Annotated in this window: 51 protein-coding genes, 1 tRNA gene and 1 pseudogene (1 of these 53 cut by a window edge); 17 read left to right on the top strand and 36 right to left on the bottom strand. The window is 69.7% G+C overall.

Annotated features, from left to right (window positions below):
- Window positions 1-61 precede the first annotated feature (61 nt).
- The 3 genes from AB0I28_RS17145 to AB0I28_RS17135 form a co-directional block, all read right to left on the bottom strand.
- A complete protein-coding gene (locus AB0I28_RS17145; RefSeq protein ID WP_357494206.1) occupies window positions 62-241 on the bottom strand; it encodes a hypothetical protein in 180 nt (59 codons plus the stop codon).
- 598 nt (window positions 242-839) lie between these two features.
- Window positions 840-1109 carry a hypothetical protein gene (locus AB0I28_RS17140; RefSeq protein WP_357494289.1) on the bottom strand — a complete coding sequence of 90 codons (270 nt, stop codon included), beginning with the start codon at window positions 1107-1109 and terminating at the stop codon, window positions 840-842.
- Window positions 1110-1148: 39 nt separating this feature from the next.
- Entirely contained in the window at window positions 1149-1625 is a 477-nt protein-coding gene (locus AB0I28_RS17135; RefSeq protein WP_357494204.1) for a hypothetical protein, read from the bottom strand.
- 378 nt (window positions 1626-2003) lie between these two features.
- Here AB0I28_RS17135 and glnII point away from each other — a divergent pair, with 378 nt between their 5' ends.
- On the top strand, window positions 2004-3011 hold the full coding sequence (gene glnII / locus AB0I28_RS17130) for a glutamine synthetase (protein WP_357494202.1): 1008 nt from the start codon (window positions 2004-2006) through the stop codon (window positions 3009-3011).
- A gap of 122 nt (window positions 3012-3133) precedes the next feature.
- On the opposite strand, the gene AB0I28_RS17125 is transcribed toward glnII, so the two are convergent.
- The 4 genes from AB0I28_RS17125 to AB0I28_RS17110 form a co-directional block, all read right to left on the bottom strand.
- The gene (locus tag AB0I28_RS17125) at window positions 3134-3811 is read right to left on the bottom strand and encodes a uracil-DNA glycosylase (RefSeq protein WP_357494201.1); all 678 of its coding nucleotides are present in this window, start codon (window positions 3809-3811) and stop codon (window positions 3134-3136) included.
- A 219-nt stretch (window positions 3812-4030) separates the two neighbouring features.
- Entirely contained in the window at window positions 4031-5257 is a 1227-nt protein-coding gene (ilvA, locus tag AB0I28_RS17120; RefSeq protein WP_357494199.1) for a threonine ammonia-lyase, read from the bottom strand.
- Between the two features lie 74 nt (window positions 5258-5331).
- Window positions 5332-5832, bottom strand: a complete 501-nt coding sequence (greA, locus tag AB0I28_RS17115; RefSeq protein ID WP_357494197.1) for a transcription elongation factor GreA — start codon at window positions 5830-5832, stop codon at window positions 5332-5334.
- 117 nt (window positions 5833-5949) lie between these two features.
- Window positions 5950-6378: a DUF4307 domain-containing protein gene (locus AB0I28_RS17110; RefSeq protein ID WP_357494196.1), complete on the bottom strand. Its 429-nt coding sequence runs from the start codon at window positions 6376-6378 to the stop codon at window positions 5950-5952.
- A gap of 202 nt (window positions 6379-6580) precedes the next feature.
- Between AB0I28_RS17110 and mca the strand changes: the two genes are divergently transcribed.
- Window positions 6581-7432, top strand: a complete 852-nt coding sequence (gene mca / locus AB0I28_RS17105; RefSeq protein WP_357494287.1) for a mycothiol conjugate amidase Mca — start codon at window positions 6581-6583, stop codon at window positions 7430-7432.
- An 88-nt stretch (window positions 7433-7520) separates the two neighbouring features.
- On the opposite strand, the gene AB0I28_RS17100 is transcribed toward mca, so the two are convergent.
- Complete coding sequence (locus tag AB0I28_RS17100) at window positions 7521-8135, bottom strand: DUF6461 domain-containing protein (RefSeq protein ID WP_357494194.1); 615 nt, start codon at window positions 8133-8135, stop codon at window positions 7521-7523.
- A 56-nt stretch (window positions 8136-8191) separates the two neighbouring features.
- Between AB0I28_RS17100 and AB0I28_RS17095 the strand changes: the two genes are divergently transcribed.
- Window positions 8192-8689: a DUF2269 family protein gene (locus tag AB0I28_RS17095; protein WP_357494192.1), complete on the top strand. Its 498-nt coding sequence runs from the start codon at window positions 8192-8194 to the stop codon at window positions 8687-8689.
- 137 nt (window positions 8690-8826) lie between these two features.
- Here the strand turns inward: AB0I28_RS17095 and msrA are convergent, their stop codons facing one another.
- Complete coding sequence (gene msrA / locus AB0I28_RS17090; protein WP_357494190.1) at window positions 8827-9480, bottom strand: peptide-methionine (S)-S-oxide reductase MsrA; 654 nt, start codon at window positions 9478-9480, stop codon at window positions 8827-8829.
- Window positions 9481-9592: 112 nt separating this feature from the next.
- Between msrA and AB0I28_RS17085 the strand changes: the two genes are divergently transcribed.
- From AB0I28_RS17085 to AB0I28_RS17060, 6 genes are all read left to right on the top strand, one after another.
- The gene (locus tag AB0I28_RS17085) at window positions 9593-10735 is read left to right on the top strand and encodes a cystathionine gamma-synthase (RefSeq protein WP_357494188.1); all 1143 of its coding nucleotides are present in this window, start codon (window positions 9593-9595) and stop codon (window positions 10733-10735) included.
- 11 nt (window positions 10736-10746) lie between these two features.
- Window positions 10747-12108, top strand: coding sequence for an amidase family protein (locus AB0I28_RS17080; RefSeq protein ID WP_357494186.1), 1362 nt, complete (start codon window positions 10747-10749; stop codon window positions 12106-12108).
- 127 nt (window positions 12109-12235) lie between these two features.
- Window positions 12236-13009, top strand: a complete 774-nt coding sequence (locus AB0I28_RS17075) for an NAD(P)-dependent oxidoreductase (protein ID WP_357494185.1) — start codon at window positions 12236-12238, stop codon at window positions 13007-13009.
- A gap of 150 nt (window positions 13010-13159) precedes the next feature.
- Entirely contained in the window at window positions 13160-13534 is a 375-nt protein-coding gene (locus AB0I28_RS17070; RefSeq protein WP_357494183.1) for a hypothetical protein, read from the top strand.
- Between the two features lie 11 nt (window positions 13535-13545).
- Complete coding sequence (locus AB0I28_RS17065) at window positions 13546-13944, top strand: VOC family protein (protein ID WP_357494181.1); 399 nt, start codon at window positions 13546-13548, stop codon at window positions 13942-13944.
- A 164-nt stretch (window positions 13945-14108) separates the two neighbouring features.
- Window positions 14109-14489, top strand: coding sequence for a hypothetical protein (locus AB0I28_RS17060; RefSeq protein ID WP_357494179.1), 381 nt, complete (start codon window positions 14109-14111; stop codon window positions 14487-14489).
- Window positions 14490-14563: 74 nt separating this feature from the next.
- Here AB0I28_RS17060 and AB0I28_RS17055 read toward each other — a convergent pair whose 3' ends face one another.
- Entirely contained in the window at window positions 14564-15931 is a 1368-nt protein-coding gene (locus tag AB0I28_RS17055; protein WP_357494177.1) for a cystathionine beta-synthase, read from the bottom strand.
- Between the two features lie 49 nt (window positions 15932-15980).
- Here AB0I28_RS17055 and AB0I28_RS17050 point away from each other — a divergent pair, with 49 nt between their 5' ends.
- A complete protein-coding gene (locus AB0I28_RS17050; RefSeq protein WP_357494175.1) occupies window positions 15981-16757 on the top strand; it encodes an SGNH/GDSL hydrolase family protein in 777 nt (258 codons plus the stop codon).
- Window positions 16758-16760: 3 nt separating this feature from the next.
- Here AB0I28_RS17050 and AB0I28_RS17045 read toward each other — a convergent pair whose 3' ends face one another.
- The 5 genes from AB0I28_RS17045 to AB0I28_RS17025 form a co-directional block, all read right to left on the bottom strand.
- Complete coding sequence (locus AB0I28_RS17045) at window positions 16761-18878, bottom strand: UvrD-helicase domain-containing protein (RefSeq protein WP_357494173.1); 2118 nt, start codon at window positions 18876-18878, stop codon at window positions 16761-16763.
- A 24-nt stretch (window positions 18879-18902) separates the two neighbouring features.
- Window positions 18903-20456, bottom strand: a complete 1554-nt coding sequence (locus tag AB0I28_RS17040) for a protein kinase (RefSeq protein WP_357494171.1) — start codon at window positions 20454-20456, stop codon at window positions 18903-18905.
- 103 nt (window positions 20457-20559) lie between these two features.
- Window positions 20560-23691, bottom strand: coding sequence for a type I restriction endonuclease (locus AB0I28_RS17035; protein ID WP_357494169.1), 3132 nt, complete (start codon window positions 23689-23691; stop codon window positions 20560-20562).
- A gap of 5 nt (window positions 23692-23696) precedes the next feature.
- Window positions 23697-24968 carry a restriction endonuclease subunit S gene (locus tag AB0I28_RS17030; RefSeq protein WP_357494167.1) on the bottom strand — a complete coding sequence of 424 codons (1272 nt, stop codon included), beginning with the start codon at window positions 24966-24968 and terminating at the stop codon, window positions 23697-23699.
- A complete protein-coding gene (locus AB0I28_RS17025) occupies window positions 24965-27052 on the bottom strand; it encodes a class I SAM-dependent DNA methyltransferase (protein ID WP_357494165.1) in 2088 nt (695 codons plus the stop codon). Before AB0I28_RS17025 ends, AB0I28_RS17030 begins: the two co-directional genes overlap by 4 nt.
- Between AB0I28_RS17025 and AB0I28_RS17020 the strand changes: the two genes are divergently transcribed.
- From AB0I28_RS17020 to AB0I28_RS17010, 3 genes are read left to right on the top strand one after another with little or no spacing between them, the layout of a single operon-like run.
- Window positions 27033-27422 (top strand): hypothetical protein, encoded by a 390-nt coding sequence (locus AB0I28_RS17020; protein ID WP_357494163.1) that lies wholly within the window; start codon window positions 27033-27035, stop codon window positions 27420-27422. The genes AB0I28_RS17025 and AB0I28_RS17020 overlap by 20 nt on opposite strands.
- Window positions 27423-27441: 19 nt before the next feature.
- Window positions 27442-27813: a hypothetical protein gene (locus AB0I28_RS17015; RefSeq protein ID WP_357494162.1), complete on the top strand. Its 372-nt coding sequence runs from the start codon at window positions 27442-27444 to the stop codon at window positions 27811-27813.
- Between the two features lie 10 nt (window positions 27814-27823).
- The gene (locus AB0I28_RS17010; RefSeq protein ID WP_357494160.1) at window positions 27824-29971 is read left to right on the top strand and encodes an AIPR family protein; all 2148 of its coding nucleotides are present in this window, start codon (window positions 27824-27826) and stop codon (window positions 29969-29971) included.
- A 93-nt stretch (window positions 29972-30064) separates the two neighbouring features.
- Here AB0I28_RS17010 and AB0I28_RS17005 read toward each other — a convergent pair.
- Both AB0I28_RS17005 and AB0I28_RS17000 read right to left on the bottom strand, forming a co-directional pair.
- A pseudogene (locus tag AB0I28_RS17005) lies at window positions 30065-30930 on the bottom strand (IS5 family transposase).
- Between the two features lie 89 nt (window positions 30931-31019).
- Window positions 31020-31484 (bottom strand): hypothetical protein, encoded by a 465-nt coding sequence (locus AB0I28_RS17000; protein ID WP_357494158.1) that lies wholly within the window; start codon window positions 31482-31484, stop codon window positions 31020-31022.
- Window positions 31485-31685: 201 nt separating this feature from the next.
- Between AB0I28_RS17000 and AB0I28_RS16995 the strand changes: the two genes are divergently transcribed.
- Window positions 31686-32561 carry an alpha/beta hydrolase gene (locus tag AB0I28_RS16995; protein ID WP_357494156.1) on the top strand — a complete coding sequence of 292 codons (876 nt, stop codon included), beginning with the start codon at window positions 31686-31688 and terminating at the stop codon, window positions 32559-32561.
- A 38-nt stretch (window positions 32562-32599) separates the two neighbouring features.
- Here the strand turns inward: AB0I28_RS16995 and AB0I28_RS16990 are convergent, their stop codons facing one another.
- The 4 genes from AB0I28_RS16990 to AB0I28_RS16975 all read right to left on the bottom strand — a co-directional run bounded on the left by AB0I28_RS16990 (window position 32600) and on the right by AB0I28_RS16975 (window position 35066).
- The gene (locus AB0I28_RS16990; RefSeq protein WP_357494154.1) at window positions 32600-33184 is read right to left on the bottom strand and encodes a peptidoglycan-binding domain-containing protein; all 585 of its coding nucleotides are present in this window, start codon (window positions 33182-33184) and stop codon (window positions 32600-32602) included.
- 110 nt (window positions 33185-33294) lie between these two features.
- Entirely contained in the window at window positions 33295-33621 is a 327-nt protein-coding gene (locus AB0I28_RS16985) for a hypothetical protein (protein ID WP_357494152.1), read from the bottom strand.
- 2 nt (window positions 33622-33623) lie between these two features.
- Complete coding sequence (locus tag AB0I28_RS16980; protein WP_357494151.1) at window positions 33624-34403, bottom strand: Bax inhibitor-1/YccA family protein; 780 nt, start codon at window positions 34401-34403, stop codon at window positions 33624-33626.
- A 582-nt stretch (window positions 34404-34985) separates the two neighbouring features.
- A tRNA-Leu gene (locus AB0I28_RS16975) sits at window positions 34986-35066 on the bottom strand.
- Window positions 35067-35206: 140 nt separating this feature from the next.
- Between AB0I28_RS16975 and AB0I28_RS16970 the strand changes: the two genes are divergently transcribed.
- A complete protein-coding gene (locus AB0I28_RS16970) occupies window positions 35207-36994 on the top strand; it encodes a hypothetical protein (RefSeq protein ID WP_357494149.1) in 1788 nt (595 codons plus the stop codon).
- A gap of 24 nt (window positions 36995-37018) precedes the next feature.
- On the opposite strand, the gene AB0I28_RS16965 is transcribed toward AB0I28_RS16970, so the two are convergent.
- From AB0I28_RS16965 to AB0I28_RS16920, 10 genes are all read right to left on the bottom strand, one after another.
- Window positions 37019-38347 (bottom strand): NAD(P)/FAD-dependent oxidoreductase, encoded by a 1329-nt coding sequence (locus AB0I28_RS16965; protein WP_357494147.1) that lies wholly within the window; start codon window positions 38345-38347, stop codon window positions 37019-37021.
- A 51-nt stretch (window positions 38348-38398) separates the two neighbouring features.
- On the bottom strand, window positions 38399-38953 hold the full coding sequence (locus tag AB0I28_RS16960; RefSeq protein WP_357494145.1) for a hypothetical protein: 555 nt from the start codon (window positions 38951-38953) through the stop codon (window positions 38399-38401).
- Window positions 38954-40330, bottom strand: coding sequence for a DUF58 domain-containing protein (locus AB0I28_RS16955; protein WP_357494143.1), 1377 nt, complete (start codon window positions 40328-40330; stop codon window positions 38954-38956).
- Window positions 40327-41412 (bottom strand): MoxR family ATPase, encoded by a 1086-nt coding sequence (locus tag AB0I28_RS16950; protein WP_357494141.1) that lies wholly within the window; start codon window positions 41410-41412, stop codon window positions 40327-40329. The genes AB0I28_RS16955 and AB0I28_RS16950 overlap by 4 nt, the downstream gene beginning before the upstream one ends.
- Window positions 41412-41933: a hypothetical protein gene (locus AB0I28_RS16945; RefSeq protein ID WP_357494140.1), complete on the bottom strand. Its 522-nt coding sequence runs from the start codon at window positions 41931-41933 to the stop codon at window positions 41412-41414. Before AB0I28_RS16945 ends, AB0I28_RS16950 begins: the two co-directional genes overlap by 1 nt.
- The gene (locus tag AB0I28_RS16940) at window positions 41930-42688 is read right to left on the bottom strand and encodes a DUF4129 domain-containing protein (RefSeq protein WP_357494138.1); all 759 of its coding nucleotides are present in this window, start codon (window positions 42686-42688) and stop codon (window positions 41930-41932) included. Before AB0I28_RS16940 ends, AB0I28_RS16945 begins: the two co-directional genes overlap by 4 nt.
- A gap of 297 nt (window positions 42689-42985) precedes the next feature.
- The gene (gene metG, locus AB0I28_RS16935; RefSeq protein ID WP_357494136.1) at window positions 42986-44524 is read right to left on the bottom strand and encodes a methionine--tRNA ligase; all 1539 of its coding nucleotides are present in this window, start codon (window positions 44522-44524) and stop codon (window positions 42986-42988) included.
- A gap of 276 nt (window positions 44525-44800) precedes the next feature.
- Window positions 44801-45148, bottom strand: a complete 348-nt coding sequence (locus AB0I28_RS16930; RefSeq protein WP_357494134.1) for a hypothetical protein — start codon at window positions 45146-45148, stop codon at window positions 44801-44803.
- Window positions 45149-45150: 2 nt separating this feature from the next.
- Window positions 45151-45618 (bottom strand): prevent-host-death protein, encoded by a 468-nt coding sequence (locus tag AB0I28_RS16925; RefSeq protein WP_357494132.1) that lies wholly within the window; start codon window positions 45616-45618, stop codon window positions 45151-45153.
- Window positions 45619-46172: 554 nt separating this feature from the next.
- Window positions 46173-49856 (bottom strand): S8 family serine peptidase, encoded by a 3684-nt coding sequence (locus AB0I28_RS16920; RefSeq protein WP_357494130.1) that lies wholly within the window; start codon window positions 49854-49856, stop codon window positions 46173-46175.
- 172 nt (window positions 49857-50028) lie between these two features.
- On the opposite strand from AB0I28_RS16920, the gene AB0I28_RS16915 reads away from it, so the two are divergent.
- A complete protein-coding gene (locus AB0I28_RS16915; RefSeq protein WP_357494128.1) occupies window positions 50029-53355 on the top strand; it encodes a WD40 repeat domain-containing protein in 3327 nt (1108 codons plus the stop codon).
- On the opposite strand, the gene AB0I28_RS16910 is transcribed toward AB0I28_RS16915, so the two are convergent.
- The 4 genes from AB0I28_RS16910 to eno form a co-directional block, all read right to left on the bottom strand.
- The gene (locus AB0I28_RS16910; protein ID WP_357494126.1) at window positions 53352-54275 is read right to left on the bottom strand and encodes a Ppx/GppA phosphatase family protein; all 924 of its coding nucleotides are present in this window, start codon (window positions 54273-54275) and stop codon (window positions 53352-53354) included. The two genes, AB0I28_RS16915 and AB0I28_RS16910, sit on opposite strands and share 4 nt — an antisense overlap.
- Entirely contained in the window at window positions 54272-54763 is a 492-nt protein-coding gene (locus AB0I28_RS16905; RefSeq protein WP_357494124.1) for a DUF501 domain-containing protein, read from the bottom strand. Before AB0I28_RS16905 ends, AB0I28_RS16910 begins: the two co-directional genes overlap by 4 nt.
- Window positions 54764-54789: 26 nt before the next feature.
- Entirely contained in the window at window positions 54790-55161 is a 372-nt protein-coding gene (locus AB0I28_RS16900) for a septum formation initiator family protein (protein ID WP_357494122.1), read from the bottom strand.
- 317 nt (window positions 55162-55478) lie between these two features.
- Window positions 55479-56762: a phosphopyruvate hydratase gene (gene eno, locus AB0I28_RS16895; protein ID WP_357494120.1), complete on the bottom strand. Its 1284-nt coding sequence runs from the start codon at window positions 56760-56762 to the stop codon at window positions 55479-55481.
- 168 nt (window positions 56763-56930) lie between these two features.
- Between eno and AB0I28_RS16890 the strand changes: the two genes are divergently transcribed.
- Entirely contained in the window at window positions 56931-57647 is a 717-nt protein-coding gene (locus tag AB0I28_RS16890) for a hypothetical protein (RefSeq protein ID WP_357494118.1), read from the top strand.
- Here the strand turns inward: AB0I28_RS16890 and AB0I28_RS16885 are convergent.
- Window positions 57560-57671 carry the 3' end of a hypothetical protein gene (locus AB0I28_RS16885; protein ID WP_357494116.1) on the bottom strand. Its footprint extends 947 nt past the window's final position, so only the last 112 of its 1059 coding nucleotides appear in the window; its start codon lies beyond the right edge, outside the window; it ends in the stop codon at window positions 57560-57562. The genes AB0I28_RS16890 and AB0I28_RS16885 overlap by 88 nt on opposite strands.

Genomic DNA, 57671 nt, shown 5'->3' with positions numbered 1-57671 from the left:
AAATGCGCACCGGGTGGCCTCGAACGGGTGGCCCGGTTCCTGGTCGTCGAGCGGGCACCCGTCACCCCTTCGCGGCGGCGAGGAGTGCCGTCGCGGTTTCGGGGAGGAGCTTTTCGACCTTCTCGTAACCGACGCCGTCGTTGATCGGGTAGAAGGCGACGGTGACGACGCGGTTGCCGTCGCGCACGGCGAGGATCGCGTCGGCCTTGCCCGGCCCCCAGCTGTCGTCGACACCGACCACTCCTCCCAGGCGCCCGTGACGGTCTCCTGGGTGCGGCCGACGAGGAGGCTCTCGGCGAAGTCCCAGTTGGCGGCGGTCCTGCCGGCGTCGCCGAGCATGGCGCCGACGCGCAGTTCTCCACCGCTGCCGAAGACCATGTCGCAGCCGAGGTTGGCGGTGTCGCCGTAGTCGGCGCCGCGGCCCTCGTAGCCGTCCGCGAAGGCGCCGAAGGCCTGGTAGCCGGTGACGTCGAGCTCGGCGCAGACGTCGCCGACGAAGCCGTAGGAGCCGGCGCCCTGGGGGCCGGCCTTGTCCTCGGCGGGTTCCTCCTTGGTGGGCTGCCCCGACGTGGCGGGTGCGACCTGGTCGCCGCTACCCCCGTCGTGAAGACGGAGCCGGTGGCGGCGGGGCGGCCGGTGGTGCGGGCACCGGCGGGGCGTAGGGATCGACGTTCCACGCGGCCTGGTCGTCGAGCGGGCCGGGCAGATCGCACGGGCCGGGTTGTGGTGCGTACGGGCCGGCCATGATGCCCCTGGTCTCACGTGAAGGTGGGATCACGGTGACGCTGGGGTCTTGCGGAGACCTTGCGCGGGATTCGAGCACGGCTCGACCAGCCGGGTCAGGTCTTGGCGGTGCCGTCGCCGTCGCGGGGCTCGGCCGCGTCCTTCTCCGGGGCGTCGGCCTCGGTGTGGAACTCGGCGGGCGCGGGGGCCTGCTGGTTCGAGAAGGAGTCGGGGAGGCGGCGCAGGCGCTTGTTCATGTTGCGGATGAGCAGGACCGTCGCGGCGACCATCAGCAGGATGATGACCAGGCCGGTGGGGCCGGCGAGGGCATTGGGGCGGGTGTCGCCGAAGTTGTTGTCGGCCAGTAGCTCGATCACGCCATGCACGCCATTCACGGCTCCAAGGTACGCCATGGGCCGCGGGGGTCAGGCGTCGCCGAGGGGTGGGGTGACGCCGGGCGACTGTTCGGGGGCGGGCGGGGCCGCGAAGATCATGGGCCATTCCTCTTCGTTCTGGATGGCCTCGACGACCTGTTCGTCGGTGACGCCGGCTTCGGCGCTGAACACGGCGGTACCGTCGCCGGCCTCGGCGTAGAGCTCGGGGTCGACGGTGGCGGTGACGCTGAGGACGAGGACGGCGCCGGAGTCGGCGGCGGAGCGGTGGGGGAATTCGGTGAGGTCGAGTTTGAGCTGTTTGAGGAGGGTGTCGTAGACGTAGACGGCGGCGGTGAGTCGGTTGCCGACGAGGGTTCGTTCGACCCACGCGTCGGTGCCGACGATGTAGAGGCAGCCGTCGCCTTCGTAGCCCCACGCGCCGAGCCGGGCGACGGTTTCCTGGGGGCGGTCGTGGTCGGGGTCGATGACGAGGACGACGTCGACACCGCCGGGGTCACTGGGACTCACCCCGGGCCAAACGAACAAGCGCGCCATGAACACCTCCAGGAGTCGACGTCGAGGGTACGGGATGGGAGTGACACACGCCTCCTCCACAACGCCGGGAACCCCGCCGACCACACCGGGAACCCGCCACCCCAACCCCCACAAGTCAGGCGCCACCGAACACCACCCCCCGACCCCAACCCCCACAAGTCAGGCGCCACCGAACACCGGGAACCCGGCACCGGAGGAGGTGCCGCAGCCCGATCCCATACCTGGCAGGAGGTTTCGTCAGCCTCCGACCGAGCAACCCTGTTACATGTCGTTCATAAAGGAGCAACGAGCCCGCAAAGAGCCGTTGAGAGGCTGCGTGCACAGTCCACTGCTGCGCGAGGATCGCCAATCATGAGCTACAAGGCCGAGTACATCTGGATCGACGGGACCGAGCCGACCGCGAAGCTGCGTTCGAAGACGAAGATCCTGCCCGACGGCGAGGCGCTGCCGATCTGGGGTTTCGACGGGTCGAGCACCAACCAGGCGGCCGGTTCGGCGTCGGACTGTGTGCTGAAGCCGGTGTTCAGCTGTCCGGACCCGATCCGCGGCGGTGACGACGTTCTGGTGCTGTGCGAGGTGCTGCTGACCGACATGACGCCGCACCCGTCGAACAAGCGGGCGCTGCTGACGCCGGTGGCGGAGAAGTTCGCCGACCAGGAGCCGATCTTCGGCATCGAGCAGGAGTACACGTTCTTCGCGGGCAGCCGTCCGCTGGGTTTCCCGGAGAACGGTTTCCCGGCTCCGCAGGGCGGCTACTACTGCGGTGTGGGCGCCGATGAGATCTTCGGCCGCGACATCGTCGAGAAGCACCTGGAGAACTGCTTGAAGGCCGGGCTGGGCCTGTCGGGCATCAACGCCGAGGTCATGCCGGGCCAGTGGGAGTTCCAGGTGGGCCCGCTGTCACCGCTGGAGGTCTCCGACCAGTTGTGGGTGGCGCGCTGGCTGCTGTACCGCACGGCGGAGGACTTCGGCGTGTCGGCGACTCTCGACCCGAAGCCGGTGAAGGGCGACTGGAACGGTGCGGGCGCGCACACGAACTTCTCGACGAAGGCGATGCGCGAGAGCTACGAGCCGATCATCACGGCCTGCGAGGCACTGGGCGAGAAGGTCCTGGAGCACGTGAAGAACTACGGCGCGGGCCTGGAGAGCCGTCTGACGGGTCTGCACGAGACGGCTCCGTGGGACGAGTACTCCTACGGCGTGTCGGACCGGGGCGCCTCGGTGCGCATCCCGTGGCAGGTCGAGGTCGACAAGAAGGGCTACATCGAGGACCGTCGCCCGAACGCCAACTGCGACCCGTACGTGGTGACGCGCTTGATCGTCGACACGTGCTGTGAGGCGCTGGCGAAGTCCGTCTAGAACTCGCGGCCGTCCGTCGGCTTGGGAACAGGCGGACGGCCGTGTACGGCAGGTTCTGCTCGCGTGTTCGCTCCACGCGCGCGAAAGCCCGCCCCTTCGACAGGGGCGGGCTTTTCCCACGGCTAGGGCAGTGCCCAGTTGACGGGTTCGGCGCCCTGGGCGACGAGGGCGGCGTTGGCCTTGCTGAACGGCTTCGACCCGAAGAACCCGGTGCGCGCCGACATGGGGCTGGGGTGCACCGACTCGACGCAGGGCACGCTGCCGAGGAGCGGCTTGAGGCTGCGGGCGTTGCTGCCCCACAGGATCGCCACGAGCGGTCCGCCGCGCTCGGCGAGGGCCTGGATGGCGCGCTCGGTGATCGGCTCCCAGCCCTTCCCCTTGTGCCCGTTGGGGTTGCGGGGGACGGTGGTGAGCGACCTGTTGAGCAGCAGCACGCCCTGCTCGGTCCACGGCGTGAGGTCGCCGTTGGAGGGCTTGGGGACGCCGAGGTCGTCCATCAGCTCGGTGTAGATGTTGCGCAGGCTGCCCGGGATCGGTTTGACGTCGGGCGCGACGGCGAAGCTGAGCCCGATGGCGTGCCCCGGTGTCGGGTACGGGTCCTGTCCGACGATGAGGACGCGCACGTCGTCGAAGGGCTGCTTGAACGCGCGAAGGACGTTCTCGCCGGCGGGCAGGTACTGGCGGCCGGCGGCGATCTCGGCGCGCAGGAAGTCGCCCATCGCGGCGATGTTGGGCGCGACGGGTTCGAGGGCCTTGGCCCAGCCTGTGTCCACGAGTTCCTCAAGGGGGCGTGCTGTCATCGGATTCACGACGGGCCGCGAGTTCTCGGGCACCGTCGCTTCTCTCCTTTCGCGAATTCACTGGTCGAGGCGTGAGCTGTGCGCGGTGTCATTGGTATACAACACGGCACCGACGTTTCGGCCTCGCGAGACGGCCCGCCGGTCCCCGGGGCGGCCCCGGCGGTCACCAGTGCACTTTAAGCGCTCCCTTGTGGATCATCTCGGGCGCACCGATCGCACTCATCCGTGCGGGCGAAGGAAAGTAAGGGCGTAGCCGGCCTCGTGGAGCGCGTTGACGAGGCGGGTGGAGTGCTCGTCGCCGCGGGTCTCGACGGACAGTTCGACGGCGACCTCGCCGAGGTGGAGGCGGGGGTCGTGGCGCTGGTGCATGACGTCGAGGACGTTGCCGCCGCACTGGGCGATGAGGCCGAGCATCGCGGCGAGCACTCCGGGCCGGTCACCGCAGCGGACGGTGAAGCGCAGGAAGCGTCCGGCGGCGGTGAGGCCGTGCTCGATGACGCGCATCATGAGCAGCGGGTCGATGTTTCCGCCGGAGAGGACGACGCAGACGGGTCCCTCGAAGCGTTCGGGGTCGGCGAGCAGGCTGGCCACGCCGACGGCGCCGGCGGGTTCGACGACGAGTTTGCTGCGTTCGAGGAGCATCAGCAGGGCGTGGGAGATGTCCTCGTCGGAGACGGTCATGACGTCGTCGACGAGTTCGCTGACGTGCTGGAAGGTGACCTCGCCGGGGGTGGAGACCTTGATGCCGTCGGCGATGGTGTGGATGTGCGGGAGGCGGACGAGTCGGCCGGCCTTCAGCGAAGGGGGGAAGGCGGCCGCGCCTTCGGCCTGGACGCCGATGATCTTGATGTCGGGGCGCAGGGCCTTGGCCGCGACGGCGATGCCGGAGATGAGTCCGCCGCCGCCGACTCCGGCGATGATCGTCTTGACCTCGGGGAGCTGTTCGAGGATCTCCAGCGCGACGGTGCCCTGCCCGGCGATGACGTCGCGGTGGTCGAAGGGGTGGATGAACACCGCACCGGTGGCGTCGGCGAACTCCTCGGCGGCGACGAGGGCGTCGTCGACGGTCGAGCCGACGAGTTCGACGCTCGCGCCGTAGCCCTTTGTCGCGGCGACCTTCGGGATGGGCGCGCCCGAGGGCATGAACACCGTCGACTTGGCGCCCAGCAGCCCGGCGGCCAGGGCGACGCCCTGCGCGTGGTTGCCGGCGCTGGCGGCGACGACGCCCCGCGCGCGTTCGGCGTCGGAGAGGCGTGCGATGCGCACGTATGCGCCGCGGACCTTGTAGGCGCCGGCGCGCTGCACGTTCTCGCACTTGTAGAAGATCCGCGAGCCCGGCCCGGGAGGGAAACCGCGTGAGGGTTCCATCGGGGTCGGGCGGATCACGCCGGCGAGGATCTCGCGGGCGGCGCGCACGTCAGCGAGCGTCACCAAGGGTGCTGCCATGGGAACGATCATGCCGTACGTCCGGGCAGGGGGACGGGCGCCCTGGTGGGCTCGGCCACGTCCCCCGCCTGCGGTCAGCCCTCGTACTGGGCGATCTCGACGACCGAAACCTTGATCTCAGCGCCCGAGGGTGCCTGATAGGTCACCGTCTCGCCCTTCTTGCGGCCGAGGATGGCCTTGCCCAGCGCCGACTCGGGGCTGTAGACGGTCAGGTCGGTGGTCGGCGCGATCTCGCGCGATCCGAGCAGGAAGGTCTCGGTGTCCTCGGGGTCGTCGTCGAAGGCGATGGTGACGACGTTGCCGACGCTCACCGCGTCGATCGAGGGCGGCTCGCCGACGTGCGCGGTGCGGAGGAACTCCTGGAGGTAGCGGATGCGCCCCTCCATCTTCCCCTGCTCCTCCTTGGCCGCGTGGTAGCCGCCGTTCTCCTTCAGGTCCCCTTCTTCGCGGCGGGCGTTGATCTCGGCCGCGATGACCGGACGAGCGGCGATCATCTCGTTCAGCTCGGCGGTGAGCCGATCGTGGGCTTCCTGCGACAGCCAGGTGCCGCCGGGCTCATTGCTGTGGACGGACACGACCTTTTCCTCCGGGAATGGGTTTTGGGTAAATGAACAAGTTACCAGCGTGAGACCTTTCCGGCCGACCTTGAAACGGCCCGGTCTCCGCCGGTCGGCCCCTGCTCGCCGTACGCGTTAACGCTGTACGGGGTAGCAGCGCTGCACTTCGACGACGACCGCTCGTGCTCCGCTGGTCGGCAGCGTGTACGTCAAGGTGACGCTGTCGCCGCCCGGCTCGCCCGGTGGAACCTCCACCTCGGCGCGGCCGACCTCTGCTCCGTCGCGGGCCCTCGCCCGGACCTGGCACAGCGCCGGCTCGCCGCCGGGCTTGACGACCTGGAAGGTGATCGCGGCCGAGGTGTCCTGAATGTCGTAGGTGACGGTGCTGGCCGTGTACGCCGGGTCGCCGTACTGCTGGTACAGCTTCACCGTGACGGCTAGCCCGCCGGCCACCACGAGGGCCGCGGCGGCCGCGACGAGGGGCCGCGACATCGTGCGCCCGTTACGGCGGCGGCCGTAGCGCCCAGGCGGGAAACGCACCGGTGTGGTGCGGGTCTCGCTCATGGTCGCTCCTCGGGCTGGGTGGTGTCGTACGCGTCGGGAAGAATCGATTATGCCTGCCGCCGGAGGCTCGGGCCCACTCCGGTCGCGCCGGGGGCGCCCGCCCGGGGCATAAGACCGCCGGAGGAGCCGTTGGGACTCATCGGTGAACATCCGCGAAATAAGGAGACATGTGGTGTCTGACGCACCCGAACAGTTGCGCCTGATGGCCGTGCACGCTCACCCCGACGACGAGTCGAGCAAGGGCGCGGCGAGCATGGCCAGGTACGTCAAGGAGGGCGTCGACGTCCTGGTCGTCACCTGCACCGGTGGTGAGCGGGGCAGCGTGCTCAACGCGAAGATGGACCGCCCGGAGGTGTGGAAGAACATCACCGAGATCCGGGCCAAGGAGATGGAGACCGCGCGGGAGATCCTCGGGATCCGCCAGCAGTGGCTGGGCTTCGTCGACTCCGGCCTGCCGGAGGGCTGGCTGCCCGACTCCGACATCGAGCTGCCGGAGGACTGCTTCTACCTTAAGCCCATCGAGGTCGCCGCCGCTCCGCTGGTGAAGTTCATCCGCGAGTTCAAGCCGCACGTCATCACCACCTATGACGAGGACGGCGGCTACCCCCACCCCGACCACATCAAGACCCACGAGGTCACGATGGAGGCGTGGAAGGCGGCCGGTGACGGGAACCGCTACCAGGAGTTCGGTGAGCCCTGGCAGCCGCTGAAGCTGTACTACCACATGAGTTTCGGCCGCCAGCGCGTCACGGCGCTGCACGAGGCCATGGTCGCCGCCGGTCTGGACTCGCCGTACGCGGAGTGGCTGACCGAGCGCGACTGGACCCGCGACAAGGGCCCGCGCATCACGACGCGCGTCGAGTGCGCCGAGTACTTCCCGCTGCGCGACGACGCGCTGCGGGCGCACGCCACGCAGGTCGATCCCGACGGGTTCTGGTTCTCGGTGCCGATGGACGTCCAGCAGAAGGCGTGGCCGACGGAGGACTTCGAGCTCGTCGAGTCGCGCGTGGAGACGGTCAAGCCCGAGGACGACCTGTTCGCCGGGCTGCGCTGACGTAAGTGATGTGAGGGTCGCGCCGGGGAAGGAGACAGCCCCGCGCGACTCGGAGGTGGAGCGGGGCCTTTCGGGGCCCCGTTCTCGTTCACCTGCCCGGGACCGGCGCCAGGCCGCACACGAAGGTCGTGTCCGCCAGCGTCCGGGCGGTGACGCGCACGCCGGTCAGGCGCTCCCCCAGTGCCCACGCGGCCTCGGTGTGCCGGTCGTAGCCGGCGTCCTCGCTCAGGTCGAAGCCGGCGGCTTCGAGTTCCCCGGCGAGCGCGTCGGCGTCGGGGCCGTCGCGGTGGAAGGGGAACAGGGGCTCGAAGTGCAGCCGCAGCTCACCGTCGTCCCACAGGTGGAAGTGGTCGGCGGCGTTGACGTTGCGAAAGTGCGACACGACCCGGCCGCCTGCGGCCGACAGGGGCCGCATCACCTCATCGAAGGTGCCCAGATAGCCGTTGGGCTCGATCATCAGAGTCCAGCCGTCCAGCTCGGCGACCGCGACGAGCAGGCGGTCGCCGTCGTGGATCTCGTAGGCCTCGGAGACCGCGTCGTGCAGCGACTCGGCGCCGGTGAGGGTCTCGACGGGCTCGGTTTCGAGGGCCGTGAGCACCTGGCGCGGAGCAAGGCCGCGCAGGAAGGTCATGCAGTAGGCCTCGACGAGACCGGCGTCCCCTTCGTCGAGCCAGCGATAGTCGGCGGCGGTCGCGTCGCTCATGTGCCGCATGCTCCCAGACGCCCCCGACAAGGCCCGTTCGGCAATAGCATCACCGTATGTACCGCTTCGTGGTCACCATGCATGTTCTGGCGGCCGTACTGCTCACCGGTCCGGCCGCCGTCATCCCCTTCCTCGCCGTGCGAGGGCTCGCCCAGCGCGACGCCGAGCAGATCCGCCGGGTCGCCAAGCGCACCCTGCAACTGGGCGCGGTCACCCTCGTCATCGCCGCGTTCGGCGTGCTCGCGCTGAACTCCTCGGACACCTATCGCTTCGGTACCCCCTGGGTGACGATCTCCATCACCGTCTACGTGATCGCGCTGCTCATCGACGTCGCCGCGCTGCCGGCGATCATGTCGCGCGCCGCCCGGCACGTCGAGGAGGCCCACACGGCCTCGCCCGAAGTCGCCGACACGCCCGACGACCCCGCCGCCGCGGCCCTCGCCGGAGCCCGCGTCGACCAGCACCGCGGCCGGCTGCTGGCGCTGGGCGGACTGGCACTGGTGCTGTACGCGCTGGTGGCGGTGCTGATGGCGGCGAAGCCTTTCGGGGAGTAGGGGAGGGCGGCGCCGCGCTCACCTGCGACCTGTCCCCGCCGAGATCCCCGACGTCACCCCGGCGGGCCTGCGACCTCAAAGACGGGAAGTCGTGGCTCTCGGCCGGCCCGGGGGCGGTGCGGCTGGAGGAACAGGGCCTACTCGACCTTTCCGACACCCACCGGGCAGCTCATGCCGTTCGGGCCGATGTTGCAGTACCCGCCGGGGTTCTTGTCGAGGTACTGCTGGTGGTAGGTCTCGGCGTAGTAGTACTCACCGCGCAGCGGCGTCACCTCGGTGGTGATCTCGCCGAACCCGGCCTTCGACACCACCGGCCCGAACGCCTCCCGTGAGGCCAGCGCGGCCTCCAGCTGCGCGTCGGTCGTCGTGTAGATCGCCGAGCGGTACTGCGTCCCGATGTCGTTGCCCTGCCGCATTCCCTGCGTCGGGTCGTGGTTCTCCCAGAACACCTTCAGCAGCGACTCGTACGAGATCACCGACGGCCGGTACACGACCTGCACGACCTCGTTCTGTCCGGTGAACCCGCTGCACACCTCTTCGTAGCTCGGGTTCGGCGTATAGCCCCCGGCGTAGCCGACGGAGGTGCTGTACACCCCGTCGAGCTGCCAGAAGATCCGCTCGGCGCCCCAGAAGCAGCCCATCCCGAAGATCGCGATCTCGGTGTCCTGCGGCCACGGCCCGGTCATGGGCGTGCCGAGGACGGTGTGCTTCGACGGGACCGGCATCGCCTCGGCCCGGCCGGGCAGGGCGCGCGAAGGGTCGGGCATCTCCGGAACACGGCGTAGGAACATGCCTCCATTCTCGCTCGCGCGAGCGCGCGCGGCACGTGATGTCAGCGACTCGCGGGCGCGAAACGGCCGGGACGATGCACGTCGATCTCTCTCGTAGGCGACACTCACGGGTATGACCGAAGGCTTCTCCACCCGAGCGATTCACGCCGGGCAACCGGCCGACCCCGTCACTGGCGCGGTCGTCACGCCCATCTACGCCACGTCCACATATCTCCAGGACTCCGTCGGCGAGATGCGCAACGGCTATGAGTACAGCCGCACCAAGAACCCCACGCGCCTCGCGCTGGAAGAGTGCCTGGCCGCCCTCGAACAGGGCACCCACGGGTTCGCGTTCGCCTCCGGGCTCGCCGCCGAGGACACTCTCCTGCGCGCGGTCTGCTCCCCCGGCGACCACGTGGTCATCCCCGACGACGCCTACGGCGGCACCTACCGGCTCTTCGCCAAGGTCGCCTCCCGCTGGGGCCTGGACTACACGCCCGCCGCGGTGTCCGACCTCGACGCCGTGCGCGCCGCCATCACCAGCGACACCAAGGTCATCTGGATCGAGACGCCGACCAACCCGCTGCTCGGCATCGCCGACATCGAGGCCCTCGCCGTCATCGCCCACGAGGCCGGCGCGCTCCTGGTCGTCGACAACACCTTCGCCTCGCCCTACCTGCAGCAGCCGCTGAACCTGGGCGCCGACGTCGTCGTGCACTCGACCACCAAGTACGTCGGCGGGCACTCCGACGTCGTCGGCGGCGCGCTCGTCGTCCGCGATCCCGCCCTGGCCGAGAACCTCGCCTTCCACCAGAACTCGATGGGCGCCGTCTCCGGCCCCTTCGACGCGTGGCTGACCCTGCGCGGCATCAAGACCCTCGCGGTGCGCATGGAGCGCCACTGCGACAACGCCGAGCGGATCGTCGACTGGCTCTCCGGCCGCGCCGACATCACCCACGTCCTCTACCCCGGCCTCACCGAGCACCCCGGCCACAAGATCGCGGCCGCGCAGATGCGCCGCTTCGGCGGGATGGTCTCGGTCCGGCTGCGCGGCGGCGAGCAGGCCGCCCTGGACCTGTGCAACCGCACTAAACTGTTCACGCTCGGCGAGTCGCTCGGCGGCGTGGAATCGCTGATCGAGCACCCGGGCCGGATGACGCACGCGTCGGCCGTGGGAACCCCGCTCGAAGTGCCCGGCGACCTGGTCCGCCTGTCGGTGGGCATCGAGGACGCCGAGGACCTGCTCGCGGACCTTTCCCAGGCCTTCGGGGACTAGAGAGGGAACTGGTGAGCTGGGCAGCGACCACCGCGCGGCAGATCGCGCGCGCGGTACGGCGCGGGGACGCCACGGCGGGTGCGGTCGTCGACCAGCACATGCGCCGTGCCGCGACCGTCGTGAGTGGACGGTACGGCGACCCCTACGGCACCCTCCGCTCGGTCGACGCCCTCGCCGAAGCGGCCACAGTGGACGATCTACCGGACCTCGGCAGCCTCGCGCTCGCCGGGGTCCCGGTGGCCGTCTCGGAGCAGTTCCAGGTCGCCGGGATGTCCACGAGGCACGGCAGCGCGGCGGCGGGGACCACCATCGCCGACGCCGACCACGAGGCCGTGCGCCGCCTTCGCGGCGCGGGCGCCGTGATCGCGGGTACCACCAAGGTCACCGAGCTGGGTCTTTGGTCCACTTCGGACGGCCTGCGCAATCCGTGGCGGGACGACCGCGGGATCGGCGGCGCCGAGGCCGGTGCCGTCGCCGCGGTGGCCTACGGGACCGTTCCCGTCGCCGTCGGCGTCGACGCCCTCGGCGGGATCCGCGTGCCCGCCGCCGCGGCGGGCGTGGTCGGGTTCAAGCCCGGTCGCGGTGTCCTGCCGGCGCTTCCCGGTGCCGGCGACTGGTTCGGGCTGGCCACGCCGGCGATCGCGGGGACCACCGTCGGCGACGTCGCCGCGACCTTCGGCGTGCTGGCCGGGCAGAGCGTCAAGCCCGGCGGGGACGTCTACGAGCCGGGGACGCCCGAGAGGCTGCGCATCGCCGTCACCGCGTCGCCGCCGCTGGCCGGGAAGCACACCGACCGCGCCGAGTGGGAGTCGCTGCGGCAGATCATCCGGCTGCTCACCAACGCCGGGCACGACGCCCACCGGGCCGCCTTCACGCTGCCGCCGACGGCCTACGGCGCCATTTTCTCGTCGTGGACCGCCACGGCCTACCTGTCGTCGCTGCGGCTGGACAAAGGACGCCTGGAGCGACGGACCCGCCGCCACGCCTCGATCGGGCAGCGCGTGTACCTCAACGGCCTCATGTCGGCCGCCGACGGCTGGCGCAGGCGCGCCGCCGAGTGGTTCGGGCAGGAGTCCTTCAACGTGCTCATCACACCGGCGCTGCCGGGGCCGGCGCCCGTCGCCGAGCAGTGGTCGACGAGGAGCTGGCGCAGCAACCTGGCGGCCTCGACGCGGCTGAACACGTTCACGTCGGCGTGGAACCTGACGGGGCTGCCCGCGCTGGTGCTGCCGAGCGGCGCGCGGGGAGACGGGCTGCCGGCGGCGGTGCAGCTGATCGGGCCGCCGGGGTCGGAGGACACGCTGCTGGACCTCGGGAACCAGCTCGCGACGGCGCAGGGGTTGCGGCGGTACGCGGGGTGGGTGGTGGAGTGAGCGGAGTGCTCTTCGCCGGCAGTGTCCTGGAAGAGAACATAGAGGCGTTACTCGAAGAGAGCCCACGCCCAACCCCCAACCCGCGCTTCTGCCCCCCGGCTCCTGAACCCTCGACTACCCTCCCCCCATGCCCTCCCTCGCCATCACCGGCGCCGCAGGCGCCATCGGCTCGCTCCTCCGCACACGCCTGCGCGAGGACCCCGGCACCGACCTCGTCCTCCTCGACCGCGTTCCGCTGACGCCCGAAGCGGCCAACGAGACCGTCCACACCGTCGACCTCACCGACGGCCCGGGAGTCGCCGCCGCGCTCAAGAACGTCGACGCGGTGGTGCACATGGGCGGGATCGCCGACGAGGCACCGCTGGCGGACCTGCTGGCGGCGAACGTGCTCGGCACGCACAACGTGCTGGAGGCCGCCCGCCTGCACGGGATCCGGCGGGTCGTCCTGGCCAGCAGCAACCGGGTGGGCGGCTTCCACCCGAACTCCCACGTCACCACCCCGGAGGAACCACCGCGTCCCGACGGCCTCTACGGCGTCAGCAAGGTGGCGGCGGAAGCCTTGGGGCGCATGTACTCCGACAAGTTCGGCGTCTCGGTGGTGTGCCTGCGCATCGGGAGCTTCGAGGAGCGTCCGTCCACCGTGCGCGAACTGTCGACCTGGCTCAGCCCCGACGACTGCGTGGGCTTCGTGCGAGCCGCCGTGGCCGCCGACACGCACTTCTCGACGGTCTACGCCGTCTCGGGCAACAAGCGCCGGTTCTGGGCGCTGCCACCGGCGGCGTTCTACTCCCCTTCCGACGACGCGGAGTCGCTGGGCGACGGCATCGACGGCGAGCTCGAACCGCTGGCTCCGCAGGCCGGGCACTTCGCGTCGGCGGAGTACACCGAGCGACACCTGTAACTTGACATCACTTTCCCTTATCGCCCAAGGGTTTCCGCCGGCGACCTCACGCAGTGAGTCCACAAAGGACGATTGACCAGCGGTGACGGTCTCCGGCCGGGGCGTCACCGCGCTTGCCGGGCGAGCATTGTTACGGCAGAGTAACTTCGCATGGAACTGCTGTGCGCCATGTATCCCGTCGAGGACCTGGAGGCCGTCGCCGAGCTCTATCGGGGGCTGGGCTTCAAGGACGTCGCCCGGCCCGACGAGGACACCCTCCTTCTGTCGGCCGGCGAGTCCGGACCGGTCGAGATCATGCTCGAACGCCATCCGCTGGAGATGAAGGCCGGCCCGGGCCCGGTGTTCCGGGTCGACGACGTCACCGCCTTCCACGCCGACAAGACCGAACTCACCTGGCTGCTGCCCCCGACCGAGATCGCCACCGGCCACTACGCCGTGTTCGCCGACCCGGCCCGCAATCCCGTCCGGATCATCGACTTCACACGAGACAGCGGCCGCTACGCCCGCCTGTTCCGCAGGTCGTAGGCTCTCCGACCATGATCGAGGCGAACACCCACGTACGCATCGCCCGGCCCTCGCGTGATCTCGCGGCGGCCGAGCGCTTCTATGTCGACGGCCTGGGCCTCACGGTGCTCTACAAGGAGACCGACCCGGCCGAAGGCGAACATGAGCTGCTCATGGCCGGCCTGCCCGGCGCGGGCTGGCACTTCGAGCTGACGCGCGGTCCGTCGGGCACGGTGGTCCCGTCACCCACCGCGGACGACCTGTTCGTGCTCTATCTCGGGCGGCCGGTCGAGGACGCGCTCATCGACCGGCTCACCGAGCACGGCGGCGAGCGCGTCGCGGCCCACAATCCCTATTGGGACCAGTGGGGCGTGACCGTGCGTGACCCCGACGGTTACCTGCTCGTGCTGTCCTCGCGAAGCTGGGGATAGAACGCGCAGGTCATCGCGTCGCGTGAACACGAAACCACCCTGTGTCGACGACTACGCGCTGGCACGAATCCGCGATTTACGCCCCCTGTCCGGCCTCGTAGAGTCGGTCAGGTCAAGGCGACAGACTGAGGCACGCAGAACCGCTTTTCTGAGGGGACAGAACAATGACCGACGAATACACCGCGGACATCGACGGCGACGGCACCGAGGACTCGATCACCGCTTACGACGACGGCCAGGGCGGCGTCGAGTACGAGGTGGACCTGGGCAATGACGGCACTGCCGACGCCTACCTCCACGACGAGGGCAACGACGGCACGATCGAGGAAGCCCTCATCGACACCAACGGTGACGGCAGCCTGGACACCTTCGTCGAGGACAGCAACAACGACGGCACCTTCGACTACGCCGAGTCGGACGTGAACGAGGACGGCCTCATCTCCGACGGAGAGGTCTACGGGACCGACGCCGACGGCACCTCGGGCGACTACTACCAGCCCGCCGACGAGACGCTGAACCCGACCGACCCGAACGCCTCCGTCTAAGGAGCGTCGCAAGATCAATCCCCGGTCTCCTTGCCCACCAAGGGGACCGGGGATTAATCGTGTCCGCGGACCGGTCAGCCGGTCTGGACGTAGGCGAGCAGGTCCTGCCGGGTGATGACGCCCCGGGGCTTGCCGTCGATGAGGACGAGGGCCGCGTCGTGCTTCTCCAGCAGCGCCACGGCGTGGCCGACGGGTTCGCCGCCGCCGATCATCGGCAGGGGATCGCTGACGTGCTTCTCGACGGGGTCGGCCAGTTGCGCCCGGCCGGAGAACACGGCCTCCAGGAGGTCGCGCTCGGCGACCGACCCGGCGACCTCGCCGGTGACGACGGGCGGTTCGGCCTTGAGGACGGGCATCTGGGAGACGCCGTACTCGCGGAGGATGTCGATGGCGTCGCGGACCGGGTCGTTGGGGTGCACGTGGACCAGGTCGGGGATGTCGCCGCTCTTGCCGGCGAGCACGTCGGCGACGGTGGTCTGGCCGTCGGCGGTCAGGAAGCCGTAGCGGGCGAGCCACTCGTCGTTGAAGATCTTCGACAGGTAGCCGCGGCCGCCGTCGGGGAGCAGGACGACGACGACGGCGTCGGGGCCGGCCTCGCGGGCGACGCGCAGTGCCGCCTCGGCCGCCATGCCGCAGGATCCGCCGACCAGGAGCCCTTCCTCGCGCGCGAGGCGGCGGGTCATGGCGAAGGACTCCTTGTCGGAGACCTCGATGATCTGGTCGGTGACCTCGGTGTCGTAGGCGGAGGGCCAGAAGTCCTCGCCGACGCCTTCGACCAGGTAGGGGCGGCCGGTCCCGCCGGAGTAGACCGAGCCCTCGGGGTCGGCGCCGATGACCTTCACGCGCCCGCCGGACTGCTCCTTGAGGTAGCGCCCGACGCCGGAGATGGTGCCGCCGGTGCCGACGCCGGCGATGAAGTGCGTGATCCTGCCCTCGGTCTGTTCCCACAGCTCGGGGCCGGTGGTCTCGTAGTGGGAGCGGGGGTTGGCCGGGTTGCTGTACTGGTCGGGCTTCCAGGCGCCGTCGATCTCGCGGACGAGCCGGTCGGAGACCTCGTAGTAGGAGCGGGGGTCGGCCGGGTCGACGGCGGTGGGGCAGACGACGACCTCGGCACCGTAGGCGCGAAGGACGTTGCGCTTGTCCTCGCTGACCTTGTCGGGGCAGACGAAGACGCACTTGTACCCGCGCTGTTGCGCGACGATGGCCAGGCCCACGCCGGTGTTGCCCGAGGTCGGCTCGACGATCGTCCCGCCCGGCTTGAGCAGGCCGGCCGCCTCGGCGTCGTCGATCATGCGGACCGCGATGCGGTCCTTGACGCTCCCGCCGGGGTTGACGTACTCGACCTTGGCCAGGACCAGGCCTTCGACGCCCTCGGTCACCTTGTTGAGCCGGACCAGCGGGGTTCCCCCGATCAGGTCGACCACTGATTCGTAGTACTTCACGCGGGTAGCCTATGGCACAAGCCACCCATCGAACGGGAAGGAGCCGGGCATGAGGCTGTCCACTCTGCTGCGCCGGGCCGGATATTCGGCGGCGATCGGAGCGAGTGTGGCGGTCGTGACCGGCGCCGCCGTGATGGCCGTCGAGCTGCTCGCCGCCAGACGGGCGCGCCAGGAGCACTCCGCGCACGGCCCCCACATGCGCATGTGGCTCGGCGACTCCGACGCGACGCCGCTCAAACTCGTCATGTTCGGCGACAGCCTCGCCGCCGGTGTGGGCGTGGAGGACGCCTCCGACTCGGTCGGCGGGGTCCTCGCCGAACTCCTGGCGGGCGTGCGGCACCGTGTGGCGCTGTCGAGCGTCGCCGTCCCCGGCGCCGACACCGGTGACCTGCACACACAGGTCGCCCGCTCGCTGCTCTCGGAGCCGCCCGACGTGGCGGTGATCCTCCTCAACGGCCTCACCGAGACGATGCACCCCTCGGAGTCGGTGGCGCAGCTGGCCGGGGCGGTGCGCAAGCTGAGCCACGCCGGCACCTCGGTCGTGGTCGGCACCTGCCCGGACCTGTCGAGCCTGCGGGCGCTGGCGCAGCCGTTGCGGGCCATCGCAGGGTGGCGCGGGTCGCGGCTGGCGCGGGCGCAGGCTCCTGCCGTTCGGCTGGCGGGCGGCGTGCCGGTGGACCTGGCCGCGCGCTGCGGTGTGGTGTTCCGCACTGATCGGGGCATGCTGTGCCCCGACGGGCTGCACCCGTCGGCGGAGGGCTACCGGACGCTGGCGCACGCGCTGTACCCGGCGGTCTACGACGCGGCATCGCGGGCGCGGACCTAGGCGTCAGGCAACGCCGGCCTCAACGAGGAACGGACTCGCGTCACCGGTCCAGGAGACGTGGAGCTGATCGCGGGCGCGGGTACATGCCACGAACAGCAGGTTCCGCTCTGCCGCAAGGTCGATCTCGTGCTGGACTCGGTCGATGTCGGCATCGGTCATGGCCTTGGGGAAAGGCAGGGCCTCCCGGCTGGCGCCGAACACGGCGACAGAGCGGAATTCGAGGCCTTTGAACGCGTGCATCGTGCCGACGCGCACGGCGTTCGCCGTCGACGTGCGCAGGTCGGTCGCCGGGATACCGGCCTTCTTCAGGCGGTCGATGAGCTTGTCGGCGGTCCGGTTGAAGCGGACCGCCACTCCGATCGACTCACGAGACGCGTCCTGGGTAATCCAGACGCGCACAACCTCGACGAGCCGGTCTTCCTCCTCCTTGACCGAGGCGGCCGCGAACACGACAGGCTCGGGGCCTTCCAGCACTGAGCGGTACCCGGCGAGCGAGTCGTCCGCGCCGTCGGCAAGCGCGGCGACGGCTCCGGGTACGAGCGCGGCGGCCCAGCCGAGGATCTGGCGGGTGCTGCGGTAGTTGCGGCGCATCTTCGTGCTGCGGCCGACGACGTTGATGCCGAGGGACTTCAGCGAGACCCGCGAGTCGTAGATGCGCTGGTGCGGGTCGGCGGCGATGAACAGGTCGTCGTACTTGGCGGGCGCGGCGGCGCGCAGCAGCCGCCATTGGGCGGGGTGAAGGTCCTGGGCCTCGTCGACGACGATGTGCCGGTAGCGGGGTCCGTTTTCGGCGAGGAGGTCGGCGGCGTCGCGGCACCAACCGAGGTAGGTGCCCTCGCCTTTGGCGGCGAGCTTCTTCTCGAAGTCGTTCATGGCAGCCCACATGAGGGGGCGCATGCTCGGCGCCAGGCGCGAGCCTCGACCGGCGCGGTCGGCGGCGAGGTAGCCGTCCTCGTCGCGGACGTCGCGGGCGAGGACGACGTGCCGGTACTCCTGTGCGAGCTGCGGCGCTGTCCAGGGCAGGAAGCGTGCGTCGATGATCTCTTCCCAGTACCCCGGTTCGCGGTCGCCACGTAGTGGCCGTGGAACCGTGCCATGCTCGGCGAGCACCTTCCGGGCGAAAGAGTCGACGGTCATGATGTCGACCCGTTCGCGAAGAGCCGGGTCCTCGACGAGCAGTGCCAGGGACATGGTCAAGGAGTCGACGAGCGCGTTGGTGTAGCTGGTCAGCAGGATCCGCTCGCCGGGGCGCAGGTGCCCGAGGAGGAAGGCGACCCGGTGCAGGGCGACGACGGTCTTGCCGGTGCCAGGGCCGCCGGCGACCTGCGCGGGGCCGGGGTAGCTGGGCCGGTAGGCGACCTTCCGCTGTGCGGGGTGCAGGAACACGCGCCAGGCCTCGAACGGCTTGTCGAGGGCCTCGGCGAGGTCGCCGGAGCCCTCCACGAGAACGATCCGGTTCGGTGTGGACCGCACGGCGGCTTCGAGTTCGGACGCCGCGGCCTGGGGCTGTGCGCGGTGGGCAACGATATCGCGCCACACCTCCTCGACGCTGAAGCCCTCGGCGAGAAACATCAGCACCTCGTGCTGGTCTTCGGGGAGGAACTCGGCGGCGGTCTCGACCTGGTTCTTTCGGGTGAGGGTGCGTGCGAAGGCGAGGGTCAGCGGATCGATGCCGAGGGTCCCGAGCTCCCCGTCGGACAACGCCGCGAAGAGTTTCGGAACGGTGTGCGGGGTGGCGGCGGCATTGGCGGAGGTGTGCTCCTCGATCGCCTCGACGTCGCGGACCTCCATGCGCCTGGTGGCGCTGTTGACGCCGAAGGCGTGCTTTTTGGCCCACTCGATCGCATCGTCATGGGGCAGGACCTTGTGCAGGACATAGGTCTGGCCGCCGTCGTCGGGGGCCATGACGATGCCACGCCAGAACCCGTCGATGCGGATCGTGCGGGTGCGCGGGTCGCGCTGGCCGTTGATCTTCTCGAGGTGGGTGCCGTTCCTCTTGCGCAGGTCGACGGCGGGGATCTTCTCGAAGCGCAGGATCACGTCGACGACGTCGCGGCGGACGCGCTTTTGGAGCATGCCGAAGTCGAGGAGGAAGGAGTGGGCCAGGGCGAGGGACGGCATGGCGGCGGCTTTCGTTCGCTGCGGTCAGGACGGGTCGTTGTCGTCGAGGCGGGAGATGAGGTCGGCGACTTCGGCGGCGCGGGGGTCGTCGGGACCGTGGGCGGCGACGAGGTCGGCGTGGAGGGAGCGGGCCTCCGCGGAGGCGGTGGGGTCGCCGGAGGAGGCGAGGATGACGCCGAGGTGCCGTCGTGCTTCGAGGGCTAGTGGCGCACGGTGGTCGGGCAAGTCCCGCAGGACTTCGCGATAGGCGGCGACGGCTTCGGGCACATCTCCGAGGCGCACGTGGCACTGTGCGGCGCTCAGCCGCATGACGTAAACGGCTTCGTCGTCGGGTCCATACGCTTCGGCGAGGTCTGCGGCAAGCATGGTGAACTTCGGGAGAGCTCCTCGGGCGTCCCCGCCGAACAGCATCGTGACCGCGTACATGCGGCGGGCGTCGAGAAGCTCCGGCTCGTCGTGGGACATGACCTGCTCGGCGGGTTCGAGTGCTTCGGCGAGGACCCCGAGGGCCTGCGAGAAGCGTTCGTCCTCGACAAGCTGCCAGGCGTGTTCCTGGGCCTGCGCCAGGTCAGCGACGAAGCCCTCGAAGGCGACGGGACGCTTCGCTGGTGGCAGCGCGGGCAACGCGCCCTCCGGCGGCAGCGGCGTCTTGCGCAGTGCGAACGGGTGCCGAAACGGGCTGGTCGGGTCGCCGTCGCCAGTCGGACCGGGTCTGGAGTCGCTCGCCCGTGGCAGGAACGGCGTGAGCCGTTCGTGTACTTCGCGGGCACTTTCCGGCCGGTCCTGCGGGCTCTTAGCGAGCAACCGTGCCACGAGCGCGCCGAGTCCTTCGGGCACAGCGGGCGCCAAGTCGCCGACAGGGATCGGCGGCTCGTCGCTGTGCTGCCTCATGAGCACGAACTGATTGGTGCCGTCGAATACTTTGTCGCCGGTGAGCAGCTCGTGCATGACGCACCCGAGGGAGTAAAGGTCGCTGCGCGGGCTCACACCGGAGGCGAGGAACTGTTCCGGCGACATGTAGTTGTATGTACCCGGTGCCTGGTCGGCGGTCACGCGAGTGGCGTCGGTGAGCAGGATCGCGGCTATTCCGAAGTCGCAGACCTTCACCGTCCCGTCCTCGGCGATCATGATGTTGCCGGGCTTGAGGTCGCGGTGCACGACCGGCAGCGCGTGGGCGTGGGCGAGGACGGAGCAGACCTGGGCGGCGATCGCCGCGACCCATTCGACCGGCAGGCGCCCGCGCAGCTTGAGCAGGTCGCGCAGGTCGGTGCCGCTGACGAGCTGCATGACCATGTAAAGCTGTTCGGCGTCGGCGTCAATGAGCGCGTCGTAGACCGTGGGCACCCCGGGGTGGTCGAGACGGGCCGTCACCCGCGCCTCGCGCCGGAACCGGACGGTCAAGGCTTCCCGGTCGGTGATGGTCTCGATCAGCTCGGGCTTGATGAGTTTCACCGCGACCGGGCGGTCGAGGGTGGTGTCGTAGGCGCTCCACACCTGGCCCATGCCACCGGATTTGATGAGGTGGGTCAGCTCGTAGCGGCCACCGATCACGGTCGGCTCGGTCGGAATCGCGGTCACTGAAAGCCGGCCCCCTCCCCGGTTAACGGAAAGTCTCCATGCGATGACACCGTCTTGTCCACCCCCTTGTTCATGGCTTCCCCACCGCGAAAAGCGGTTTCGATCAGGCGGCGACGTCCCGGCCGTGTTCGCGACGGATGGAGTTGTAGAGCAGCGTGTTCCATTCGGTCACGATTCGGTCGTGCATGTCCTTGTCCGTGGCGAAGCGGCGGGTCAGCTCGACCGCCTTGGTCTTGTGTGCCATGAAGTGGCGGTCGATGGCCTCCTCGCTCGGGATCGCGAACTCGGCCGGGCTGCGCGCCACCAACGCGGCCTGGATGAGTTCCGGGTCTTCTTTGACCGTCTGGAAGCGCGCTTCCATCTGAACGCGGTCGACGTCGCTGAGGTTGAACCCGAAGCGCTCGTTCATCCGCTCGATGATCTCGGCGAGCGACAGCTCCTCCGGCTCCGCGCCACCGGCGACGCCGCCGGCCCCGGTGCCGGGGATGAGTTGTTCGCCTTCGGCGTCGAGGTGTACGTCGTGTTTGCCCGTGTGCCGCGTGCTCAAGTGGGTCAAGGTGACTTCACCGAAGTCCGCGGCGGGTGAGGAACGGCGGGGCAGGCGCGGCAGGAGGTGTTTGGCGTAGAGGTAGAGGCGCTCCAGATCCGGGTCGGCGTAGTCAGTGATCTGGGAGATGAAGCCGTAGGTCTTGCAAAAGCCGTCGAGGTCTTTGCGGAACGCCTCGGCCGCCTCGGGGTCGACTTCGGACAGGTCGACGAAACGTCGCTTTGCAGGCTCGGTGAGCGCGAAGAGCGCGGGGTGCGTGCGGCGGGCCCAGCGGCGGGTCTCCTCGCGCGAGGCGGTGTCGTCGTCGGGCCTCTGCGACATGTAGGCGTCGGCGAAGGACTGGAGTTCGGCCTCGCCGAAGAGCTGGTGGTTCATGACATCGCGTTGCAGGGCGTAGGGCGCGTTCGGGTCGATGTCGGGGGCGATCGCGGTCTCGTGGTACTTGCGGAACTCGGCCTGAATGTCCTCGACGTCGTTGGCGAAGTCGAGGACGAAGAGGTCCTCCTGGCTCTTGCGCGGGTGTGTGCGGTTGAGTCGGGAGAGGGTCTGAACGGCAGCCACATTGGACAGTGGCTTGTCGACGTACATCGTCGTCAGGAGCGGCTGGTCGAAGCCGGTCTGGTACTTCTCGGCGACAACGAGGATCCGATACTCGGTGCGTCCGGCGGTGGCGGCCGCGTCGGCGTGGGTGTAGGCGAACTTGTCGGGGAGCTGGGACTCGGGGAAGCCGTTGAGCTTGGCCTCGGTGGTCTCAACGCCGTCGAGTTCGAGAGTGCCAGAGAAGGCGACGAGGATCCCGACGTCGACGCCTAGGTCGCGCGCGACCTCGCGCAGCACCTGGTAGGTGTCCACGGCTGCCGCGCGGGAGGAGGTGACGACCATGGCCTTCGCGCGGCCACCGAGACGGCGGGCGACACTGCGGCGGTAGTGGTCGATGATGATCTCGGCATGCTGCCGGAGGGTCCGCGGATGCTGGTAGACGAAGCGCGCGATCTCCTTGGTGGCCTTCTTCGGGTCGACCTCGACGTCCTCGGCGCCTTCGGCCGCCACTCGCCAGTAGGTCTGGTAGGTGACGTAGTTGCGCAGGACGTCAAGGATGAAGCCCTCTTCGATGGCCTGCCGCATCGAGTAGGTGTGGAAGGCGCGGTACTGGCCGGACTCGTCCTGGAGGCCGAAGAGTTGGAGGGTCTTGGCCTTCGGGGTGGCGGTGAAGGCGAAGAAGGACAGGTTGGGGTGCCTACCTCGGGCCAAGGCCGAGGAGGTGAGCGGGTCGGCTTCCTCGGGGGTGTCGTCGGCGCCCATGCCGCGCAGGACGTTGCGCAGTTTGGTGAGCGTGTCCCCCGAGTGGCCCGAATGGGCCTCGTCTATGACGATCGCGACACGCTTCCCGGCGAGGGACGTCACGCCTTGGAGGACGTAGGGGAAGGTCTGCGCGGTCGCGGTGATGATCTTGACGGCGCTGTCGCCGAGGGCAGCAGCGACCTCGTCGGACTTGGAGTTCGTGCGGCCCGTGATGGGCCGGACAACGCCCGCAACGTGGTCGAACTGGTAGACGGTCTTGCCGAGTTGGTCATCGAGGACCGTCCGGTCGGTGACGACGACGATCTTGTGGAAGACAGGCTGGTCGGCCGCAACGCGGCCGGCGGCGACGGCTTCGGCGTCGAGGTCGCCGGGCTCGGCCGAACCGTGCAGATTGGAGAGGCGGTGGGCGAGCCACGCAATGGTGTTCGACTTGCCCGAGCCCGCCGAGTGCATGACAAGGTAGTTGCCGCCGGATCCCTGGCGGGCGGTGTCGGCGGTGAGCTCGCGGACGGCGTGCCACTGGTGGTAGCGGGGGAAGATCAGCGGGCGCTTGCGTAGGGGAATGGTCTTGCCGTCTTTGTCTTTCTCGACGAGGTGCAGGAAGCGGCGGAACAGGTCGAGCCACGTGTCCTTGGCCCAGATCTCGCGCCACAGGTAGGAGGTGGCGTAGGTGCCGTCGGCGCTGGGCGGGTTGCCGGCGCCGCCGGAGACGCCGGGGCCTTCGGTGCCCTGGTTGAAAGGGAGGAAGCGTGTGGCGGCCTTGTCGAGCTTGGTGGTGAGGAAGACGAGGTCGGGGTCGACCGCGAAGTGAACGAGAGCGCGGCGGGCGAAGAGGAGCTCACGGGGGTCGCGGAGGCGGTATTGGTTCTTGGCGTTCTCGACGTTCTGGTTGGTGAGAGGGTTCTTGAGTTCGGCGGTGGCGACCGGGATGCCGTTGACGAGGAGGGTGAGGTCGACCGACTCAAGGGGAGTGGTGGTCGAGAAGTGGATCTGGCGGGTGACGGTGAGGCGGTTGGCCTGGTAGCGGGCGGTGGCCTCGGCGGTCATGGTGGTGGCGGGGCGGAAGTAGGCGAGGTCGATCTGGACGCCGCGGTCCTTGACGCCGTGGCGGAGGACGTCGAGGGTGCCGCGGTCGTCGAGGTCCTTGGCGAGGAGTTGGAGGAAGTGGGACTGGAAGGCGGCGAAGTTGCCGCCGGAGGAGGCGGTGAGCTTGTCGAGGGCGCGGGGTTGGGTGTCGGCGATGAAGCGGAAGAGGTCGTGAGGGTCGAGACCGAGGACGGGGTCGAAGGTGGTGGGCGAACCTTCGCGCCAGCCGGTGGAGACAAGGGAGGAGACGATGTGCTCCTCGAAGGCGGCTTCAGTGTGGGCACGGGGCGGGGTGGGCATGTGAGTTACTCGATTCCTCGGCCGGAGGCGGTGGAGACGTCGAACTGGCCGGTGACGGCGGCGGTGATGAGGGACTGGCGGCGTTCGGTGAGGAGGGTGAGTTGGCGCCGAACGGCATCTACGAGCCTGTCCACACGCTGGTTGGCGGCTCGAATGGCCTCCACGATCCTCGCTTGTTCGGCAATGGGCGGTAGAGGAATACGCAGCATCTGGAGATCCGGTACATAGATCGTCTTATGCGTCGAACCCATGGCGAGCCGTCCGAGCAGGTCTGCGCGCATCGCGCGGAGGCACCACAGCAGGTAGAACGGGTCAAGTAGCGGACCGCAGGTCCAGGTGACGAAGTCCTGGCTGGTGGCCATGTCGATGCCCATCACGGCCGAATAGCCGGCCGAGGCCGTACGACACAGCACAACAGTGCCCGCCAGGTGGATCGTGGCTGAGCTGTTCGCGAGGCCGAGCTCGCTGATCTTTTCCCGCGTCTTCTCGATGACCTCGCGGCGATCGTCACGAACCTGACTTACTTCGCCGGTGGTAATCCAAGGAACCGTGCAGTCCATCCACCACTCCGGATGCGATCGGCTAGGCGTATGACCGCTACCCATCCGGGCGAGCAAGCCTAGGCGGACCTCCTGCCAGCCTGACGGGATGCGATCGACCCACGGCAGGCTCGTGCACCGAAGTTCGGCATGGTCAGCACCAGTGACTTCAGCCCAGACCTTGCCGGCGCGCCGTTCCAAGAGCTTCGCTTCGAGCTGAATCTGCGACTGAGTGAGCCGGTCGATGCGGGCGGTTTCGGCGCCGAGGAAGTCGGCGATGCGGCGTTGTTCATCTAGCGGCGGAAGCACGATGCGGAGTCCACGCAGGAGGTCGTTGTCGATCTCCATCTGGTTCGGACGAACACCACGCGAGAGACGTGCGTACTCGGTGGTGTAAGCACCGGAGCGAAGCAGCCAGTTCAAAAACCGGGCCTCGTGCGAGTGTCGTGGCTTGAAGCAGAGGTAGTGCCCTGAGACGATGCCTCGATAGGGCGAGATCCCCACCGAGCCTTGCCACGCCTTCATACGGTTCACTACCAACCAGCCAGGTTCGATCAGCTGATAGATGTTCCGGTTTTCCGCCGTCTGGTTCGCGTTGTCATCCCGACTGCTCTTCTTGATCACTCCGTAGTCACGGTAGACGCTCAGCATCTCCTCCTCGGGATGCCCGGTGTCCTTGATGCGATCAAACATGCTCCACAAGGGCGCATTATCCCAGTGCTGCGGCCACAAACTCACTGCGTCACCTCACCGAGGAGAGTCTGGATCTCGGCTTCGAGCAACTTCAGCTCTTCGTCGATCTCGGCGATCGAGCGGGGTGGCGTATAGACATAGAAGTGCCTCGTGAAAGAGATCTCGTAGCCGACCTTGGTCTTCGTTTCGTCCACCCAGGCATCCGGGATGTGCGGTTTCACCTCACGCTCCAGGTACCCATCGATGTCTTCACCCAAGGGCACGTTCTCGTAGTCCCTCAGCTCCGAATCCGGCTCGGGCTTCCCTTTCTTGGTCTGCACCTCCCCCTCAGGATCCCGCACGGAGACCGCAGCCCAAACCAACTTCTCCACGGCCGCCGGGGGCTTGTCGACGCCCTCGACGGCGAAAACCTCGCGGAGGAGGGTGGCAAAGTCCACCTTCTTGTACAGCTTGCGGCCGACAAGGGTCCGGAGGGCCGTTAGCAGGTCATCACGGTAGGAGTACGTCGCCGTGGTCCGGTTGCTCTTCAACGCGAGCTCGAGCTCGTCGACCGCCCCAGGGGTGACCTCGAAGCGCAACTTAAGCGGCCGCTCGACGGTGATGCGGTGGTAGCCGAAGGCGTCATTCTCGAAGACCTTCACCTTGCCATGCCACTGGTGCTCGGGGTCGGCGGCGGCGGCGAGCGCGTCCTTGTACAGGTCCTGTAGCTCCTGGATCTGCTCGGCACTGACCATCTTGCGCTTGTCCCCCAGGGATTTGCGCATCTTCGTCCAGTGCTCACGGCCGTCAATGAGCATGACCTTGCCCTTGTGCTTCTGATCCTTACGGTTGGTCAGAATCCAGAAGTACGTGCTGATCCCGGTGTTGTAGAAGAGCTGGTCGGGCAACGCGACCACGGCTTCGAGAAGATCACCCTCGATGATCCAGCGGCGGATCTCCGACTCTCCCGACCCGGCCGCCCCTGTGAACAACGGTGAGCCGTTGAAGACGATCGCGATCCGGCTTCCGCCCATCGCGGCGGGGACCATCTTCGAGATCATGTGCTGCAGGAAGAGGAGGGAGCCGTCGTTGATCCGCGGGAGGCCGGCACTGAACCTCCCGTCGGGGTTCTTGGCCTCGTCCTCAACCGCCTCTTTGACCTTCTTCCACTCCACGCCGAAAGGCGGGTTGGAGAGCATGTAGTGGAACTGGTCGTTGACGCCGGTCAGGCCGTCCTGACTGAAGGAGTTGCCGAGCTTGATGCGTTCGGCGTCCTCGCCCTTGATCATCAGGTCCGAGCGGCAGATCGCCCACGACTCCGGGTTGAGCTCCTGACCGAAAACGCTCACCTTCACCTTTGGCCGGCTCTCGTGGATGAAGTCGGCTGCCGTGGTGAGCATGCCGCCGGTCCCGCAGGCCGGGTCGTAGACCGTGCGGTGGGCGTAGTCCTCCAAGCCGTCGAGGTCGGGGGCGATGAGCAAGCCCGCCATGAGCCGGATGACCTCGCGAGGGGTGAAGTGCTCGCCGGCGGTCTCGTTCGAGGCCTCGGAGAACTTCCTGATCAGTTCTTCGAAGACGTAGCCCATCTGGTGGTTGTCGACGACGTCGGGATGAAGGTCGATGTCGGCGAACCTCGCGACGACCAGGTGCAGCAGCTCGGCTTCGCGCAGCTTCTCGATCTGGACGGCGAAGCCGTAACGGTCGAAGACCTCGCGGGAGTTGTCGGAGAACTTCACGACGTAGTCGCCGAGGTTGGCGGCGGTGTCCTCGGGCGCGGCGGCAATCGAGGCGAGGGAGTGACCCGAGACATTGTAGAAGCGCTGCTCGGCGGCGGCCATGAGGGCCTTGGGGTAGTCGTCGCCGGCGGCGATGGCGGCAAGGACCTTCTTCCGGGTCGGCTCCAGGACGCATTCGAAGCGGCGCAGCGCAGTGAAAGGCAGGATCACCTTGCCGTAGTCGGCCTGCTTGTAGTCGCCACGGAGGAGGTTGGCGACCGACCAGATGAAGTTCACGAGCTCCTGGTGCTTACCGGTGTTCACAGGCGCCTTCCGTCGACGGTGAACGCCATCGCGATCGCTGAGTGCGATCTTGGTGGCGGTGCGTGTGGGCAGGGATCCATCTTGCCCCGTCGTGACCGGGATCGTCTGCACGGGTCGTGAGCTGGCGTTATGCACGATGTGGAATGGGAGCCGCAACGGGGTCGTGCGCGAGTCGCCACCGGGCGACACGCTGGCGCGCCTGACGCTAAGTCAGGGGGATCCGGGCGTGGATGATGTCATCCGGGTCGTGGACGGCGTGTTGATCGATTTAGACGGCTTGCAGACGGTATGCGCGCAGGTCGTGCAGGATCTGCGGGAGAGGGTCGTGGCGCCCGTCGCCGCCGTCGGGGAGAGTTCGGCCTCCGACGTGCCTGCCGACGCGCAGGGCAAGGCGATTGCCGCAGCGACGGAGTTGGAGAGCGTCGCGAGCGCGCTCTCCGCCGCGGCGGATGAACTCGGGCAGTACCGGGACCAGCTTTAGGGCCGATGGAGGGAGCGAGATGGCGAAGATCATCATGGCGTTGGGAAGGGGCGTGGGGCCCTGGTACGACCCGGCGAAGCCCGAGAAGAAGGAGCCGGAGTACTACGAGATCTGCCTCGGGCCCCTCGTAGGTGAGTTCAGCTTGGAGCAAGTGACTATCTGGACGGCAGCTCACGACAGCCTTGAGGAGCACAGCGAGCATCGGTTCACCCGCGCCAGCCTGGAGAGGCTCGCTCGCGAAAAATACAAGATCACGAACCCCGGGCCGAGTGTGGGAGAAGAACCACCTGCGACACATGGTCCGCCGCGACTGGACCCGGCTCGGCCCGTGGAGCCGACGGCTCCACCGACACCGCCGCCGAACACCCTCGGTGGTCGTGCTATCCCTTAATCCACAAGGGATGCACGACACCGGGGGTGCCGACGTGAACCAGTTCGCCGACTTCCACCTGAAGCGGATCAGCGACCATCTAGACGCCCACTACCGCGAACACATCGACCTGACCGACGCGGCCGCGAAGGTCGGGAACCCGAAGGACGTGTTCTACACGCGGGCGCTTGCCGCGCTCATGGTCGGCCACACCCTCGGTTGCACCCCGGCCAAAGCCGGAGGCTTCGTCGTCGACGGCTTCGACGATCAGGGACTCGACGCGATCGGCATCGCCCCTGGGCACCTCGTCGTCGTCCAGTCAAAGTGGAGCAAGAGCGGGAGCGCCAGTCTCAACAAGCCAGCCGCGCTGGCGACCGTCGAAGGCCTCAAATACCTCGTCAACGGCCAGTTCCAGCACTTCAACGAACGGGTCCAGAACCTCGCACCGCTCATCCTCCCTGTGCTCGGCGGTGTGCTGCGGATGACCGTGATAATCGTCCTCGCCGGAGACCACCCGATCGCCGCGGACGCCGAACGGCCACTCACCGAAGCCTGCGAGGGTTTCACCACCGGCCCTCAACAGGCCACGGTCAAGATCGTGCGGCTCAAAGACCTCAGTGGCATCGTCGTCGGAGGCGGCGTCGACAGCCCCGTAGATCTCCAACAGGTCACGCTGTCGGACTGGGGCGAGGTCAGCAAGCCCTACCACGCCTTCCACGGTTCGGTGGCCGCCGAGCAGGTCATGCACTGGTATGAACAGCACGGCGACCGGCTCTTCGGCCTCAACATCCGCCACTCGCTCGGCCGCACCGATGTCAACGACCGCATGCGGACCACTCTCACCGAGCGGCCGCAGGACTTCTGGTACTTCAACAACGGCATCACCATCTTGGCCGACGAAGTCGCACCCCACGCCTTCGGATCCTTCAGCAGCAGTGCCCCGAAAATCCTCGACCTGACCGGCGTCAGCGTCGTCAACGGCGCCCAGACGGTCGCGTCGGTGCACTGGGCGATGAAACAGCATCCCGACATCGCAGGGAACTCCCGTGTCCAAGTACGGGTCATCGCCGTCCCTCGCGACGAGGAGCGCTTCGCCGTGCGGCTGACACGCGCAGCCAACACCCAGAACCCGATTCAGGCCCGCGACTTCGCTTCCCAGCAGGACGAACAGGACCGGCTCGCCAAGGAGTTCTGGTACTTCGTCGATGAGAAGATCTACGTCGTCAAACGCGGCCAGACCGTCCCCGACGCCGCCGACGGCTGCACGGTGGAGGAAGCCGCGCAGGCCCTCGTCTGTGCCCACCGCGACCCCACTCTCGCCGTTCGAGCCGCAAAGAACTCTGATCTGCTGTGGGCGAAGTCCCCGGCCGGCTTCTACGACAAGCTGTTCACTCGTTCGCTGAAAGCCGAGCAGGTGTGGCGATGGGTCCTGCTGCTGCGTGCGGTCAACGCGGCCATCGACTCCCCCGAGCGACGGCTCAAGGAGAGCGCCGGCCGCCTTGCAGACCTCGGCAGGCACGTGATCGCGCACATCGTCATGCGCCGCCTCGGCGCCCCACGCATCAAAGACCCGTACTGCGACTGGGAGACCGAGATCGTCGCGAAAGCCGCCGACGACGTCGCCGCGGTTGTTCCGCAGCTCATCACCGCCGTCCTGAACCGCTATGGCGATGGTGGCTACCTCAAGACAGCAGTGCAGAACGAAGATCGTGCCGCCGCCGTCGTGGCCGACGTTCTCGCCGGCGTCGAGGTCGACGAGCAGGACCTCACCAGCAAGGGCCTGCTGTATCGTACCCGCGCCCAAAAGGGCAAACGGCGTCGCGATTCGGTCGCCATCCTCATCGACCGCGCGGTCATCGCCGACGGCACGCCCTTGGAGTTCCGCCCCCGTACCGGCCGCGAGCGCATCGCGCTGCGTGATTGGCTGACCGCCGATCCCCGCCGAGCCCGCGCAACCTGGAAGAACAACCGGACGGCTCCGATCGTGTGGGCCTACGACGACGTGGCCTACTCCCCCAGCGCACTGGCCATGCTGATCCTGAAGTTCGCGGGAATGGAGAACCGGCCCAAGGCCGTCCAGGGTCCCGTCTACTGGATCCTGCGGGAGCAGGGCTCCCTGGCGACCTATGCCAACTGGCTGAACGACACGGAGACGGACCCGGAAACGGATTTGGAGTGACGCGGACACGAGCCTGCGGCGCTGGCACAGCCGCAGCGGGCCTTCGCCAGATGCCGCGGGTCGCGGCAGGCACGCGGCATCGCGGGCGCGGACCTAGGGCGTGTCGGCAAAGGTGGGTAGCCATTGGTGGATGGTGGCGAGGGTGATTGCTGCCTGGTAGGACTGGTGGGTTTTGTCGTACCTGGTGGCGATGCCGCGCCATTGCTTCAACCGGTTGAAGCAGCGTTCGACGACGTTGCGTTTCTTGTAGAGCTGCTGGTCGAAGGCTGGCGGCCTGCCTCCGCGGCTGCCTCGGCGGGCGCGGTTGGTCTTGTGGTCGGCGCGTTCGGGGATCGTGCAGGAGATGCCGCGTCTGCGCAGGTGGGTGCGGATCGCTTGGGTGGAGTAGCCCTTGTCGGCGATGACGTGGTCGGGCCGGGTGCGTGGCCGCCCCGGGCCGATGCGGGCGATGCTGACCGAGTCCATGACCTGTTCGAAGCGGGTGCAGTCATTGACGTTGCCCGCCGAGAGCACAAAGGACAGGACACGCCCGTTCCCATCGGCGGCGAGGTGGATCTTCGTGGTTAATCCACCACGGGATCGTCCGATGGCGTGAACCGATTCGCCCGAATCACCACGCCCCCTTTAGCGCCAGCAGCGTGCTGATGAGCACGCGTGATCGTCGAATCGATCGAGACGAGCCAGTCGAGGTCACCACGCGCATCAGCCCGGGCCTGCAACCCCGCAAGCAGCCGCTGAAACGTCCCATCCAACGCCCACCTGCGAAAACGCGCATAGACACTCCGCCAGGGACCATAACGATCAGGGACATCCCGCCACGGAGCACACGAACGGATCTTCCACACGATCCCGTTCAACACCCGCCGATCATCAAGACGAGGCCGACCACCCTGCATCACCGGCGGCAACAGCCCGGCCAGCACATCCCACTCAGCATCCGACAACTCATACCGACGAATCACCCACCCATCATCCCACCCCTTTGCAAACACCCCCTAGGTCGTGCGAGCCCAGCCGGGGCGACCGAGGTCACCCCGGCGTGACGCCGTTATCCGCAGTGAACGTTGTAGCGGTGGCCGGCGGCGATCTCGCCGTTGGGGAACTCGACGATGCCCTCGACGTTGATGCAGCGCCCGGACATGTTGATGCCCGAGGGCGTGTAGACCGGGCCCGCGTAGTACTTGTAGTCGCGGTCGTCCTGGTCGTAGCGGTCGTAGTAGCCGTTGGCCCAGATGAGGATGCCCTTGCGGGCTCCTGAGCCGTAGGTCTTGCCTGTCCCGTTGAGCACGGCGCAGTTGCGCTGGGCCGACGAGGACCAGTAGACGTCGATGTAGGCGCCGGTGCCCTGCGAGCCGCTGTTGACGGCGTAGTGGCCGATGTGGCTGTAGGACGATCCGCAGGGACCGACCGCCGCGGCGGGGGTGGCGGTGACGACCGTGGCCGTCAGGGCGCCGAAGGCCACGACGACGGAGATGGCGGCACGGCGAAAGGCCGCGCGAAACGGAGTCTTCATGGGGCGGGCTCTCCGGGTTTTCGAGGGTGGAACGTGCGATGGGGCGAAGATCGACAGGGATGCTAGCCCATGAAAACGGCCCGTCCACATCGGACCGGCGGGCTCCCCGAGGCCACCGCGCGGGCCTGCGAGAGGTCTGGAAAATGGCCGGAACGGGTATGGGGTTCCACGGACCTGTTCCCGACCAAGGAGAGCCGCAAGGTGTTCGCCGGTTTCGCCCTAGACCACATCGACGTCGGTGACGTCGTCCTGCGCGTCCGCCACGGCGGCGAAGGACCGCCCGTGCTGCTTCTGCACGGTCACCCGCGCACCCACGCCACCTGGCACGCCGTCGCCGAACGCCTCGCCGAGCACCACACGGTCGTCTGCCCCGACATGCGCGGCTACGGCGGCTCGTCGAAGCCCAAGCCGGTCCGCGACCACTCCGCGCACTCCAAGCGGGCCGTCGCCGCCGACTGCCTCGCCCTGATGAACACGCTCGGGTTCGAGCGCTTCGCCGTCGTCGGCCACGACCGGGGCAGCCTCGCCGCACTACGGCTCGCCCTCGACCACCCCACGGCGGTGACGGCGCTGACCGTCGGCGACTCGATCCCCGTCAGCGAGCACCTCGTGCGCTGCGACGAGACCTTCGCGCGCAAGTGGTGGCACTGGTTCTTCTTCGCCCAGCCCGACAAACCCGAGCGGGCCATCCTCGCCGACCCGGCCGCCTGGTACGGCGGGACGCCCGAGCACATGGGCCCGGAGGCCTGGGAGGACTACCAGCGCGCGATCGCCGACCCCGACACCGTGCGCGGGATGCTGGAGGACTACCGGGCCGGACTGACCGTCGACCGCGACCACGAGGAGGCCGACCGCCGCGCGGGACGTCGCGTCGAGTGCCCGGTGATGGTGATGTGGTCGACCCGCGACGACCTGAAGGAGCTCTACCCCGACCTGGAGGGGATCTGGCGGGGGTGGACCACCGGGAAGCCGCGCATGGTCCCCATCGAGAGCGGCCACCACATGGCCGAGGAGGCGCCGGGCGAGGTCGCCGATGCGCTGCGGGGGTTCCTGGCGGACGTGGGGGTGCGGGGGTAGGACTGAGGGGCGCCGTCCCCTGGGGGCGGCGCCGGGCATCAGCAGGACCTCAGCGAGATGGTGCGCTTGAAGAGGTGGATCTCGGTGGTGGGGTTGGCCTGGAGGCACCCGCCGGACTTGTCGCGCACGCTCGCGAAGGCGTACAGCGTCGAGCTGGAGTCCCGATCAAGCCACACCTTGCCGTCGCCCCCGGACTTGGGCCGGTAGTACACCAGGGCTCCGTCCGCGCCGTAAAGCCGGTCGTCGGCCGCTCCCCAAGTGTTGTCACCGACCCGGCCGTCCCCGGCGAGGCCGAAGTCGCGCTGCCACTGAACCGTGGCGGTGTGCGTCCGGTCGCCGAACTCACCGTCGACGGAGCCGGCCGACAGCAGGCCCTCGGCGGCGAGGATCGACTGCCACAGGATGACCAGGTCGGTGTTGCCGCTGTTCGAGCAGCCGCGGCAGATCTCGCCCATCTCGTCGGCGTGATCGCCGAAGTCGTCGGTCAGCACTCCGGCTCCGTCGACGATCGTCGTCGACGTGACGCCCACACCGCCGGCTGCCGCCGCTGTGCCGGTGAACCCGCCGATCGTCGTGGCCGCGACTGCGGCGAGGGCGATGGCCCTGGCAAGAATTGTGCGCATGTGCTCCCCTTGTCCATCGGAGCCGGACCGACCGGCTCGTCTGGGCAGAGGCTGACCGCCCGCGCCACGTTTTCGCCACAACCCCGCCACATCCGCGGCCGAGCGGCAGGTCAGCCGAAGATCACCCGGTGCGCCTCCCGCAGCGCGTCCACCGCATCGGCGGCCGTGGCGGCGTCGGGGCCGGCGGTCTCCAGGTCGGCGGCGACGACGCGGAGCTGGTCGGGGAGGGCGTAGTCGTTGCCGAGCCTCGGCACGGTCCGGCGGGGCCGCTCCTCCAGCTCGGCACACAGATCGGCGAGGTGCTGTACGAGCTCGTACAGCACCTCGCCTCTGGTGTTCGTTCCCGAGACCGGGCTCGCGGAGCGCCAGCGGGCCGGGCCCCAGCCCGCGACCTGTCCGGCGATGCGCTCGGCGAGGACGCCGACGGTCTCGGTCATGCCTAACGCCGCAGGTAGGACAGCAGCTTCAGGATCTGCCAGTACAGGAAGATCAGCCCGGCGAGCATGCCGAAGGCGGCCGCCCACGCGTACTTCTTCGGGGCGCCGGTGCGCACGCCCATCTCGACCATGTCGAAGTCGAGGACGAAGGTCATGGCCGCGACGATGATGCACACGACCGTGAAGCCGATCGCCAGGAGGCCGGCCTTCTCGTTGAGGTCGTAGCTGCTCAGGCCGATGTTGACGCCGAAGAGGTAGAGCACGAAGTTGATCAGGCTCAGCGCCATGATGCCGACGACCGCGCCGATGGTGATCTTCTTGAAGCGCGGGGTCGCGCGGATGACGCGCGACTTGTAGAGCAGGGCCATCGTCGCGAAGACGCCGAAGGTGCCCAGCACGGCCTGGATCACGATGCCGGGGAACTTCGCCTCGAACAGCGCGCTCACCGCGCCGAGCAGGAGTCCCTGCGCGACCGCGTAGGTGATGATCAGGGCCGGGTTGGTGATCGTGGTGAACCAGGAGGCGAGAATGACGCCCAGCCCGACGATCGAGCCGATGGCGATCAGCACCGGCACGACACTGGGGGCGATGGTCCACATGTTCCAGGCGACCGCACCGGAGACACCGGTGAGGGCGATCAGTCCGATGGTGCGGATGACGACGTCGTCGAGCGTCATGGGCGTGACGCGAGGGGCGTTCACCATGTGCCCGTACTCGGGGGCGGGCGCCTGCTGACGGGCGCCCTGTACCCACCGGTTAAGCGCGGGGTTCGAGCTGCGCACAACTTCCTCCTGTGGTCGAACGTCAGCACAAGAGTAGAGCGCGGAAACGACAAAGCGGTAACGATCCACGCCGACGGCGACGCAGGCGCAGGTCACGGCCCTGGCCCCGCGGCGGACGTGGGCGCCGACACGTTCATCGACCGAAACGCACGGCCATTGCGGCCAAGCGGCCGAAGAGAGCACCGCGGATTCCCTTTCACTGAAAAAGTGACCGGCGCCCCACTCACGACTCCGCCCCACTCGCGAAAGCCGTCCCGCGTTCTCCCCGGGGCCATTCCCTCGCCACCGAAGCGACCCGCAACCGCCTTCGGCGTTCGGCCGCCCGAAGGTGACCTTGCCCCGAGAATCCCCTGGCCAGCCTCCCGGAGATCATGACCGGCGATGACTTGACCCCTTACGAAGGCTTTGACCGATATCAATGGCCGATCGGCGAGACGATCTTCTCCGGTCGGCATAAAAATCTTGACCGGTCGGCGGAACCGCCCTCCCCGGGGCTTCGTCCAAGATGAACACCGATGGCTCCGGTGCCGGAGACGCGAAAAGAGCCGACAGTCCAGAAAGGACGATCGGCTCGAAACGCGGTGCCCGGGGAGGGACTCGAACCCTCACGCCTCGCGGCAACTGCTTTTAAGGCAGTTGTGTCTCCCGTTCCACCACCCGGGCGTAGAAGACACGGTAGCGGTGACATGGCTCTCAGCGCTCCCCTGAAATAAGCCGTATAGAACGCTTATCCGGCAAAGGGTTCGTAACTTTTTTGCCGGTGTCGCGAAGTGACGGCCGCCTCGCGCGGTTAAGGTGCCGTTGTGGCAACGATCCCCCGGTGGCGGCGCCACCTCTCCCGCCGGATCACCACCGATCTGACCGCGGCCGCGAGTTTCCTCGCCCTCGCCGTCTACATCGGACACCGGCTTCTCGCCGCCCCCAACGGCCGCCTGCTCGCCCGCAACTGGCAGGACCAGGTCCTCATCGAGTGGTTCCTCGGCTACGGCAGCCGCGTCTGGCTCGGCGACTTCGACCTGGTCACCGAGCGCCTGAACTCCCCCGACGGCGTGAACCTGATGTCGAACGCCTCCCACATCGCCCACGCCGTCCTGCTCGCCCCCGTCACCTGGCTCTGGGGCGCCCCGACCAGCTTCGCCGTCGCCCTCGTCGGCAACCTCGCCGCGACCGCGATGTGCTGGTACCTGCTGTTCTCCCGCGAACTCGTCGTCTCGCGGATCGCCGCCTGGACCGGCGGACTGTTCGCCGGCTTCGCGCCGGGCATGATCTCCCAGTCCCAGTCGCACCTGCACATCTCGGCCGGCTGGCTGGTCCCGCTGCTGGTCTGGTGCGTCATCAAGCTCTGGCGCGACGAGCGGCCCGTCCGCTGGGGCGCGCTGCTCGGCGTGCTCGCCGCGGTGCAGCTGTTCCTCGGCGAGGAGGTGCTGTTCTTCGCGGTCGCCGCGACCTTCCTGTTCGCCCTGGTCTGGGCCGCGCAGAACTTCCGCGCCTTCAAGGAGCGCGCGATCGGACTGGGCCTGGGCCTGTGCACGGCCGCCTTCGTGGCGCTCGCGATCGTGCTCTACCCGCTGGCCGTCCAGTTCACCGGGCGCCAGCACCTCAACAACGCCCCCTTCGCCGCCGAGTACTTCAGCGCCGACCTGCTCTCCTGGATCGCCTACTCCCCGCTGACCGTCGGGGGCGGCGCGACCGACGTCAAGCCCATCGCGCCCAACCACACCGAGCTCAACACCTTCCTCGGCCCGGTGCTGATCCTCGTCTCCGTCGCCGCGATCGTCTTCCTCTGGCGACGCAGACCCGTCGTGCGGCCCCTGGCCCTGGTCATCGCCGTCATGTTCGCGCTGTCGCTCGGACCGGAGATCCTCATCGGCGGCGCGCACACGGGAATTCCCGGCCCCTACACCCTCATCGCCGACATGCCCGTCATCGACGCGGCCCTCCCAACGCGGTACGCGCTCATCATCCTGCCGCCCATCGGCGCCCTTCTCGCGCTCCTCATCGACGCCGCGAAGCCGCGCGGGCTGCTCACCTCACTGCGGCTACAGCTCGCCGGCATGCCCGGCGACAAACTCCTCGTCGCGCGGTGGACGGTCCTGGTCGTCGTGGTCATCGCCCTGGCCCCGCTGCTCCCCCGCTCACTGCCGACCGCCCCGCGCAGCGACATCCCCGAGTTCATCACCAGCGGCCAGTGGCGCGACTGCGTCCCGCCCGGCGGCGTCCTGGTGCCCGTCCCTCCCCCGACCCCGGGCAACCCGAACACCATGCGCTGGCCGACCTACGCCAACGGCGCCTTCGGCGTCCCCGAGGGCTTCTTCCTCGGCCCCTACGGCAAGGACGGCACCACCTCGATGGGCACGTGGTCGCGCGGGACGGCGAGGATCTGGCGGGAGGTGTGGGAGACCGCCGCGATCCCCGAGATCACCGAGGAGCAGATCGCCGCGACCCGCGAGGACCTGGCCGCCTGGAAGGCCGACTGCGTCGTGATCCCCGACTACGGCAGGCAGGCCGAACTCGTCCAGGTCACCACGGCGCTCCTGGGGCCGGGCGAGGCGATCGGCGACGTGTGGATCTGGCGGGTGCCGCGCGACTGAAGCCGCGCGGGCACCCTGCCGGTCCTAAGGCTTGCCGGCCTCGCTGAACGGGTCGTGCGGGGCGTGCAGCTCGCCGAGCTGCACGATCTCGCGCTTGGTGAGCAGCGCCAGCGTCCAGTCGGCGACCACGCGCACCTTGCGCCCGAAGCCCGGCACCCGCATCAGGTGGTACGAGCGGTGCAGGAACCACGCGACGATGCCCTTGGCCTTGATGCCGTAGACGTGCGCGACGCCCTTGTGCAGGCCGAGGCTGGCCACCGAGCCGGCGTACTTGTGCCGGTACTCGACGGGAGCCCCGCCGCGCACGGCGGCGACCAGGTTCCCCGCCAGCCGGACGGCCTGCCGCACGGCGTGCTGCGCGCTGGGCGAGCAGAACGCGCCCGGCTCGCCGGTCAGGTCGGGGACCTGCGCGCTGTCGCCGGCGCCCCACGCGCCTTCGAGGACGTTGCCGTCCTCGTCGGCGACCTGGAGCGTCGGCAGACAGATGACATGGCCCTTCGGCCCGATCGGCAGGTCGCTCTGCCGGACCATCGGGTTGGGCTTGACGCCCGCGGTCCACACGATGGTGTCGGCGTCGAACTCGGTGCCGTCGGAGAGCACGACGTGCTTGTCCTCGCAGGACTTCAGCAGCGTGTTGAGACGGATGTCGAGCCCGCGCTTGATGAGCTGCTGGACGGTGTAGACGCCCATGTCCGGCCCCACCTCGGGCAGGATCTTCTGGCTCGCCTCGACCAGCACCCACCGGGTCTGGTCCATCTCCAGCTCGGGGTAGTACTTGATGGCGTCGCGGACCATGTCCTCCAGCTCCGCGAGCGCCTCGATCCCGGCGAAGCCGCCGCCGACGAACACGAAGGACAGCGCCCTGCGGCGGACGTGCTCGTCGGTCGTGGTCGCGGCGATGTCCAGGCGGGACAGGACGTGGTTGCGCAGGTAGATGGCCTCGCCCATGGTCTTGAAGCCGATGGCGTGCTCGGCGAGCCCGGGGATGGGGAGTGTGCGCGAGACCGAGCCGGGGGCCACGACGATGTGGTCGTATTCGACGCGCCTGGGCGGGCCGACGATCGGCTGTACGGTGACGGTGCGCTCGGCGTGATCGATGCGGGTGACCAGGCCGGCGAGGATCGTGCACTTCTTGAGGTTGCGGCGCAGGGAGATCACGCCGTGCCGCGGGGAGATGTTCCCGGCGGCGGCCTCGGGCAGGAACGGCTGGTAGGTCATGTGCTGGTTGGGGTCGACGACGACCACTTCCACCGCGCCTTTGCGGATCTCGTTGCGGAGTTTGCGGCTCAGGCGCTCGGCAACGTAGAAGCCCACGTGTCCGGCGCCGATGATGAGAATCCTCTTGCGGTCCACCTGGCCATCATTGCGCCGTTGGGAACCCGCTGGTAGGGATTCCCAGCCACATCACAGTTTTCTGTGCAGCAGCCAGGCGAGGGTCAGGCACAGACCGACCACGGCGGCCAGTCCGGCGAGTCCGTAGGCGATGGCGCTGGTGCGCCCGAAGAGGCCCGGCAGGAGCCCTGCCAGCACCGACGCGGCCGCCGCGGCGAGCAGGACGACGCCGGTGCGCCGGCCGAGTCCGGCCAGGACCTCGGGTGTGACGTAGGTGTCGGTGCGCATCGTCACGGCCTGGGCGGTGACCACATGGTGGATGTAGAGCAGCGCGCCGAGCAGGAACGCCAGCGCGTAATGCTGCTCGCCGGCCAGGGCCCACACGACCACGGAAATGGCGATGAGGACGGTCGACCAGGCCTTCGTGGGCCGCAGCGCGGGCATCACCGGGAGCAGGAGGCCGAAGGCGGCGGCGCGCCAGCCGATGACGGGGGCGGCGGCGATGGTGAAGGCGAGCAGGCCGGTCACGTAGACGCCGAAGCGGACGGCGATCGCGCCGGGCTGGACGCGCTCGACCCACGCCTGGGCCTGGCGGTAGCGCAGGGTCACGCGGGAAAGGTCGGCCATCTAGATCACCGCCTTCGCGGCGCCCGACATCCTGGTGACGTCGCGCAGGACCTGGTCGAGGCTGCCGGTGCCGCTCCAGGCGACGACCGGGACGCCGTGCTCGCGGAGTTCGCCGACGGCGTTCTCGCGTTCGAGGCGCCACAGGCGCTCCGAGGCGGGCGTCCAGGGGCTGTCGTGGACCGGGCGCACGTGCGCGGGGAGCGTGTCGACGGCGACGAGGAAGCGGCCCGAGCGGGCGAGGCCGGCGAGCGCGGAGACGCTGTTCTCGTCGAGGAGGGGCGTGAACATGACGATGAGGGCGTTGGTGGGCAGCCCGCCGGTGCGCAGCAGGCGCGCCTCGCGGGTGATGCCGTCGGCGACGCGGACGCCGAGGAGCCATTCGAGGACCGAGAGGTAGTGGCGGCGTCCGGTGCCCGCCCGCAGGCGGCGCACGCGGGGGCCGAACTCGACGCACGAGACGCGGTCGCCGCGGTGCAGGTAGTGCTCGGCGATGGCGGCGGTGGCGCGGACGGTGGTGTCGAGGACGCTGGGCTGCCCGTCGACGCCGCCGGATTCGCCCGCGTCGGTGCCGAGGTCGAGGAGCAGGACGACGTCGGCGTCGCGGTCGGAGAGGGTGTGGTTGACGTAGAGCCCGCGGGCCCGCAGGGACACGCGCCAGTCGATGCGGCGGAGGCGGTCGCCGGGCTGGTAGGGGCGGACCCCGGCCAGTTCGCCGCCCTCGCCGGGGCGGCGGGAGCGGTGGGTGCCGCCGAGCCCGGAGGCGCGGGGCATGGCCTCGTCGGCGTCGAAGGGGTCGCTGATCGGGTAGGTCCGCAGGCGTTGCCCGGGGGCGCTGGCGGTCTCGCAGTGGAAGAGGTTGTCGCAGGCGAAGGCGTCGGCGCGCAGGGGTCCGACGGCGTGCGAGCCCCACCGCAGGGTGCGTCCCGAGATGGTGACCGAGGTCCCCGCCTTGCCGCCGACGGTGGCGGCGTAGGTGCCGTGGCCCTCGTTGAGGGTGATCCAGGGCGAGAATCCCGCCCGCAGGACGACGGTGCTCAGCGGCAGCTCGTCGCGGTTGGTGACGCGCAGGCCGGCGAGTAGTTCACCGCCCTCGGCGCCGACGTCGCTGCTCAGGGCGAGGGAGACCGTCGGGACGGCCTTGGGCCTCGACCGCAGCGCGAGCGCGGTGCCGATGATGAACGGCAGCGCGATGATGACCAGGTCCACGCGTCCCAGGAGGACGCCGAGCGCCGAGGCGAGCCCGATGACCACGGCGGCGCGGACGAGCGCGCGGGTCGGCTGCCAGCCGCGGTCGGCCTCGGCGGCGGGCATGGTGGCGCGGCGCCGGGCGACGAAGTCGTCGGCGGCGCTGTCGACTCCCCGGACAGGTCCGGTCATCGCGGGTTCTGGAACTTGTAGACCGGGCTGTCGGGGTCGACGCCGGGCCGGGCGGGCTGCCGGCCGCCGGGCATCGCCGAGTAGGTCGGCAGCTGCTCGGAGGCCGGGACGGGCGTGGTCTCGCAGATCTCGGCGACGATCTGGGCGGGGTCGACCCGGCGCAGCCACATCTCCGGCTTGAGCGAGATGCGGTGGGTCAGGGCCGCCCCGGCGACGCCCTTGACGTCCTCGGGGATGACGTACCCGCGTCCCGACAGGACCGCACGGGCGCGGGCGGCCAGGAGCAGCGCGAGCGATCCGCGCGGGGAGGCGCCGACCTGGACCATCGAGTGGCTGCGGGTCGCGGCGACGATGTTGACGATGTAGCGGCCGATGGAGTCCTCGACGGCGACGCTCTCCAGCGCGGCCTGCATCGCCACGAGCGTGGAGGCGTCGACGACCTGCTCCAGGAAGGCCTCCTCCTTGCGGCGGGCGATGCGCCGCTGGAGCACGATCCACTCCTCCTCGGGGGTGGGGTAGCCGAAGGAGACGCGGAGGAGGAAGCGGTCGAGCTGCGCCTCGGGCAGGGGGTAGGTGCCCTCGTACTCGATGGGGTTGGCGGTCGCCAGGACGTGGAAGGGCGCGTCGAGTGTGTAGGTGGTGCCCTCGACGCTGACCTGCTTCTCCTGCATCGCCTCCAGCAGCGCCGCCTGCGTCTTCGGGGGCGTGCGGTTGATCTCGTCGGCGAGCATGAGGTTGGTGAACACCGGCCCGGCCCGGAAGCTGAACTCGCCGTTCTTCTGGTCGTAGAGGAACGAGCCGGTCAGGTCGGCCGGGAGCAGGTCGGGGGTGAACTGGACCCGGCGGAACTCGATGCCCAGCGTCTGCGCGAAGCAGCGCGCGGTGAGCGTCTTGGCCAGGCCCGGGAAGTCTTCGAGGAGAACGTGCCCGCCGGCGAGGATGCCGGCCAGGACCAGTTCGAGGGCGTCGCGCTTGCCGACGATGACGGTGCCCACCTGGTCGAGGACGCGCTCGGCGTGCTCGCTGACCTCGCTGAGCGACAGTGCCGGGGTCGGCTGTGCTTCGGTGGCCTCGGTCGTCATCAGATCTCCTCAATGCGTGCGATGTACCAGTCGAGTTGCGCCGGTGTGGGGGTCGCGGCGAGCGGGCGGTAGAGGAACTGCCAGAGCTCGCGGCCCATGAGCGACGACGCCCGCGTGGGGCTGGTCGTCATGGTGACGCCGTGCCGCTGGCGGAGCCGTTCGTCGACGACCTCGCGCAGCTTGACGAGGACGGCGCGCTCGAAGCGCTCGGGGTCGCCGCTCGCCCACGACATGCGGTTCTCCCAGCGGCCGACGTCGGCGAAGGGCCGGCGGGCGACCAGGACGCTCGGGTCGGACAGGCGCGGCGCGGCGGGGATCTCGGCGTCGCGCGGGGAGCGCACGGCGCGGATCACCCGTCGCAGGATCAAGACGAGGAGGAGGGTGCCGAACACGTACCAGACGCCGAGGTCCTTGCCGGCGAACTTGGAGACGCCCTGGATCAGCGCGGTGCCCGCGGCGGCGAGCACGAGGGTCCAGAAGGCCCACAGGGCGTGGGTCTTGGCGCCGGTGGCCTTGCTCATGCGACGGCCTCGGTCTCGCGCTCGGCGGTCTCGCGGGCCTCACGTGCCTGACGGGCGGCCTCGGCGAGCTGGGCGTCGATCTCGATGAGGGCCTGGCGGGCGTCGGAGCGCAGTTGCTCGGTGACCTCGTCGGGGGCGTAGCGGGCCTGGCGGTAGGAGTTGGTGAGGAGGGCCAGTGCCTGGTCGTTGACGTTGTGGGCGGCGAGGAGGCGGGTGACGAGGTCGCCGGGCGTCTCGGACTCGGCGCGGGCGGTGCCGGCCTTCGCGGCGGCGCGCTCCAGGCTCAGCCAGCAGGCGATGACGGCCTTGCGGGGGTCGTCGCCGGCGTCGATGTCGGCGAGTCCGGCGCGGACGGCCTCGCGGACCTCCTCGGCGCCGGGTTCCTCCTCGACACCGGGGTCGGAGAAGTCGACGGGCGTGATCTCGCGGTACCGGCGCTGGGTCAGGTAGTGGCGCAGGAGCATGTAGATGACGACGGCGAGGATGCCGAACACGAAGGTGAGCAGGACTCCGCCCAGGACCAGCAGGAACGGGTGGACGCCGTCCTCGGCGGCCCCGCCGCCGTCCGGGTCGGGCGGAGGGACCTCGCGGGTCTCCTCCTCCTCGGTGGGCTGCTGGGAGATGTCGAGGATCTCGTCGAGGCGGGGGACGTCGACGTCGGCGGCCTTCAGGTCGACGATCGAGGCGGCTCCCGCGATGAGCATGACCAGCGCGGCGATCACGAGCAGCGGCGCCCACCTGCGCAGCTGTGCCATACCGCCTCCCGTCAACCCTCGTCCGACCCCAGTACCGGGCGCGGGCTCACCAAAGGAGAACAATCCGGGGTGAGCCGCGTCAAGAGGCCCTTGACAGCTGTGACCGAACTGTGCCAAGGGGTGTCCTCATTGTCGCCTATGGCGCCGACGGGCGCTGTCCCGTGCGGGGGGATGCCGGAAGGGCGGCTGAGGTCGCGCGGACTGCTATCCACAATGGATGGACGAGGGACCGGCGGCCGTGAAAGCCGAGCCCGCCGGTGCGGGTGCCCGCCGCTCGCGGCGACGGGCACCCGCGCCTCACGCGGCGATCTCGACGGCCTCCCGCACCTCCAGGCGCGGGTAGACGGGCGCGGCGGGCGCGACCGACGGGCCCTCGCCGCATTGCTCGACGACGCGCGCGGCGAGTCCGGGAACGAAAGGCGCCAGCTCCGCGCCGAGGGCACGGCAGGCGCCGACGAGCAGTGAAAGGACGGTGTCGAGGCGGACGCCGTCGACGAGGGAGCCGCCCTTCTCCCCCTTGGCGAGGTCCCAGGGCCGGTTGGTCTCGACGAAGCGGTTGGCCGCGTCGACCGCGCGCACGATCGCGCCGGTCGCGGCGCGGAAGTCGAAGTCGGCGACAGCGGCGTCCACGGCGGCCGGCAGAGCGTCGAAGACCTCCGCGAAGGCCCTGTCGTCGGCGTCGACGAGCGTGTCCGGCGCGACGACGGCACCGCCCCGGTAGCGCCAGATCATGCTCACTACCCGGTTGACGAGATTCCCGAGCCCGTTGGCGAGGTCCTCGTTGGCGCGGGTGACCAGCCGCTCGACGGTGAAGTCGGCGTCCCCCACCCGCGGCACCTCCCGCAACAGCCACCAGCGCAGCGCGTCGGCACCATAGGTCTCGGCCAGCGCCACCGGGTCGACGGCGTTGCCGAGCGACTTGCCGATCTTGCGGCCGTCGACGGTCACGTAGTCGTGGACGAAGATGTCGCTGGGCAGGCGCACGCCCGCCGACAGCAGCATCGCCGGCCAGTACACCGCGTGGAAGCGGATGATCCCCTTCCCGATGACGTGCACCCGCCGGTCCCCGCCGGTCCACCAGCGGTCGAAGTCGGGTGTGCGGTCGTCGTCGGAGCCGTAGCCCAGGGCGGTGATGTAGTTGCCCAGGGCGTCGTACCAGACGTAGACGACCTGCTCGGGATCCCCGGGGACCGGCACACCCCACCCGTGCGCGCGCGTCCGCGAGCGCGAGATGGAGAAGTCGTGCAACCCGCCGTCGATGAGGGACAGGACCTCGTTGCGCCGCGACTCGGGCTCGACGCGCAACTCGCCGGAGGTGATGAGCTCCTTGAGCCGGTCGCCGTAGCGGGAGAGGCGGAAGAACCAGTTCTCCTCGGAGATCAGCTGGGGTTCGGTGCCGTGCTCGGGACACAGGCCGTCGGCGAGGTCACCGGGGGCGTAGAACTGCTCGCAGCCGACGCAGTAGCGGCCCTCGTAGTGCTTCTTGTAGAGGTCGCCGGACTGCTCGCAGGCCCGCCAGAGCCGCTCGACACCGGGCCGATGGCGCGGGTCGGAGCTGGTGCGGATGAAGTCGTCGAAGCTGAGGTCGAGTGGGGCTTTGAGGCCTTCGAACAGGGCGGCGTTGCGGGCGACGAGGTCCTCGACCGAAATGCCCTCCGCGGCGGCGGCCTTGACGTTCTTGAGGGAGTTGTCATCGGTGCCGGTGAGGAAGCGGACGGGCTCACCCCGCCCGCGCTTGTGGCGGGCGAGGGCGTCGGCCTGAACGATTTCGAGGGTGAAACCGATGTGCGGCGCCGAGTTGACGTACGGGATCGCGGTGGTGAGGTAGAAGGTCACGAGCGGGTCCTCCGACTGAGGTGACGGGGCCGCCGAACTCGTGCGAAGGCCCCGGAAGGGGGCCTGGTGGTATGCGAACGGCCGCCCCTAGAAGGGGCGCATCATTCGGGTGCCGGTACGCATGGGGCCATGATAGCGGAGGGTGCCGTGGATGAAGCGACTTGCGGGCGGTATCGGCGGCTATGACCACGCGCGGGCGGAGGCGGGGGAAGAGAAGGGCCATTATTAACGCGAACTCCGGCCCTCTCTCCCCTTCCGTCCAGCACCCTCGGGCGGCTACTTCGTCTCGTTCGGGTGGCTCGTGTGCACCTGCTCAAGGAATACCGTGTGCTCGTCGACGTAGAACCAGACGCGCGCGGTGCCCTTCATCGTCGGCTTGTGCTGCCAACGCTCATGGTTCTTCCCACTACGCTGGATCTCGCCGAGCTCACCCTTTAGGCGGTAGTTCGTCGGCGTCGTGGACAGCGGCGTGCGCGTGAGAAAGTCCCAGGCGTCGCTCATGGAGTTGCGGATCGTCGCCACGAGGTCCCGCCAGCCCTTCTGTGCGTCCGTGGTGGCGAAGCGGATCTCATACTCGACCTTCTTTGGAGGCCTCGGGACGAGCTCGCCTTTCTTGGCGGCCACGCTCAGGGACGCCCAACGGCCACGGCGGCATCCTCTTCGTCGAGCCACTCAAGGTCGGCGGCGCCCAGGCCTGCCGCGACGGCGGTTGCCGTCTCCTTCCAGGACGTCAGCTCGGCAATCGCCAGGTGCGGCTGATCGGTCGAGAACGACGCGCGCGCGGCATCGACGAGATCCTGGGCGCAGGTCTCGCGGTCGACGGGGGAGAGCGCCAGCATCCACGGGAAGGCCTTCGCCATGCGCTCGGCGAGCGTGCCCGCATCATCCAGGGTTACGGTAATCAGCTGCGCGGCGAAGTTCAGCAGGCCCGCGCGTCCTTCGGCCTCGCGTTGCGACATCAAGACCAGCGGCGCGCCGTCTCGGCGGGTCACCGTGACAGGGTGGTCCTCGGCCTCAGCAAAGACCTCGGCCGAGCGTTTGCTCAGGTCCGAGGAACGTCGCGTGGCGGCAGGGAGGCCGGCTGTGATGGTCATGGACCCATTGTATTCGGAACATGTTCGGAAGTCCAGCGAAGGCCGGCCTGACACCTGCGTCAGTGCTCTCTGAGGGCGAGCCACAACGCCGCCAAGGCGGGAGAAGAATCTCGCCGACCACTGGTACAACGAGCGGAAGCCCGCCCCACGGCAACGCACAGAGCGAAACCGACGCGTCAGACGGGTCCAGGGGCGGAGCCCCGGCAGGGTCGGGGACGGAGTCTCGGTGGGGATCTGGAGGCGAAGCCCTCCAGCGGGGGTGCTGGGGGCGGAGCCACCCAGCCGGGTCGTGACGCGAGGGACCTCCCGCAGCGCCCAACGGACGCAGAAGGCGCGGAAAGCGCGAAGCGGGCAGCGAAAGCGGCGTGAGGCATGAACACCTCGCCCGGCAACGCCCCAGCGCCGCCCCAAGCCCGCACAAGCGAACCTGAGACGGCGCCGAACCCACCCGCCGGGCACCGCACCACCGCGACCCCGGCCAGAGGGGGGCCTGGGGTGGAGACGGAGTCTCCCCCCAGACGCGCGCGAAGCGAGCAGAGACACAGCAAGCAGAGCTACCGCATCCCGAACGCCCGGATCACCTCCTGCGACACCGCATTCCCCGCGTCGTCGTGCGCCGTCGCGCGCAGGGACACGTACTTCGAGGCGTCCTTGGGCACGTTCAGCGTCGTCTTCCACCCGCCGTTTCCATCGGCGGTCAGCGTCGCGGTCTGCCAGGTCTTCCCGTCGTCGTAGGAGAACTCGAAGGTGGCGCCTTCGACGTTCCCGCCGCCGACGACTCCGGGCATGTGGGATGCCGAGAGGCCGACGGTGACCTTGCTGCCCGCCTTGACGTCGCCGCCGAGGTCGGTGTCGACGTCGTAGTCGAGCTGGAGGAGGGCGATGGCGCGCAGTTCGTCCTCGGTGTGGCCCTCGGAGGTGAAGGCCCATTCGGTGTGCGTCCGGGTCGAGTACTCCCACTTGTCGGGGCGTTGGGCGTCGAGGACGAGGCGGTAGTCGAGCCGTTCGACGGGCAGGTCGAGGTAGATGGCCTGCCACGCGCTCTGCTCCAGCAGGGTCTCGCCCTGGTAGAGCTTCAGGTCGAGGGTCTCCTCGTCGAGGAAGCCGGCGTGCCCGGTCCCGGAGTCGGTCCACGGGGTGATGTTGATCGTGGTCCACGTTCCGGGGTAGCGGATGGGCTGCCAGGCGCCGAGGCCGAGGCGGGGGCGCACGACCGGCTTGAACCAGTCGGAGGTCTGCCGCGAGCCCGGTGCGTACACGTCGCGTCCACCGCGCGACTCCCAGCCGAACCCGGCCGCGTTGCTGACCTCGTGGTACTCGGTGCCCTCGGGCGCCGAGACCCACTCGGTTCGCAGCGACGGCACCGGCAGGTACTCCTGGTACCCGATCGCGCGCGGCGACCAGGGACGCAGGTCGTAGCGGAAGCCGGAGCCCTCACCGGGGGTCTTGCCGTGGTACTTGGCGTCGACGCGGGCGAGTTCGCGCTTGGCGGGGCGGTAGGTCAGTTCGTTCGGGACGGCGCCCGGGTGCGGGTCGACCAGGTCGTAGACGAAGGGCGTGTACTTCGTCGACACCGCCGTCAGCGGGATTCCCCACTTGGCGAGGCGGATCAGTCCGGCGCCCTCGTCGGCCTTGAGCGCGACGACGAGCAGGCCGGCCTCGGCGTAGTACTCGGAGAGCACGCCGGGCCGGTCGTTGACGACGACGAGCAGCTTGACGCCGGCGGCGAGGGCCGCGGCGGCCCGGTCGGCGGGCGGGACCTCGTCGCTGCGGGTGATCACGGCGATCCTGCCCTTGGCGCGCAGGCCCTCGTAGTCGGCGGCCGCGCCCTTGCCGGCGTAGACGGTCTCCTTGGCGAGCCAGCGGAAGTCGGTCTGCATCGAACCGGCCTGGACGAGGGCGTCGACCTCGCCGAGCCCGAACAGGCTCAGCGTCAGCGGCGAGAGTCCCTTGCGCCAGCGGGCGTAGAACTCGAACTCGCCGACGGTGACCGGCGCGGTCGGCGTGACGTAGACGTCCTCGACGTACAGCGGCAGCATCAGGCCGTTGTCCATTGTGGACGCCTCGCTGAGGGTCCGGTGCGTCCATACGTGCCGCTGGCGGTCGACGGTGTCGACCGGTGTGACGGCGGTGCTCTTGACGGCCGTGCGGGCGTCGAGGACGACGGTGGTGTCGCCGTCCAGGACGACCTCGGGCGCGATGAGCACGACCAGTGAACCTTCGGCGGCCCCGTCGGGACCGGGCTGGTCGAGGAACATGGTGATGGCGAAGGTGCTCGGCGCCAGTCGCAGCTGCGTCTCGCCGTCGACGGCGACCGGGTAGGGCTCGACCCATTCGAGGCTCTGGATGCCGAAGTAACCGGCGGCCGGCTTGCCGTCGCGGCCGATGACCTTGACGGTCAGGCCGTAGCGCTCCTGCTCCTTCACCAGGCCGAGGCCGGTGTGGGCGACGGCGGTCCCGGCGACCGAGGCGGTCACCTTTCCGCCGAAGGTCTTACCCAGCGGCAGCAGCGAAGGCGTCGCCACGACGTCCACAGTGGAGCTGCCACCGGCCGGGACCGTCACGGTCGGCGCGGTGACGGTGAAGGCGCCCTCGGGAGCGGCGGTGCCGGTCTCGTCGGTGACCGCGACCGAGACGTCGACGGTGATGTCGGTGTCGCCGGAGTTGGTGTAGGTGACCGTCTTGGCGGCCGGCTGGTCCTCGTGCGGCCAGTCGTAGAAGCCGAAGTCGATCGCGCCCGTCGCGGTCAGCGAGGACGAGACGGCGGCGGCGAGGTCGACGCGGCCGGTGCCGATCTGGTACGGCGTGTACGCCAGCTGCGCCGAGGTGCTCATGAGCGCGTCCTTGATGCGCTCACCGTCCCAGTCGGGGTGCTGCTGCTTGAGGACCGCGGCGGCGCCGACCATGTGCGGCGTGGCCATCGAGGTGCCCGACATCGACTGGTACAGACCGGATCCGTCGGTGTACTGCGAGCGCGCCGCCGAGATGTCGACGCCGGGCGCCGAGAGGTCGGGCTTGAGGGCGAAGCTGCCGTGCAGCGGTCCCTGGCTGGTGAAGTAGGCGATCTCGTCGGACTTGTCGACCGCGCCGACGGTCAGCGCCGAGGCGGCCGAACCGGGCGAGCTGATGCAGCCCGAGCAGCCGGAGTTGCCGGCGGCGATGACGAAGAGGGTGTCGGAGTTGGCCGACAGCTCGTCGACGGCCAGCGACATCGGGTCGGTGCCGTCGTCGGGCGCCTGCCCGCCGAGACTGAGGTTGACCACGTCGGCGCCCTGTTCGACGGCCCATTCCATGGCGCCGATGATCCAGGAGTCCTGGCCGTAACCGCCGTCGTCGAGGACCTTGCCGACGATGACGTCGGCGCCGGGGGCGACGCCCTTGTGCTGTCCGTCGCCGATGCCGCTGCCGGCGATGGTGGAGGCGACGTGGGTGCCGTGGCCGTTGACGTCGTCGACGCCGCTGGGGCTGTCGGTGAAGTCCTTGGTGGCGGTGATCTGGCCGGCCAGGTCCACGTGCTCGGCGTCGATGCCGGTGTCGAGGACGGCGACGGTGATGCCGGTCCCGTCGTATCCGGCGGCCCACGCCTCGGGCGCGCCGATCTGCGGGACGCTCTGGGTGAGGTCGGCCTTGACCTTGCCGTCGAGCCACAGGTGGTCGACGCCGGTCGACAGCGCGCGGGCCCTGCCGGCCGAGGTCAGGTCGTCCCAGAGGGCGCCGGGCTCGTCGCCGTCGACGGTGTAGGCGGCGGCGTTGATACTGGGCAGCGCGCGGCCGCGGCCGGCGCCGTCGAAGGCCGAGAGGGTGCGGGGCATCGCCGAGCCGTAGGAGGCGATGACCGGAATGCCGTCGGTGTAGCCGTATTCGAGGAGCAGGTCGACGTTGAAGAGGTCGATGTCGACGGTGCGCGCGGAGACGTAGGGCATGGCCTCGTCGGGGATGACGTAGGTCGAGCCGTTGTAGGTCTGGGTGAGGACGCCGCCGGTGGCGCCTTCGGGCCGCTCGACCTCGATGGTCGAGGTGCCGTCGCCGATGGCGTGCACGCGCACGACGTCACCGGTGATGAGGGTGAGCGAGGTGTCGGCGGGCGCGCCCTGGGGAGTGGCCATGATGGACGGTGCGGTGGGGGGTTCGGTCGCCTGGACCGGAGTCGCGAGCCCGGAGAGGGCGAGCGCGGGCGCCATGGTGAGCGCCAGGGCGGGCGTGATGCGTCGGGCGACGCGTCTTCTGCTTGGGGGCATGCGCATCTTTATATGCGTCGATGCTCGCCGGTGACCTGTTCCGGCGTGACGAGTTCTCGTCCGGTCGTAAACTCGCCACCCGCTGTCGTGTGGGGCGCAGGCGTGGGCGGGTAGGGGGCTTCCTTGCGACGGCGATCGGCCACAGTGGACCGGCGCCTCGTAGGATCTCGCGATGCGACGGATCGACGAATGGCTGCGTACGACCGAAAAGGGCCTGTTCATCCTCATCGGCGACGCCGGGGCGCTTGAGCGGGTCACCGAGGCGACCGGTGAGGCCGGTCTCAACGTGGCGGGCCTGTCGGTCGCAGGCTGCGTCGCGGGGCTCTCCCTCGGTCGCGGTTTCGCCCGCGCCGACCGGGTCGGAGACTTCGCCGCGAGGCTTGCCGACCGCGACGGCGGCGACGTCACCCTCGTACTGCACGACGTCGACCGGGCCGCCGACCCCGAGGGCGTGGCGGGCACGGTGGCGCGCAGGCTCGCCACCGAACCGGGCGTGCGGGTCGTGGTGACCATGGCTCGCGACGATGCCCGCCTGCGCGCGATCCTCGGCCCGGCCGAGACCGTCGACCGAACACTGTGGACACAACGCTGGGCGAGCCGGACCGAGCCGTCCGCGAGCAGGCGGCTCACCGGGCATCGCGCCTACATCCACGCCATGGCGGTGCTTTCGCTGCCCGGAGGCCGGCCGCTGCTGGCGTCGGGGTGCGATGACGGGACGATCCGCCTGTGGGACCCGGTCGCCGCCGAGCAGTTCGGCGGGCCGATCACCGCCCACGAGGACGGAGTGACCGCCCTCGCGGCGATCCCCTGGCACGACGGGCGGACCGTGCTCGCCTCGGGCGGCAACGACTGGATCGTGCGCCTGTGGGACCCGCTGACCGGGCTGCGACTGGAACCGGAGTTCGTGCAGGGCTGCGGGATCTCGGCACTGGCGGCCGTCGCGACCCCCGAAGGTGTGCGAATCGCCGTCGACGGAGCCGAGCCCCGCCTGTGGAACCCGGCCGTCCCCGGCGACGTTCGCCCGCTGGGCGCGGCCGAGGGTTCCATGAGTTCCTTCGCCGTGCTCACCACCGGCGGCCGGACGTTGCTGGCGGCGGGACTCCACGACGGGCCGGCGTCCACATGGGACCTGGAGACCGGCGAGCGCCGTTCCCTTCCGGAGGGCTCGACGGGCAAGCTCGCCGCCGTCGGCGGGCTCCTCGCGACCGCCGGCCCCGGAGGCCGTGCGCGGCTGTGGGATCCGCTGACCGGCGAGCATCTGCGCGACACCACCGAGTGCCACGAGGGCTGGCGCAAGCCCGTCGGTGAGATCACCGCGCTGACCGCCGTGCCGACCGCCGACGGCCGCGTCCTGCTGGCCACGGCGGGATCCGATGACGGTGTGCGCCTGTGGGATCCCGTGACCGGCGCGGCCGACGGCGGCACGATCGTCGTGGGCAAGGGCATCACCTACGCGATGGCCCCTTTGGCACTGCCCGACGGCCGCGTTCTGCTCGCCTACTCCACCGGCCAGGACGTGTGGCTGTGGGACACCGCCGCCGCGAGCCCGCTGGGGCACGGGCAGCCGGTCCACACGGTCGCCGTCGACGGCGAGGGCGTGCTGACCTCCACCGACCTGTACTCCGCAAGGCGCTGGGACGTGGCCACCGGTGAGCCGCTCGGGAGTTTCACGCCCGAGGACGTCGACACGGTCCAGCGCGCGTTCACCCTCGCCGAGGGCCGCACGCTGATCGTCGACCGCCACTTCGACTCGCGTGTCTGGGATCCGGCGAGCGGCGAACGCCTCGCGGTGGTGCCGGCGCCGTTCGTCCGGGCGGTGCGCCTGCCCGGCGGCGCCGACCGGCTCGTGTCGGCGGTCTCGTACCTGAACCGTTCTGCCGACGACGATCCGCCGCTGCGCTTCTGGGATCCGGTCACCGGCGCCGAGACCGGCGCGATCACCTGGCCGGGTGGCCGGATCCGCCTTGTCATGCCGATCCCGCGTCCCGACGGGAGCCTGTGGCTGGCCTGCCGCACCGACGACAACGCACTGCTGCTCCTCGACGCGCTCAGCGGCGAGGAAGTGGGCGCGGTGCCGCCCGAGGCGGCCGAGCACCGGCTGCTCCTCGTGCTGTCCGACGGCCTCGTGCTGTCCGCAGACGAGGACGGCGTGCTCTCACGGTGGGATCTTGCGACCGCTGAGCCCTCCGCTCCGGCCCTGCCGGGCTCCGGCGGTCCCGTGGTGTCGGCGGTCCAGATCGCCGCAGTGGAGGGAATCTGGCTCGCCACCGCCGACGATCGCGGCGTCTCCCTGTGGGTGCTCGGGGAGCGCGAGTCCGCCCGAGTCGCCGAGATCGACCTCGGTTCGAGGGTCCGGTCGCTGACGGCGCTGCCCGACGGCGGTCTCGCCGTCGGCACCGACAACGGCCTCACCGTTCTCGACGTGCACACCGGCCGGTCCTGGCATCCGCTCCGGCAGGCGCCACCGTCCCCGGCCGATTCCGAGCCCGAACCCGTGCGCACCCCCGACACCGGAACCGGCGAGTGGACGGTCGCCTGGCAGGCGAGCGGTTCGGGCCTGCGCGAGTTGTCGGCCACAGTGGACGGACGGCTGCTCGCCCTCGACGCCGAGGACGCGATCCACGTCTTCGCCGCCGACGGCACGCTGTGCCGCGAACCCTTCGGCGCCCACGACGGTCCGGTGAGCGCGCTGGCGTCGGTCGACTTCAACGGAACCGTCGTCGCGGCCACCTACGGACCCGACGGGCTCGACGAGGACGACGTCCGCGCGTTCCTCCTGTGGGACCTGGAGACCGGCGAGCGCGTCGGGGAGATCACCGACCCGGAGTTCGGCGAGTACGACATCGAGATCGGCAGGCTCGCCGCCTCGACCGGCGGTGATGTGCTCGTGGGCGTGCAGGGCAACGAGTGGGGCTCGGCGGGGGCGGCGTGGAGCCCCCGGACAGGTGAGGAGCTGCACGCCTTCGGCATCGAGTCGGTCTCCGACGTCTACGTCCAGGACCTCGCCCCCGTCGAGATCGACGGCCGCGCGTGCGTCGTGGCCGTCTTCAGCGACTTCGACCAGGACGACGAGGACCAGGTGCTCGTCAGTGCTTTCGACCTCGCCTCGGGCGACCCCGTCGGGCGCGCCTGGCATCTGGCGGGCGACCAGGGCTACCCGCGCATCGCCGCGACCGTCCTCGACGGGCACGCGGTGATCGCCGCGTGGGTTCCCGGCGATCGCGTCCGGGTGCGCCGGATCGTCGACGGCGCACCGGTCGCGGCCTTCGACACCGCCGACGTCGGCCCCGTCGAGCACTTCGCCGCCGGAGCGATCGACGGGACACCGGTGCTGGCGGCCGCCCATGCCGAGGGCGCGGTGACCGTGTGGGATCTGGCCGCGCGCCGGCGGATCGTCACCGCGCGGCCGGGCGCGGTCGGGGACCTGGTGTTCACGCCCGGCGGGCTGCTCGTGCTCACCGGGCCGGAAGGGCTCACGGCGGTGGAGGTGCGGGGTTAGGGCTGGTCCGCCACACTCCAGGCGATCCCGTCGAGGATGTCGTGCTCGCTGGCGATGACCTCGCCGGCTCCGCTGCGCTCCATCAGCACCCGCAGGATCAGCGCGCCGGCGCCGATCACGTCGGCGCGTCCGGGGTGCATGACGCCGTGCGCGAGCCGCTGCGCGCTGGTCTGCGCCAGCAGTTCGCCGGTCACCCGGGCCACGTCGTCGTAGGAGACGCGCGCGTGGTGGATGCGCTCGGGTTCGTACTCGCCGAGGCCGAGGGCCAGCGCGGTCACGGTCGTCACCGACCCGGCGAGCCCGACGAGGGTCCGCGCGGTGCGGCCGGGGTCCACGGTGGACAGTCCGGTGTCGACGGCGGCGGCGATGTCGGCGGTCGCGGCGGCGACCTGCGCGGCGGTCGGCGGGTCGTCGTGGAGGTGGCGCTCGGTCATCCGCACGCAGCCGATGTCCATCGACCGCGCGGCGGTCACCGCCTTGTCGCCGAGCACGAACTCCGTCGAGCCGCCGCCGATGTCGGCGACCAGGAAGGGCGCCTCGATCTCCGGCGGCAGGCCGCGCACGGCCCCACCGAAGGACAGCGCCGCCTCCTCGTCGCCGGTGATGACCTCCGGGGCCACACCGAGGATCGAGGTGACCATCGCGGTGAACTCCGCGGCGTTGGCCGCGTCGCGGCTGGCGCTCGTGGCGACCATCCGGACGCGCTCGGCGCCCAGCTCGCGCAGCTGCGCGGCGTAGTCGGTCAGGGCCTTGCGGGTGCGGTCCAGAGCGGCCTGCGACAGCCGCCCGGTCTTGTCGACGCCCTCGCCGAGGCGCACGATCTCCATGCGCCGCACCACGTCGGTCAGCCGCCCCCCGTCGATGTCGCAGACGAGCAGCCGAATGGAGTTCGTCCCGCAGTCGATCCCGGCGACCCTCATTCGCTCTCCTCCGCCACACAGGGGCCCGCGGCCCACCACTCGCCGACCAGGTCGCGCGTCTCGTCCCCGAAGGGGTTCACGCCCCGGCCGACGGCCAGCGAATGCCCGAGGTGAACGTGCAGGCACTTCACCCGGGTGGGCATGCCGCCCGCAGAGATCCCGGCGATCTCGGGCACCTCGCCCAGCTTCGCGCGCCGCGCCAGGTAGTCCTCGTGGGCCGCCTGGTAGCGCGCCGCCAGCTCGGGGTCCTCGGCCAGCCGCTCCTGCATCTCCTTCATCACCCCGGCCGCCTCAAGGCGCCCGACGGCGCTGGCCGCCTTGGGGCAGGTCAGGTAGAACGTCGTCGGGAAGGGCGTGCCGTCCGACAGCCTCGGCAGGGTCGCCACGGTGTCGGGGTTCCCGCACGGGCAGCGATGTGCCACTTCATGGACGTCGCGAGGCGGGCGACCCAGCTGGGCGGCCACCGCCCGCCGGTCGTCTTCGTTCAAGCTCAACTCGGTTCAATCCGCCCTGTTCAGCCGGCGCCGTCGGCGCCGTCCACGCTCGACAGCAGTTCTTCGTACCAGTTTCCCGACTCGGTCGCCGGAGGCTCGTACGGCTCCCCGGCGTCCTTCGCCGCGCCCTCGGGGTCGCTGATGATGATCAGCGGCTTCTCCCCCGGCCGCACCAGGAGCAGGTGGATGCGCGCCTGGGTGGCGATGTAGTCGTCGTCCTCCCACTTCGCGCGCTCGGCCTCCAGCTCGGAGATCCGCTCACGCTGCTCGGACTGCTCCGCCTGCAAGCGCTCGATCTCGGCGCGCTGACCGAAATAGGTCCGCACCGGATAGGCGTAGGCCAGCGCGAGTGCGGAGAGCACCAGCGCCAGGATCGCCGTGCGCGCGCTCATCCGGCGGCTGCGCGGGGGCCTGATCCTCGGCGTCGGGGTCGACTTCGCCGTCTCGCCCGTGGCGCTGGTGCGGCGGGTGGTCCCCGGCCGCACGGTGCCACGGCGAGGCTTGCGGGGGCGTCCGGTACCGGGCCCCTGCCCACTGGGTCGTCCACGACGTGCTGCCACGCGTCGACCGTACCCGCATTCGGGGCGTGGCCACGGCCTCACCCGCCGCCCGGTCGGCGGCGGGTGAGGCGTGAGGCGTCTAGGGCGTGTCCTGGTGATCTTGTGGGTGCGAGCCCGCCGCAGCCCCGCAGTGATCACCAGGACACGGCTTAGGCCTTGTTGAAGCGCGGGAACGCCGAGGCGCCGGCGTAGCGGGCCGCGTCGTCCAGGTCCCGCTCGATCCACAGCAGCCGGTTGTACTTGGCCACGCGGTCGGACCGGGCGGGGGCGCCGGTCTTGATCTGGCCGCTGCCCACGGCGACGGCCAGGTCGGCGATGGTGGTGTCCTCGGTCTCGCCCGAGCGGTGGCTCATCATCGTGGTGAAGCCGGAGCGGTGGGCGAGGTCGACGGCGTCGAGGGTCTCGGTGAGCGTGCCGATCTGGTTGACCTTCACCAGCAGCGCGTTCGCCGAGCGCTCGTCGATGCCCCGGCGCAGGCGCTCGGGGTTGGTGACGAACAGGTCGTCGCCGACGATCTGGATCTTGTCACCGAGCGCCGCGGTCAGCGCCGCCCAGCCGGCCCAGTCGTCCTCCGACAGCGGGTCCTCGATCGAGACGACCGGGAAGTCGGCGACCAGCTGCTCGTAGTAGGCCATCATCTCCTCGGCGGTCTTCTTGGCGCCCTCGAACTCGTAGACGCCGTCCCGGTAGAACTCGGTGGCGGCGACGTCGAGCGCGACGGCGATGTCCGTGCCGAAGGTCAGACCGGTCTTCTCGACGCCCTCGGCGATCAGTTCGAGCGCCTCGCGGTTGTTGCCCAGCTCGGGCGCGAAACCGCCCTCGTCGCCAAGACCGGTGGCCAGGCCCTTCTTCTTCAGGACCGACTTGAGGGCGTGGTAGGTCTCGGCGCCCCAGCGGACCGCCTCGGTGAAGTTCGGCGCGCCGATCGGCGCGATCATGAACTCCTGCACGTCCACGCTGGTGTCGGCGTGCGCGCCACCGTTGAGGATGTTCATCATCGGCACCGGAAGCAGGTGCGCGTTGGGTCCGCCGAGGTAGCGGTAGAGGGGAAGCCCGACCGACTCCGCGGCCGCGCGGGCGACCGCGAGCGAGACGCCGAGAATGGCGTTGGCGCCCAGGTTCGCCTTGTTGGCGGTGCCGTCGAGGTCCAGCATGGCCTGGTCGATGAGACGTTGCTCACTGACCTCGTAGCCGAGGAGTTCCTCGACGATCTGCTCGTCGACGTTGTCGACGGCCTTCAAGACGCCCTTGCCGCCGTAGCGGTCCTCGTCGCCGTCCCGCAGCTCCACGGCCTCGAAGGCGCCCGTGGAGGCACCCGAGGGCACCGCCGCGCTCGCCGTCGTACCGTCCTCCAGCAGGATTTCCACCTCGATGGTGGGATTGCCGCGGGAGTCGAGGATCTCCCGGGCGGAGATGTTGCTGATGCCCGCCACGTACTAACTCCTTATATCCGTGGTTGTCCGCGCCGACGACGCTGTCGCAAGCTGAGCCTAGTTCGGGCCGGTGCGGGGCCCTTCCGGGGCACGCCGTGCGGTATGGCCCCCGCCGAGTAGGGTGGCCAGGCAGCCGAAGCGGCTGACGCAATGGGAGGTGGCCCGGACTTGGCGATCCGGATGTACAGCTGGCGCGCGGCGCGCCGCGCGGGAGTAACGATGCTGGTCACGGCCGGCCTCGCGGCCTCGGCGGCCTGCTCTACCCCCGGCGACGCCCAGGAGGTCATCAGCCAGGGCCGTGTCGTCGACGGCATGGCCAGCAGCATCGACGAGGGCACCACCCGCTCCTACACCGCCACCTACCAGCTCGACGGCGGCGAGACCGTGACCGTCGTGCACACCCCTGACCCGTACCGCGACGCCTTCCTCTTTCCCGGCGGCCGCTACGTGAGCACCCCCGAGTTCGAGATGACGTGCAAGGGCGGCGGGTGCACCCTGATCGACCCGCTCGCCTCCAACGCACCCCTCGACACCGACGCGATCGGCGAGGTCGGCGGCGCGAACTTCCTGCCCGCGCAGACCATCCTCGGCCTGCTCACGAAGGCCGCGCTGGACACCGGCGCGTCCATCGAGCAAAGCGACGCGACCCTGGTCGGCGAGCACGCGAGCTGCGCGCAGGTGTCCGGGCTGAGCAACACCGACTCCGACGCCTTCGAGGCCTGCGTGACCAACCGCGGCGTGGTCGGCCGGTTCACCGGGACGGTGGACGGCACGGCGGTGAACATGCTGCTGGTCTCCTACGTCGAGAACGCCGAGAACGCGCACTTCGACGTGCCGCCCGAGGCGAAGGTCGACGACCGGCGCAAGGACGTGAAGAAGAAGTAGTAGTACCCCGAGCATCGAGGAGGG

This window comes from Phytomonospora sp. NPDC050363 (assembly GCF_040655735.1).
Taxonomy (GTDB): Bacteria; Actinomycetota; Actinomycetes; order Mycobacteriales; family Micromonosporaceae; genus Phytomonospora.
The sequence above is the reverse complement of the archived record's forward strand: the minus strand, read 5'-3'. Positions and strand labels throughout refer to the sequence as shown.

Bases quoted from the DNA above. Each gene is read 5' to 3' on its own strand.
- AB0I28_RS17015 (WP_357494162.1), top strand. From the start codon at position 27,442: ATGGCGAAGATCATCATGGCGTTGGGAAGGGGCGTGGGGCCCTGGTAC.
- AB0I28_RS17045 (WP_357494173.1), bottom strand. From the start codon at position 18,878: ATGCCGTCCCTCGCCCTGGCCCACTCCTTCCTCCTCGACTTCGGCATG.
- AB0I28_RS16915 (WP_357494128.1), top strand. From the start codon at position 50,029: ATGCGACGGATCGACGAATGGCTGCGTACGACCGAAAAGGGCCTGTTC.
- ilvA (WP_357494199.1), bottom strand. From the start codon at position 5,257: ATGGCAGCACCCTTGGTGACGCTCGCTGACGTGCGCGCCGCCCGCGAG.
- AB0I28_RS16910 (WP_357494126.1), bottom strand. From the start codon at position 54,275: ATGAGGGTCGCCGGGATCGACTGCGGGACGAACTCCATTCGGCTGCTC.
- AB0I28_RS16900 (WP_357494122.1), bottom strand. From the start codon at position 55,161: ATGAGCGCGCGCACGGCGATCCTGGCGCTGGTGCTCTCCGCACTCGCG.
- AB0I28_RS16960 (WP_357494145.1), bottom strand. From the start codon at position 38,953: ATGGCCGACCTTTCCCGCGTGACCCTGCGCTACCGCCAGGCCCAGGCG.
- AB0I28_RS16925 (WP_357494132.1), bottom strand. From the start codon at position 45,618: ATGACCATCACAGCCGGCCTCCCTGCCGCCACGCGACGTTCCTCGGAC.
- glnII (WP_357494202.1), top strand. From the start codon at position 2,004: ATGAGCTACAAGGCCGAGTACATCTGGATCGACGGGACCGAGCCGACC.
- AB0I28_RS16940 (WP_357494138.1), bottom strand. From the start codon at position 42,688: ATGGCACAGCTGCGCAGGTGGGCGCCGCTGCTCGTGATCGCCGCGCTG.
- AB0I28_RS16985 (WP_357494152.1), bottom strand. From the start codon at position 33,621: ATGACCGAGACCGTCGGCGTCCTCGCCGAGCGCATCGCCGGACAGGTC.
- AB0I28_RS17060 (WP_357494179.1), top strand. From the start codon at position 14,109: ATGACCGACGAATACACCGCGGACATCGACGGCGACGGCACCGAGGAC.
- AB0I28_RS17000 (WP_357494158.1), bottom strand. From the start codon at position 31,484: ATGAAGACTCCGTTTCGCGCGGCCTTTCGCCGTGCCGCCATCTCCGTC.
- AB0I28_RS17070 (WP_357494183.1), top strand. From the start codon at position 13,160: ATGGAACTGCTGTGCGCCATGTATCCCGTCGAGGACCTGGAGGCCGTC.
- AB0I28_RS17035 (WP_357494169.1), bottom strand. From the start codon at position 23,691: ATGCCCACCCCGCCCCGTGCCCACACTGAAGCCGCCTTCGAGGAGCAC.
- AB0I28_RS17065 (WP_357494181.1), top strand. From the start codon at position 13,546: ATGATCGAGGCGAACACCCACGTACGCATCGCCCGGCCCTCGCGTGAT.
- AB0I28_RS17095 (WP_357494192.1), top strand. From the start codon at position 8,192: ATGTACCGCTTCGTGGTCACCATGCATGTTCTGGCGGCCGTACTGCTC.
- AB0I28_RS17125 (WP_357494201.1), bottom strand. From the start codon at position 3,811: ATGACAGCACGCCCCCTTGAGGAACTCGTGGACACAGGCTGGGCCAAG.
- AB0I28_RS16950 (WP_357494141.1), bottom strand. From the start codon at position 41,412: ATGACGACCGAGGCCACCGAAGCACAGCCGACCCCGGCACTGTCGCTC.
- AB0I28_RS16920 (WP_357494130.1), bottom strand. From the start codon at position 49,856: ATGCCCCCAAGCAGAAGACGCGTCGCCCGACGCATCACGCCCGCCCTG.
- msrA (WP_357494190.1), bottom strand. From the start codon at position 9,480: ATGTTCCTACGCCGTGTTCCGGAGATGCCCGACCCTTCGCGCGCCCTG.
- AB0I28_RS16955 (WP_357494143.1), bottom strand. From the start codon at position 40,330: ATGACCGGACCTGTCCGGGGAGTCGACAGCGCCGCCGACGACTTCGTC.
- AB0I28_RS17110 (WP_357494196.1), bottom strand. From the start codon at position 6,378: ATGAGCGAGACCCGCACCACACCGGTGCGTTTCCCGCCTGGGCGCTAC.
- AB0I28_RS17100 (WP_357494194.1), bottom strand. From the start codon at position 8,135: ATGAGCGACGCGACCGCCGCCGACTATCGCTGGCTCGACGAAGGGGAC.
- AB0I28_RS17085 (WP_357494188.1), top strand. From the start codon at position 9,593: ATGACCGAAGGCTTCTCCACCCGAGCGATTCACGCCGGGCAACCGGCC.
- AB0I28_RS16945 (WP_357494140.1), bottom strand. From the start codon at position 41,933: ATGAGCAAGGCCACCGGCGCCAAGACCCACGCCCTGTGGGCCTTCTGG.
- AB0I28_RS16990 (WP_357494154.1), bottom strand. From the start codon at position 33,184: ATGCGCACAATTCTTGCCAGGGCCATCGCCCTCGCCGCAGTCGCGGCC.
- AB0I28_RS17010 (WP_357494160.1), top strand. From the start codon at position 27,824: ATGCACGACACCGGGGGTGCCGACGTGAACCAGTTCGCCGACTTCCAC.
- AB0I28_RS17075 (WP_357494185.1), top strand. From the start codon at position 12,236: ATGCCCTCCCTCGCCATCACCGGCGCCGCAGGCGCCATCGGCTCGCTC.
- mca (WP_357494287.1), top strand. From the start codon at position 6,581: ATGGCCGTGCACGCTCACCCCGACGACGAGTCGAGCAAGGGCGCGGCG.
- AB0I28_RS17050 (WP_357494175.1), top strand. From the start codon at position 15,981: ATGAGGCTGTCCACTCTGCTGCGCCGGGCCGGATATTCGGCGGCGATC.